At 67.2% G+C, this 56,100-nt stretch carries 53 protein-coding genes and 1 pseudogene (1 of these 54 only partly in view); 22 read left to right on the top strand and 32 right to left on the bottom strand.

Annotated features, from left to right (window positions below):
• The 3 genes from AC1DYK_RS30635 to AC1DYK_RS30625 form a co-directional block, all read right to left on the bottom strand.
• On the bottom strand, window positions 1-1,326 hold the 5' portion of the coding sequence (locus AC1DYK_RS30635; RefSeq protein ID WP_478169738.1) for a benzoate-CoA ligase family protein. The gene continues 222 nt to the left of window position 1, outside the view; only the first 1,326 of its 1,548 coding nucleotides appear in the window; its start codon is at window positions 1,324-1,326; its stop codon lies beyond the left edge, outside the window.
• 36 nt (window positions 1,327-1,362) lie between these two features.
• Entirely contained in the window at window positions 1,363-2,919 is a 1,557-nt protein-coding gene (locus AC1DYK_RS30630) for a 3,4-dehydroadipyl-CoA semialdehyde dehydrogenase (protein WP_478169737.1), read from the bottom strand.
• A 122-nt stretch (window positions 2,920-3,041) separates the two neighbouring features.
• The gene (locus AC1DYK_RS30625; protein ID WP_478169736.1) at window positions 3,042-3,506 is read right to left on the bottom strand and encodes a 4-hydroxylaminobenzoate lyase; all 465 of its coding nucleotides are present in this window, start codon (window positions 3,504-3,506) and stop codon (window positions 3,042-3,044) included.
• 165 nt (window positions 3,507-3,671) lie between these two features.
• On the opposite strand from AC1DYK_RS30625, the gene AC1DYK_RS30620 reads away from it, so the two are divergent.
• The 5 genes from AC1DYK_RS30620 to AC1DYK_RS30600 all read left to right on the top strand — a co-directional run bounded on the left by AC1DYK_RS30620 (window position 3,672) and on the right by AC1DYK_RS30600 (window position 9,791).
• Window positions 3,672-4,604, top strand: a complete 933-nt coding sequence (locus AC1DYK_RS30620; protein ID WP_478169735.1) for a helix-turn-helix transcriptional regulator — start codon at window positions 3,672-3,674, stop codon at window positions 4,602-4,604.
• Window positions 4,605-4,741: 137 nt separating this feature from the next.
• Window positions 4,742-6,412 (top strand): 2,3-epoxybenzoyl-CoA dihydrolase, encoded by a 1,671-nt coding sequence (boxC, locus tag AC1DYK_RS30615; RefSeq protein WP_478169734.1) that lies wholly within the window; start codon window positions 4,742-4,744, stop codon window positions 6,410-6,412.
• A gap of 38 nt (window positions 6,413-6,450) precedes the next feature.
• Window positions 6,451-7,878 (top strand): benzoyl-CoA 2,3-epoxidase subunit BoxB, encoded by a 1,428-nt coding sequence (gene boxB, locus AC1DYK_RS30610; protein ID WP_478087919.1) that lies wholly within the window; start codon window positions 6,451-6,453, stop codon window positions 7,876-7,878.
• Between the two features lie 187 nt (window positions 7,879-8,065).
• Window positions 8,066-9,343, top strand: coding sequence for a benzoyl-CoA 2,3-epoxidase subunit BoxA (gene boxA / locus AC1DYK_RS30605; protein WP_478169733.1), 1,278 nt, complete (start codon window positions 8,066-8,068; stop codon window positions 9,341-9,343).
• 10 nt (window positions 9,344-9,353) lie between these two features.
• Complete coding sequence (locus AC1DYK_RS30600) at window positions 9,354-9,791, top strand: MaoC family dehydratase (protein ID WP_478169732.1); 438 nt, start codon at window positions 9,354-9,356, stop codon at window positions 9,789-9,791.
• A gap of 2 nt (window positions 9,792-9,793) precedes the next feature.
• Here the strand turns inward: AC1DYK_RS30600 and AC1DYK_RS30595 are convergent, their stop codons facing one another.
• The 8 genes and pseudogenes from AC1DYK_RS30595 to AC1DYK_RS30560 all read right to left on the bottom strand — a co-directional run bounded on the left by AC1DYK_RS30595 (window position 9,794) and on the right by AC1DYK_RS30560 (window position 17,720).
• Window positions 9,794-11,419, bottom strand: coding sequence for a mechanosensitive ion channel family protein (locus AC1DYK_RS30595; protein ID WP_478169731.1), 1,626 nt, complete (start codon window positions 11,417-11,419; stop codon window positions 9,794-9,796).
• 240 nt (window positions 11,420-11,659) lie between these two features.
• Entirely contained in the window at window positions 11,660-12,985 is a 1,326-nt protein-coding gene (gene fahA, locus AC1DYK_RS30590; RefSeq protein WP_478169730.1) for a fumarylacetoacetase, read from the bottom strand.
• A 10-nt stretch (window positions 12,986-12,995) separates the two neighbouring features.
• Window positions 12,996-13,802 (bottom strand): cyclase family protein, encoded by an 807-nt coding sequence (locus AC1DYK_RS30585; protein ID WP_478169729.1) that lies wholly within the window; start codon window positions 13,800-13,802, stop codon window positions 12,996-12,998.
• Between the two features lie 73 nt (window positions 13,803-13,875).
• Complete coding sequence (locus tag AC1DYK_RS30580; protein WP_478169728.1) at window positions 13,876-14,631, bottom strand: ABC transporter permease; 756 nt, start codon at window positions 14,629-14,631, stop codon at window positions 13,876-13,878.
• Window positions 14,628-15,264 (bottom strand): annotated as a pseudogene (locus AC1DYK_RS30575) (ABC transporter permease). The gene AC1DYK_RS30580 and the pseudogene AC1DYK_RS30575 overlap by 4 nt, the downstream one beginning before the upstream one ends.
• The gene (locus AC1DYK_RS30570; RefSeq protein ID WP_478169727.1) at window positions 15,257-16,036 is read right to left on the bottom strand and encodes an ABC transporter ATP-binding protein; all 780 of its coding nucleotides are present in this window, start codon (window positions 16,034-16,036) and stop codon (window positions 15,257-15,259) included. The pseudogene AC1DYK_RS30575 and the gene AC1DYK_RS30570 overlap by 8 nt, the downstream one beginning before the upstream one ends.
• A 17-nt stretch (window positions 16,037-16,053) precedes the next feature.
• Window positions 16,054-16,998: an ABC transporter substrate-binding protein gene (locus AC1DYK_RS30565; RefSeq protein WP_478169726.1), complete on the bottom strand. Its 945-nt coding sequence runs from the start codon at window positions 16,996-16,998 to the stop codon at window positions 16,054-16,056.
• Entirely contained in the window at window positions 16,995-17,720 is a 726-nt protein-coding gene (locus AC1DYK_RS30560) for a TetR/AcrR family transcriptional regulator (RefSeq protein ID WP_478169725.1), read from the bottom strand. The genes AC1DYK_RS30565 and AC1DYK_RS30560 overlap by 4 nt, the downstream gene beginning before the upstream one ends.
• A gap of 98 nt (window positions 17,721-17,818) precedes the next feature.
• Here AC1DYK_RS30560 and AC1DYK_RS30555 point away from each other — a divergent pair, with 98 nt between their 5' ends.
• Both AC1DYK_RS30555 and AC1DYK_RS30550 read left to right on the top strand, forming a co-directional pair.
• Window positions 17,819-19,840: an acetoacetate--CoA ligase gene (locus tag AC1DYK_RS30555; protein ID WP_478169724.1), complete on the top strand. Its 2,022-nt coding sequence runs from the start codon at window positions 17,819-17,821 to the stop codon at window positions 19,838-19,840.
• On the top strand, window positions 19,837-20,271 hold the full coding sequence (locus AC1DYK_RS30550) for a YbaY family lipoprotein (RefSeq protein ID WP_478169723.1): 435 nt from the start codon (window positions 19,837-19,839) through the stop codon (window positions 20,269-20,271). Before AC1DYK_RS30555 ends, AC1DYK_RS30550 begins: the two co-directional genes overlap by 4 nt.
• Before the next feature lie 89 nt (window positions 20,272-20,360).
• Here the strand turns inward: AC1DYK_RS30550 and AC1DYK_RS30545 are convergent, their stop codons facing one another.
• The 6 genes from AC1DYK_RS30545 to AC1DYK_RS30520 form a co-directional block, all read right to left on the bottom strand.
• A complete protein-coding gene (locus AC1DYK_RS30545) occupies window positions 20,361-20,762 on the bottom strand; it encodes a phage holin family protein (protein ID WP_478169722.1) in 402 nt (133 codons plus the stop codon).
• 64 nt (window positions 20,763-20,826) lie between these two features.
• Entirely contained in the window at window positions 20,827-21,108 is a 282-nt protein-coding gene (locus AC1DYK_RS30540; protein WP_478169721.1) for a hypothetical protein, read from the bottom strand.
• Window positions 21,109-21,236: 128 nt separating this feature from the next.
• Entirely contained in the window at window positions 21,237-21,506 is a 270-nt protein-coding gene (locus AC1DYK_RS30535; protein ID WP_478169720.1) for a hypothetical protein, read from the bottom strand.
• A gap of 66 nt (window positions 21,507-21,572) precedes the next feature.
• The gene (locus AC1DYK_RS30530; RefSeq protein WP_478169719.1) at window positions 21,573-22,991 is read right to left on the bottom strand and encodes an 8-oxoguanine deaminase; all 1,419 of its coding nucleotides are present in this window, start codon (window positions 22,989-22,991) and stop codon (window positions 21,573-21,575) included.
• 1 nt (window position 22,992) lies between these two features.
• Complete coding sequence (locus AC1DYK_RS30525) at window positions 22,993-24,408, bottom strand: nucleobase:cation symporter-2 family protein (RefSeq protein WP_478169718.1); 1,416 nt, start codon at window positions 24,406-24,408, stop codon at window positions 22,993-22,995.
• Window positions 24,409-24,532: 124 nt separating this feature from the next.
• On the bottom strand, window positions 24,533-25,435 hold the full coding sequence (locus AC1DYK_RS30520; protein WP_478169717.1) for a LysR family transcriptional regulator: 903 nt from the start codon (window positions 25,433-25,435) through the stop codon (window positions 24,533-24,535).
• A gap of 86 nt (window positions 25,436-25,521) precedes the next feature.
• Between AC1DYK_RS30520 and AC1DYK_RS30515 the strand changes: the two genes are divergently transcribed.
• Entirely contained in the window at window positions 25,522-26,169 is a 648-nt protein-coding gene (locus AC1DYK_RS30515) for a hypothetical protein (protein WP_478169716.1), read from the top strand.
• Here AC1DYK_RS30515 and AC1DYK_RS30510 read toward each other — a convergent pair.
• Window positions 26,166-26,744 carry a hypothetical protein gene (locus AC1DYK_RS30510; protein ID WP_478169715.1) on the bottom strand — a complete coding sequence of 193 codons (579 nt, stop codon included), beginning with the start codon at window positions 26,742-26,744 and terminating at the stop codon, window positions 26,166-26,168. The genes AC1DYK_RS30515 and AC1DYK_RS30510 overlap by 4 nt on opposite strands.
• A gap of 136 nt (window positions 26,745-26,880) precedes the next feature.
• On the opposite strand from AC1DYK_RS30510, the gene AC1DYK_RS30505 reads away from it, so the two are divergent.
• The gene (locus tag AC1DYK_RS30505) at window positions 26,881-28,110 is read left to right on the top strand and encodes a CynX/NimT family MFS transporter (protein ID WP_478169714.1); all 1,230 of its coding nucleotides are present in this window, start codon (window positions 26,881-26,883) and stop codon (window positions 28,108-28,110) included.
• A gap of 15 nt (window positions 28,111-28,125) precedes the next feature.
• Here AC1DYK_RS30505 and AC1DYK_RS30500 read toward each other — a convergent pair whose 3' ends face one another.
• Together AC1DYK_RS30500 and AC1DYK_RS30495 are read right to left on the bottom strand one after the other, a co-directional pair.
• Window positions 28,126-28,494 (bottom strand): hypothetical protein, encoded by a 369-nt coding sequence (locus AC1DYK_RS30500; protein WP_478169713.1) that lies wholly within the window; start codon window positions 28,492-28,494, stop codon window positions 28,126-28,128.
• A gap of 28 nt (window positions 28,495-28,522) precedes the next feature.
• Entirely contained in the window at window positions 28,523-29,464 is a 942-nt protein-coding gene (locus AC1DYK_RS30495) for a LysR family transcriptional regulator (RefSeq protein ID WP_478169712.1), read from the bottom strand.
• 173 nt (window positions 29,465-29,637) lie between these two features.
• Between AC1DYK_RS30495 and AC1DYK_RS30490 the strand changes: the two genes are divergently transcribed.
• The 4 genes from AC1DYK_RS30490 to AC1DYK_RS30475 all read left to right on the top strand — a co-directional run bounded on the left by AC1DYK_RS30490 (window position 29,638) and on the right by AC1DYK_RS30475 (window position 35,019).
• Window positions 29,638-30,834, top strand: a complete 1,197-nt coding sequence (locus AC1DYK_RS30490; RefSeq protein ID WP_478169711.1) for an acyl-CoA dehydrogenase — start codon at window positions 29,638-29,640, stop codon at window positions 30,832-30,834.
• Window positions 30,835-30,961: 127 nt separating this feature from the next.
• Entirely contained in the window at window positions 30,962-32,221 is a 1,260-nt protein-coding gene (locus tag AC1DYK_RS30485) for a CaiB/BaiF CoA transferase family protein (protein ID WP_478169710.1), read from the top strand.
• Complete coding sequence (treF, locus tag AC1DYK_RS30480) at window positions 32,218-33,888, top strand: alpha,alpha-trehalase TreF (RefSeq protein ID WP_478169709.1); 1,671 nt, start codon at window positions 32,218-32,220, stop codon at window positions 33,886-33,888. Before AC1DYK_RS30485 ends, treF begins: the two co-directional genes overlap by 4 nt.
• Window positions 33,889-34,128: 240 nt before the next feature.
• On the top strand, window positions 34,129-35,019 hold the full coding sequence (locus AC1DYK_RS30475) for a LysR family transcriptional regulator (RefSeq protein WP_478169708.1): 891 nt from the start codon (window positions 34,129-34,131) through the stop codon (window positions 35,017-35,019).
• Between the two features lie 24 nt (window positions 35,020-35,043).
• On the opposite strand, the gene AC1DYK_RS30470 is transcribed toward AC1DYK_RS30475, so the two are convergent.
• From AC1DYK_RS30470 to AC1DYK_RS30435, 8 genes are all read right to left on the bottom strand, one after another.
• Complete coding sequence (locus AC1DYK_RS30470; protein ID WP_478169707.1) at window positions 35,044-35,508, bottom strand: CopD family protein; 465 nt, start codon at window positions 35,506-35,508, stop codon at window positions 35,044-35,046.
• A gap of 36 nt (window positions 35,509-35,544) precedes the next feature.
• Complete coding sequence (locus AC1DYK_RS30465) at window positions 35,545-36,024, bottom strand: hypothetical protein (protein WP_478086479.1); 480 nt, start codon at window positions 36,022-36,024, stop codon at window positions 35,545-35,547.
• A gap of 8 nt (window positions 36,025-36,032) precedes the next feature.
• Window positions 36,033-36,947, bottom strand: a complete 915-nt coding sequence (locus tag AC1DYK_RS30460) for a glutaminase (RefSeq protein ID WP_478169706.1) — start codon at window positions 36,945-36,947, stop codon at window positions 36,033-36,035.
• A complete protein-coding gene (locus AC1DYK_RS30455; protein ID WP_478169705.1) occupies window positions 36,944-37,846 on the bottom strand; it encodes a DMT family transporter in 903 nt (300 codons plus the stop codon). The genes AC1DYK_RS30460 and AC1DYK_RS30455 overlap by 4 nt, the downstream gene beginning before the upstream one ends.
• Entirely contained in the window at window positions 37,843-38,361 is a 519-nt protein-coding gene (locus tag AC1DYK_RS30450) for a BON domain-containing protein (RefSeq protein ID WP_478169704.1), read from the bottom strand. Before AC1DYK_RS30450 ends, AC1DYK_RS30455 begins: the two co-directional genes overlap by 4 nt.
• Entirely contained in the window at window positions 38,358-38,801 is a 444-nt protein-coding gene (locus AC1DYK_RS30445; protein ID WP_478169752.1) for a flavin reductase family protein, read from the bottom strand. The genes AC1DYK_RS30450 and AC1DYK_RS30445 overlap by 4 nt, the downstream gene beginning before the upstream one ends.
• A gap of 135 nt (window positions 38,802-38,936) precedes the next feature.
• Window positions 38,937-40,166 carry a nucleoside recognition domain-containing protein gene (locus AC1DYK_RS30440; protein WP_478169703.1) on the bottom strand — a complete coding sequence of 410 codons (1,230 nt, stop codon included), beginning with the start codon at window positions 40,164-40,166 and terminating at the stop codon, window positions 38,937-38,939.
• Between the two features lie 63 nt (window positions 40,167-40,229).
• A complete protein-coding gene (locus AC1DYK_RS30435; protein WP_478169702.1) occupies window positions 40,230-41,057 on the bottom strand; it encodes a metallophosphoesterase in 828 nt (275 codons plus the stop codon).
• Window positions 41,058-41,179: 122 nt separating this feature from the next.
• On the opposite strand from AC1DYK_RS30435, the gene AC1DYK_RS30430 reads away from it, so the two are divergent.
• A complete protein-coding gene (locus tag AC1DYK_RS30430; protein WP_478086487.1) occupies window positions 41,180-41,353 on the top strand; it encodes a hypothetical protein in 174 nt (57 codons plus the stop codon).
• Between the two features lie 3 nt (window positions 41,354-41,356).
• Here AC1DYK_RS30430 and AC1DYK_RS30425 read toward each other — a convergent pair whose 3' ends face one another.
• Window positions 41,357-42,331: a LysR family transcriptional regulator gene (locus tag AC1DYK_RS30425; protein ID WP_478169701.1), complete on the bottom strand. Its 975-nt coding sequence runs from the start codon at window positions 42,329-42,331 to the stop codon at window positions 41,357-41,359.
• Window positions 42,332-42,438: 107 nt separating this feature from the next.
• On the opposite strand from AC1DYK_RS30425, the gene AC1DYK_RS30420 reads away from it, so the two are divergent.
• Window positions 42,439-42,984, top strand: coding sequence for a hypothetical protein (locus AC1DYK_RS30420; protein ID WP_478086489.1), 546 nt, complete (start codon window positions 42,439-42,441; stop codon window positions 42,982-42,984).
• Between the two features lie 85 nt (window positions 42,985-43,069).
• Here AC1DYK_RS30420 and AC1DYK_RS30415 read toward each other — a convergent pair whose 3' ends face one another.
• On the bottom strand, window positions 43,070-44,917 hold the full coding sequence (locus AC1DYK_RS30415) for a phosphoenolpyruvate carboxykinase (GTP) (RefSeq protein WP_478169700.1): 1,848 nt from the start codon (window positions 44,915-44,917) through the stop codon (window positions 43,070-43,072).
• A 212-nt stretch (window positions 44,918-45,129) separates the two neighbouring features.
• Window positions 45,130-45,282 carry a hypothetical protein gene (locus AC1DYK_RS30410; RefSeq protein ID WP_478086492.1) on the bottom strand — a complete coding sequence of 51 codons (153 nt, stop codon included), beginning with the start codon at window positions 45,280-45,282 and terminating at the stop codon, window positions 45,130-45,132.
• 646 nt (window positions 45,283-45,928) lie between these two features.
• On the opposite strand from AC1DYK_RS30410, the gene AC1DYK_RS30405 reads away from it, so the two are divergent.
• From AC1DYK_RS30405 to AC1DYK_RS30375, 7 genes are all read left to right on the top strand, one after another.
• Window positions 45,929-47,680, top strand: coding sequence for a polysaccharide biosynthesis/export family protein (locus tag AC1DYK_RS30405; protein WP_478169699.1), 1,752 nt, complete (start codon window positions 45,929-45,931; stop codon window positions 47,678-47,680).
• Between the two features lie 48 nt (window positions 47,681-47,728).
• Window positions 47,729-50,062, top strand: coding sequence for a capsular polysaccharide export protein, LipB/KpsS family (locus AC1DYK_RS30400; protein ID WP_478169698.1), 2,334 nt, complete (start codon window positions 47,729-47,731; stop codon window positions 50,060-50,062).
• Window positions 50,063-50,108: 46 nt separating this feature from the next.
• Window positions 50,109-50,948: a 3-deoxy-8-phosphooctulonate synthase gene (kdsA, locus tag AC1DYK_RS30395; RefSeq protein ID WP_478169697.1), complete on the top strand. Its 840-nt coding sequence runs from the start codon at window positions 50,109-50,111 to the stop codon at window positions 50,946-50,948.
• 14 nt (window positions 50,949-50,962) lie between these two features.
• Complete coding sequence (locus tag AC1DYK_RS30390) at window positions 50,963-51,319, top strand: cytidylyltransferase domain-containing protein (RefSeq protein WP_478169696.1); 357 nt, start codon at window positions 50,963-50,965, stop codon at window positions 51,317-51,319.
• Entirely contained in the window at window positions 51,244-52,257 is a 1,014-nt protein-coding gene (locus AC1DYK_RS30385) for an HAD-IIIA family hydrolase (RefSeq protein ID WP_478169695.1), read from the top strand. Before AC1DYK_RS30390 ends, AC1DYK_RS30385 begins: the two co-directional genes overlap by 76 nt.
• A gap of 37 nt (window positions 52,258-52,294) precedes the next feature.
• Window positions 52,295-53,254, top strand: coding sequence for a KpsF/GutQ family sugar-phosphate isomerase (locus AC1DYK_RS30380; RefSeq protein ID WP_478169694.1), 960 nt, complete (start codon window positions 52,295-52,297; stop codon window positions 53,252-53,254).
• A gap of 114 nt (window positions 53,255-53,368) precedes the next feature.
• Window positions 53,369-55,369 (top strand): capsular polysaccharide biosynthesis protein, encoded by a 2,001-nt coding sequence (locus AC1DYK_RS30375; protein WP_478169693.1) that lies wholly within the window; start codon window positions 53,369-53,371, stop codon window positions 55,367-55,369.
• Window positions 55,370-55,457: 88 nt separating this feature from the next.
• On the opposite strand, the gene AC1DYK_RS30370 is transcribed toward AC1DYK_RS30375, so the two are convergent.
• Window positions 55,458-56,015, bottom strand: a complete 558-nt coding sequence (locus tag AC1DYK_RS30370; RefSeq protein ID WP_478169692.1) for an acyltransferase — start codon at window positions 56,013-56,015, stop codon at window positions 55,458-55,460.
• Between the last annotated feature and the right edge of the window lie 85 nt (window positions 56,016-56,100).

Here is a 56,100-nt window from a genome sequence, read left to right as displayed (position 1 = left end):
GGCCTCGAGCACCGCCGGGTGCTGCATCAGCGTGGCCTCGACCTCGAAGGGCGAGACATAGATGCCGCTGACCTTCAGCATGTCGTCGCTGCGGCCCGCGTAGGTGTAGTAGCCGTCGGCATCGCGCGAGTACTTGTCGCCGCTCTTGGTCCAGCCGTCGCGGAAGGTCTCGCGGGTCTTCTCCGGGTTGCCCCAGTACATCAGCGCGGTGCTCGGGCCCTTGATGTAGAGGTCACCGACCTCGCCGACCGGCACCGGCCGGCCGTCCTCGCCGCGCAGCTCGATCTCGTAGCCCTCGACCGGGCGGCCGGTGGTGCCGTAGCGGATGTCGCCCGGCCGGTTGGAGATGAAGATGTGCAGCATCTCGGTCGAGCCGATGCCGTCGACGATCTCGCAGCCGAAGTGCTGCTGGAAGCGCTGCGCGATCTCGCCCGGCAGCGCCTCGCCGGCCGAGGAGCACATGCGCAGCGCGACCGCCTCGCGCGCCGGCAGGCGGGGCGAGGCGAGCATGCCGGCGAAGCCGGTCGGCGCGCCGAAGAACACGGTCGGCTTGTGGGCGCCGGTCCAGCGCTTGAAGGTGGCGTCGGGCGTGGGGCGCTCGGCCATCAGCAGCACGGTGGCGCCGACCGACAGCGGGAAAGTCAGCGCGTTGCCGAGACCGTAGGCGAAGTACATCTTCGCGGCCGAGAAGCAGATGTCGTTTTCGGTCAGGCCGAGCACCGGCTTGCCGTAGAGCTCGGCGGTCCACCAGGGGTTGGCGTGCGTGTGCACCGTGCCCTTGGGCTTGCCGGTGGAGCCGGAGGAATAGAGCCAGAAGGCGTGGTCCTGCGGACCGGTGGCCGCCGGTGCCGCGAGCGGTTCGCTGGCGGCGATCGCGGAGTCGAAATTCCGCGCGCCCTCGGGCAGCGGGCCGTCGGGCTGCGACACGAACAAGGTGCGCAGCGCGTTCGGTCCCTTCGCCATCGCCTCCTGCAGCACCGGCAGCAGCGCGCCCGACACCAGCGCGGTGGTGGCGCCGCTGTGGTCGAGCATGTAGGCGTAGTCGTCGGCCGTGAGCAGCGTGTTCACCGCCACCGGCACCACGCCGGCATAGAGGCAGCCGAGGAAGCTCACGGGCCAGTCGCTGCCGTCGAGCATCAGCAGCAGCGCGCGCTCCTCGCGCCGCGCGCCGCTCGCCAGCAGGGCGGCGGCGAGCCGGCGCGCGCGGTCTTCGAGCTGGCCGTAGCCGAGCGCCCCGCGGTCGTCGACATAGGCGATCTTCTGGGCGCGGCCGCGGTTCAGCGCGAACAGGTGTTCGGCGAAGTTGAATGTGTCGGGCAGGTTCATCGTGTGTCTCCTTCGGTCCTTGTCTGCGGCTGCGGCCTACTGCTGAAGCCCGAGCTGCGCCAGCACGCCGGGGCTGGCCTGCACGGCGCTCCTGCGGTGATAGAAGCCCAGCGCCCGCAGGCCGCCCAGCTCGGCGCCGCCGCCGGCGCGGCCGGGGCCGCCGTGCAGCGACATCGGCATCACGTTGCCGTGGCCGGTCTGGGCCTGCGCCACCTCGGGCGTGATCACGTGCACGCGGCCGTGGCTGGCGGCGACCTGCACCGCAACCCGGCCCAGCTCGGCATCGTCGGCGCCGTAGAGCGAGGTCACCAGCGAGCCCTGGCCGCGATGCGCGAGCGCAATCGCATGGTCGAGGTCGCGGTAGGGCAGCAGCGTGGCGACCGGGCCGAAGACCTCGACCTCGTGCACGCGGTCGGCCGCGTCGGCATCGCGCGCGCCCAGCAGCACCGGGCCGATGCAGGCGGCGACGGCCGGGTCGGCGTCGACCAGCGGCGCGGCGCTGCCATCGTGCAGCACGCCGGCCTGCGCCTTGAGCGCTTCCAGCCCTTCGCGCACCGCGGCCAGCTGGGCGCGGCTCACGAGCGACCCCATGCGCACGCCCTCGCTGCGCGGATTGCCGACGGTGATGCCGGCCAGCTTGGCGCCGATGGCTTGCGCCGCGGCGTCGTAGACCGCGGCGGGCACCAGGATGCGGCGGATGGCGGTGCATTTCTGGCCCGACTTCACGGTCATCTCGCGCACCACTTCGCGCACCAGCAGGTTGAAGGCGTCGGAGCCCGGCGCCGCATCCGGCAGCAGCAGGGCGGAATTCAGGCTGTCGGCCTCGATGTTGACGCGCGCCGAACGCTGCGCCACCGCCGGGTGCGAGCGGATCACGGCGCCGGTTTCGGCCGAGCCGGTGAACGAGACCACGTCGAAGGGTTCCAACTGGTCCATCAGCCCGGCCGAGCTGCCGCAGACCACCGACAGCGCGCCGGCCGGCAGCACCCCGGCCTCGACCACGTCGCGCACCATCCGCTGCGTGAGCCAGGCGGTGGAGGTCGCGGGCTTCACGATCACCGGCACGCCCGAGAGCAGCGCCGGCGCGGCCTTCTCCCACAGGCCCCAGGACGGGAAGTTGAAGGCGTTGATGAACAGCGCCACGCCGCGCGTGGGCACCTGCAGGTGCTGCGACTGGAACAGCGGCTCCTTGCCGAGCTTGACCGCCTCGCCGTCGCGCAGCGCGCGGACGTCGCCGAGCGCGTCGCCCCACTTGGCGTACTGCCCCACGGTGAAGATCGCGCCGTCGATGTCGACTGCCGAGTCGTTCTTCACCGTGCCCGAGTTGGCGGTGGCGATCTCGTAATAGGCGTCGCGGTGGGCTTGCAGGACCTTCACGATCGCGGCCAGCAAGCCGGCGCGCTCGCGGTAGGTCAGGGCGCGCAGCGCCGCGCCGCCCGTTTCACGGGCGAAGCGGAAGGCGCCGGGGAGGTCGAGCCCGGTCGCGTCGACCCGCGCCAGCTCGGTGCCGAGCACCGGATCGACGAGCGCCGTGCCGGCGCCGCTGCCGGCCTGCCAGCGTCCGGCGACAAAGTTGGGGAGAAGTTCGGTCATTTGCGGTTGATTCCAATCGTCTGTTCGGGAAACGCCGCGGAACCGGCTTCGCCGGGCCGCTGGCGTTGCCCCCTGCAAGGGGGTGGGCGGCTACACGCAGTGAGCCAACCTGGGGGTGTAGGTCATTTACTGAACTGGATTTGCCCTTCGGGCAGGAGATAAAGAACCAGCGCGCGCCCTTGTGCGACCGTGGGGTGATGGGCGCTCCCGGGCGGATAGACGCACCAGCCGGCCGGCCGGCCGTCGAAGGTCGCATCGCCTTCCAGCGGCATGATCAAATCGATCTCGCCATTCGGATGCGTGTGGTGCGGCCCGGCGATGTCCCGCATGTCGACCACGTCGACCGAAAAGCGGCCCAGCGCGTCCTCGGCCTTGAACACCCGTCCATAGCGGATGCCGCCGCCCTCGCGCTCGCACAGCCAGCCTTGGGCCACGCCCTCGACGCAGGCCTGCTTGAGGCCTTCGAAGGTGGGGCTGCCGGCGCCGTGCTGGCTGTTGAGCCAGCGGTCGAGCGCGTCGTCGAGCGGCCGGCCGGCGATCTGCGACGCCAGGTCGGCGACGCGCTGGTGGAAGGCTTGCTTGGACATGGGATATTTCTTCGTGCGTGGGGAACAACTTGCGGCAAATGCTTTCGTGCAGTATCTTGCCTGTACACGAACCATAAGCACCGACACAGTGAGTGTCAAGCAATATAGTGCATGAGTGCGCGTTAACCCTGAGTTGCGGGCCATCGAGGACAACGAGAAAGAGCCATGAACGAGCGAGCAGTCGACGCGGTATTGACCGTGCCCCATGAGGCGACCCCGCCGGCCGAGGAGGCCAAGAACCCGCTGCTGGCGGCGCTGGGCGAGCGCGTACGCAACCTGCGCGCCCGCCGCGGACTGACGCGCAAGGCCGTGGCGCAGGCGGCCGAGGTCTCGGAACGCCATCTCGCCAATCTTGAATACGGCATCGGCAATGCCTCGATCCTGGTGCTGCAGCAGGTGGCGACCGCGCTCCAGTGCTCGCTGGCCGAGCTGGTCGGCGACGTGACCACCACCTCGCCCGAATGGCTGCTGATCCGCGAGCTGCTCGAGGACCGCGGCGAGGCCGACCTGCGCCGCGCCCGCATCGCGCTGGGCGAACTGCTCGGCACCGCGGCCGGCGACCCGGCGCGGCACCGGCGCATCGCGCTGGTCGGGCTGCGCGGGGCGGGCAAGTCCACCCTGGGCCAGATGCTCGCGGACGACCTCGAAGTGCCTTTCGTCGAGCTGAGCCGCGAAATCGAGAAGTTCGCCGGCTGCAGCGTGCGCGAGATCCACGACCTCTACGGCACCAACGCCTACCGCCGCTACGAGCGGCGCGCGCTCGAGGAAACGGTGCAGATCTACAGCGAGGTGGTGATCGCCACGCCCGGCGGCATCGTCTCCGATCCGGCCACCTTCAACCAGCTGCTGGCGCACTGCACCACGGTCTGGCTGCAGGCCGCACCCGAGGAACACATGGGCCGGGTGGCCGCCCAGGGCGACACCCGCCCGATGGCCGCCAGCAAGGAGGCGATGGACGATCTGCGCCGCATCCTGAGCGGCCGCGCAGCCTTCTATTCGAAGGCCGACCTCAGCGTGGACACCAGCGGGCGCGGCCTGGCCGACAGCTTCCAGCTGCTGCGCACGGCCGTGCGCGAGGCCATGGCGCAGGAAGTCTGAGTCCGGCGCCGCAGGACCTGTAAAAAAGTCATTCCGGTGTTGACGCGCCCGTAAACATGCAGCATGATGCATGTCCCGGCGATCGAAAACTGCATTATTATTCCTCGGCGCCCCCGAACCCCACAGGAGACCTCGACATGACCGACACTGCCGCTCACCCCGCCCGCGTGGATTACCGCACCGATCCCACGCAGTACCGCCACTGGACATTGAGTGTCGAGGGCCCGGTGGCCCGCCTGTCGCTCGACATCGCGGAAGACGGTGGCATCCGCCCGGGCTACAAGCTCAAGCTCAACAGTTACGACCTGGGCGTCGACATCGAACTCAACGACGCGCTGAACCGCGTGCGTTTCGAGCATCCCCAGGTGCGCTCGGTGATCGTCACCAGCGGCAAGGACCGCATCTTCTGCTCGGGCGCCAACATCTTCATGCTCGGCGTCTCGAGCCATGCCTGGAAGGTGAACTTCTGCAAGTTCACCAACGAGACCCGCAACGGCATCGAGGACTCGTCGAAGCATTCGGGCCTGAAGTTTCTCGCGGCGGTCAACGGCGCCTGTGCCGGCGGCGGCTACGAGCTGGCCCTGGCGTGCGACGAGATCCTTCTGGTCGACGACCGTTCCTCCTCGGTCTCGCTGCCCGAAGTGCCGCTGCTCGGCGTGCTGCCCGGCACCGGCGGCCTGACCCGCGTGACCGACAAGCGCCGCGTGCGCCATGACCTGGCCGACATCTTCTGCACCAGCGTCGAAGGCGTTCGCGGCCAGCGCGCGGTCGAGTGGCGCCTGGTCGATGCGATCGCCAAGCCGGCCCAGTTCGGCGCCGCGGTGCAGGAGCGCGCCGCCAAGCTGGCCGAAGGCAGCCTCCGCCCGTCCGAAGGCAAGGGCGTCAGCCTGGCACGCCTCGAGCGCGAGGACGGCGCCGACAGCCTGCGCTACGAGCACGTCACGGTCGAGATCGACCGCGCCCGCCGCACCGCGACCCTGACGGTCAAGGCGCCGAAGGGTGCGCAACCGGCCGACATCGGCGCGATCGAAGCCGCCGGCGCCGGCTGGTGGCCGCTCGCAATGGCGCGCCAGCTCGACGACGCGATCCTCAATCTGCGCACCAACGAGCTCGACATCGGCACCTGGCTGCTCAAGACCGAGGGCGATGCCCAGGCCGTGCTGGCCAGCGACGCCACCATGCTCGCGAACAAGGACCACTGGCTGGTGCGCGAAACGCTGGGCGCGCTGCGCCGCACGCTGGCCCGGCTCGACGTTTCGTCGCGCAGCCTGTTCGCGCTGATCGAATCGGGCTCGTGCTTCGCCGGCCTCCTGGCGGAACTGGCTTTCGCGGCCGACCGCGCCTACATGCTGGCCCTGCCCGACGACGCCGACAAGGCGCCCAAGCTGACGCTCGACGAACTCAACTTCGGTTTCTTCCCGATGGTCAACGACCAGAGCCGCCTGCAGCGCCGCTTCTATGAGGAAAGCGCGCCGATGGAAGCCGCCCGCGGCGCTGCCGGCAAGGCCCTCGACGCCGACGAAGCGCTCCAGCTCGGCCTGGTCACGATGGCGCCCGACGACATCGACTGGAACGACGAGATCCGCATGGCGATCGAGGAACGCGCCGCGATGTCGCCCGACGCGCTGACCGGCCTCGAAGCCAACCTGCGCTTCGCCAGCAAGGAGAACATGAACACCCGCATCTTCGGCCGGCTCACCGCCTGGCAGAACTGGATCTTCAACCGCCCCAACGCGGTCGGCGCCAAGGGCGCACTGAAGGTCTACGGCACCGGCGAGAAGGCCGGCTTCGACTTGAACCGCGTCTGATCCATCCGTCCACAACGAACTCCCAAAGGAAGCACGCCATGAGCACGGTCAACTACAGCGAAAAGATCCCCAACAACGTCAACCTCGGCGAAGACCGCACCCTGCAGCGCGCGCTCGAAGGCTGGCAGCCCAACTTCGTCAACTGGTGGGACGACGTCGGCCCGGACGGCTCGACCGCCTACGAGGTCTACCTGCGCACCGCGGTCAGCGTCGACCCGCAGGGCTGGGCCCAGTTCGGCCACGTGAAGATGCGCGACTACCGCTGGGGCATCTTCCTGAACCCGGGCGACGCCAACCGCGAGATCCACTTCGGCGACCACAAGGGCGAGAAGGCCTGGCAGGACGTGCCCGGCGAGCACCGCGCCAACCTGCGCCGCATCATCGTGACGCAGGGCGATACCGAGCCGGCCTCGGTCGAGCAGCAGCGCCACCTGGGCCTGACCGCGCCCAGCATGTACGACCTGCGCAACCTCTACCAGATCAACGTGGAAGAGGGTCGCCACCTGTGGGCCATGGTCTACCTGCTGCACAAGCACTTCGGCCGCGACGGCCGCGAAGAGGCCGAGGCGCTGCTGCAGCGCCAGTCCGGCGATGCGAACAACCCGCGCATCCTGGGCGCCTTCAACGAGAAGACGCCCGACTGGCTGGCGTTCTTCATGTTCACCTACTTCACCGACCGCGACGGCAAGTTCCAGCTGTCGGCGCTGGCCGAGAGCGCCTTCGATCCGCTGGCGCGCACCACCAAGTTCATGCTGACCGAAGAAGCGCACCATATGTTCGTGGGCGAGAGCGGCGTGTCGCGCGTGCTGCAGCGCACCGCGCAGGTCATGAATGAGCTCAAGACCGACGACCCGCAGAAGGTGCGCGCGGCCGGCGCCATCGACCTGGGCACGATCCAGCGCTACCTGAACTTCCACTACAGCGTGACCATCGACCTGTTCGGCGCCGACCAGTCGAGCAATGCCGCCATCTTCTACAGCTCGGGCCTGAAGGGCCGCTACGAAGAAGGCAAGCGCACCGACGACCACGTGCTCAAGGGCCAGACCTACAAGGTGCTCGAGGTGGTGAACGGCCAGCTCGTCGAGAAGGACGTGCCGATGCTCAACGCGCTCAACGAAGTGCTGCGCGACGACTTCATCAAGGACTCGGTGGCCGGCGTGCAGCGCTGGAACAAGGTGCTCGAGAAGGCCGGCATCCCGACCCGCCTGACCGTGCCGCACAAGGCATTCAACCGCCAGATCGGCGCGCTGGCCGGCATCAAGATGTCGCCGGACGGCCGGGTGGTGAGCGAGGCCGAATGGGCCGCGAAGAAGGGCGAATGGCTGCCGACGCCTGATGACTTTGCTTTCGTGGCATCGTTGATGGGCCGCGTGGTCGACCCGGGCAAGTTCGCCGGCTGGATCGCGCCGCCGGTGATGGGCATCAACCGCCAGCCGGTCGATTTCGAATACGTCCGCTTCGGCTGAACTGTTGCTCGCCCCCAGGTTGCCCGGCACTTCGTGTCCGGGCGCCCACCCCCTGCCGGGGGCAACACCAGCGGCCTGGCCAAGCCAGTTCCGCGGTGTTTCGCGAAGGGGCCTGCGCTATGCGCGGCCGGGGCGGTACGAGTACCCTGAACGGTATGGACCGTCTGGAAGATAGAGGAGACCCACGATGGACATGGCAGTCGATGTTTCTGTGATCAGGCAGCACCTGATCGACCCCGAGATCTGCATTCGCTGCAACACCTGCGAAGCCACCTGCCCGGTCGATGCGATCACGCACGACGACCGCAACTACGTCGTTCGTGCCGATGTCTGCAACGGCTGCATGGCCTGCATCTCGCCGTGCCCGACCGGCTCGATCGACAACTGGCGCACCATGCCCCTGGTGCGCGCCTACTCGATCGAGGAGCAGCTGACCTGGGACGAACTGCCGGCCGAACTCACGCCCGAGCAGCTCGAGGCCGAAGGCGTCGGTGCGCCTCAGGAGGCGCTGCTGCAGGTGCCGGCCGCGCCGCCGCAGCCGCCCGCGGCGCCCGGCGAAGTGGCTTTCGATTCGGCGCAGTACGGCGCCACCGTGCCGCCCTGGTCGGCCGCGCACGCCTACACCAACCTGCATCCGCCGAAGAATCCGACCACCGCCACCGTGGTGGGCAACTTCAACTGCACCGAAGCCGGCTACGAGAACCAGACCCACCACATCGTGCTCGACTTCGGCGCCATGCCGTTCCCGGTGCTCGAGGGCCAGTCGATCGGCGTCATCCCGCCCGGCACCGATGCCAACGGCAAGGCGCACTTCGCGCGCCAGTACTCCATCGCGAGTCCGCGCAACGGCGAACGGCCGGGTTACAACAACATCTCGCTGACCGTGAAGCGCGTGCTGGAGGACCACCAGGGCAAGCCGGTGCGCGGCGTGGCCAGCAACTACGTGTGCGACCTCAAGGTCGGCGACAAGGTGCAGGTGATCGGGCCTTTCGGCGCCTCCTTCCTGATGCCGAACCACCCCAAGTCGCACATCGTGATGATCTGCACCGGCACCGGCAGCGCACCGATGCGCGCCATGACCGAATGGCGCCGGCGGCTGCGCAAGAGCGGCAAGTTCGAGAGCGGCAAGCTGATGCTGTTCTTCGGCGCCCGCACGCAGCAGGAGCTGCCGTACTTCGGTCCGCTGCAGACGCTGCCCAAGGACTTCATCGACATCAATTTCGCCTTCTCGCGCACGCCGGGAACCCCCAAGCGCTACGTGCAGGACCTGATGCGCGAGCGCGCCGCCGACCTGGCCGAATTGCTCAAGGACAGCCAGACCCACTTCTACGTCTGCGGCCTGAAGAGCATGGAAGAGGGCGTGGTGCTGGCGCTGCGCGACGTCGCGACGGAGGCCGGACTCGATTGGGACACGGTGGGCGCCGGCCTCAAGCGCGAAGGCCGCCTGCACCTGGAAACCTACTGAGCGACGGTTGATGAAGTTCGCCGACTTCCATGCGGGCCGCGTCATCGAGGCCGGCCCGTACCTCGTGACCGAGACGGAAGTCCTGCAGTTCGCGCGGGCCTTCGACCCGCAATGGTTCCACACCGACGCCGAGGCGGCGTCCGAGGGGCCCTTCGGCGGCCTGATCGCGAGCGGCTGGCACACCAGCGCGATCGCGATGCGGCTGGTCACCGAGGCGGCGCTGGCCGGCTCCGAATCCTTCGCCTCGCCGGGCCTGGCCTTCCTCAAGTGGCCGAATCCGGTGCGCCCGGGAGACAGCCTGCGCCTGCAGGCCGACGTGATCGAGGTGCGGCGCTCCGAGAAGCGGCCGACGCTGGGCATCCTGCGCTGGCGCTGGCGGCTCTTCAACCAGCGCCAGTTGCCGGTGCTCGACCTCGAGGCGACCAGCCTGTTCAGGCTGCCGGCCTGATCTCACTCCGCCGGCGGCGGGCGCCAGTCCTCCTTGGCCACCAGCACCGGGGTGGCGGGCTGGAGCACGAAGTTCGGCGACATGATCTGCACGCCGTACTCGTTGAAGACGTCCTGGATGTGGCCGTGCAGCGTGTTGAGCACGTCGTACTTGGGCGCCCCCGCGCGCATGAAGACGTTGAGCTCGTACTCGACGTAGAAATCCTGCAGCCGCACCTGGCGCACCGCGGGCGGCGGATCGGCCAGCAGGTCAGGGGTGCGGCCGGCGGCCATCACGAGCATGGCATGCACCTGGCGCCAGGGGCTGTCGTAGCCGATCGTGACCGAGGTGGACAGCGCGATGCCGCGGCCGCTGGTCCTGCTGGTGTCGCTCGAATTCAGGATCCGGGTCGCGACCACCAGCGAGTTGGGCAGCGTGACCTCCTGGTCGAGGCGGTTGCGCAGCTTGGTCGAGAGCGTGCCGAGCTCGATCACGTAGCCCTCGGCCTCGCCGATCTGCACGTAGTCGCCGGGCTGCAGCGCCCGCGAATAGATCAGCACGAAGCCGGACATGATCTGCGACACCACGCCGGACGAGCCGAGCGTCACCAGCACGCCGAAGAACACGCTCAGGCCCTTGAACGCATCGGAGTCGGATCCCGGGATGAAGGGATAGGCGACCACCGCCGCGAACAGCCACACCAGCACCACCGTCAGCCGGCGCGTGGCGCCGATGGTGTCGGCCTGCAGCGCCGCGACTTTCACGCCGCTGGCGTGCGCGGCATTGAACAGCGCATGCAGGCCGCGCACCGCCAGGTGCGCCAGCAGGAAGATCGCAGCGACCAGCGCCAGGTCGGGAAGCGCGTGCAGCACCGCGACCGCGAACCCCGAGGCCACCGCGAACAGCGAGCTGTCGAGCGTCTCGCCCCAGGGATGGGTGTAGGGGAAGCGGGTCAGCGCGTAGGCGAGCCAGACATACACCGCCATCAGCATCAATGCGATCTTGAGCCACTGGATCGCGTAGCCCAGGGTCAACACGATGATCCGGCGCGCGTCGAACAGGGACCGTGCGGCCGCGCGTGCGTGCAGGGCCCGCATCCGGGCCTCGATGCCGGCGGCCAGCCGCTGCAGCGCGAACACCACCGCCGCGAGGGCCGCCGTGGCGAGGGCGACCCAGCCGAGCGAGATCGCGAACTGGCGCGTGCTGCTCTGCGCCTGCCGCGCGAGCAGGGCCTCGTGCAGTCGCGCGGCGGCCTGCGCAGCGACCTGCGCCACCCCCGGATCGCCCGGCTCCAGATCGCTGGCAAAGATCGCGAACAAGGTCTCGCCTTCGAGCATCACCGCATAGCCCGGCACGCCTTCATGGGTGAAGCTGGCGACCTCGACGGGCGCGCCCAGGCTTGCCAGACGGAGCTCGCGGATGCGCTCGGCGGCGCGATGGGCGCGCTGCTGCGGCGAGAGGCCGAACATCGGCACGTGGAAGACGAAGACCTGGCGATTCCACACCTTCAGCGCAGCGCCCGTGGGCGCGGCTTCCTGGGCCGCGCCGGCGCCCGCCGCCGCGGTCAGAAGCCAGGCCAGCAGCAAGACGGCCCGGCACAGGGGCGCCCCGAGATGGGCGACGAAACAGAAGAATCGAATAAGAGCCATCCCGGGTGCCAGCCAGCCTCAACGGGCCTGCAGTGTTGCAGTCCCGAGTTGTGCCAGGACGGCCGGCGCTGCTGTGGTCGCCGCCGCCTTGGGTTCCTTCGGTTTCGGCTCGCAGCCAGCGAGCGCCGCCGCTGCCAGGCAGACGGCAATTGGAAGTGCAAGGCTTCGATGCGTCATGGTTGCTCCTTGTGAACCGGCAGAAAGTACACCACGATCGGCCGGCCCCGACAAGGAGCGGGCTCAGCCCCGCGTGCGGGACGGCAGCACCGTCCCGCGGCTCTCGCCGAAGCCGATGCGCGCCGCACCCGGCTTCTCGCACCAGCCGCGCAGCATCACCGCGTCGCCATCCTGCAGGAAGCCGCGCGGGTCGCCGTTCGCGAGCGCGATCGGCGCCTGCCCGCCGCGCGTCAGCTCGATCATGGCGCCGGCCTCGCCCGGCCCCGGGCCGGAAATGGTGCCGCTGCCGAACAGGTCGCCCGGGTTCAGGCTGCAGCCGCCCACCGTATGGTGCGCGACCATCTGGGCGACGCTCCAGTACTGGTGGCGGAAGCTTGTCCCCGACAGGCGCGAGGGGCCGGAGCCGTCGGCGCGGTCGCGCTCGCTCTCCAGCCAGACCTCGAGCCGGATGTCGATCGCGCCGCTGTCGCGGTTGGCGGCGCCCTCGAGGTAGGCCAGTGGCTGCGGGTGATCCGCCGGCCGCGTCCAGGCCGTGCGATAAGGCGCCAGCGCCTCCATCGTGACGATCCACGGCGAGACCGTGGTGGCGAAATTCTTCGCCAGGAACGGACCGAGCGGCGCCATCTCCCAGAACTGGATGTCGCGCGCCGACCAGTCGTTGAGCAGGCAGATGCCGAAGATGTGTTTTTCGGCGCGCTCGAGCGGAATCGCTTCGCCCGCCGGATTGCCCTGCCCGATGTAGATGCCGAGCTCGAGTTCGTAGTCGAGCCGCGCGCAGGGGCCGTAGCTCGGCGCTCGCGCGCCGGGCGCCATCGTCTGCCCCATCGGCCGGTGGAACTGCTGGCCGCTGACGCCGAGGGTCGACACCCGGCCGTGGTAGGCGATCGGGATCCACTGGAAGTTCGGCGTGATCGGGTCGTCGGGCCTGAGCAGGCGGCCGATGTTCAGCGCATGGTCGATCGAGGTGTAGAAGTCGGTGTAGTCGCCGATGCGCGCCGGCAGCGCGAACTCGACCCCGGACTGGGGCCGCAGGCCGGCGCGCACCGCGTCGACCGTGGCGCCGGCAGCGCCTTCCTTCAGCGCGGCGAACAGCGCCTGGCGCAGCGCACGCCATGCGGTGGGGCCGAGGGCGAAGAAATCGTTGAGCACGGGCTGTGCGCAGGCACGGGCGGCTTGCAGCGCCAGGCCGTCGAGCGTCCGGGCCTCGGCGAGCGCCGCCAGGTCGATGACCTGGTCGCCGATCGCGACTCCGCCGCGAAAGGCCTCGCTGCTGCCGGCACCGCGGAACACCGCGAACGGCAGGTTCTGGACGGGGAAGTCGCAGCCCTCGGCCTGGGCCGAGGCAAGCCAGCTGCGGGCGGCGGGGTCGTGCGTGTGATCGAGTGGCATGGTGGCGCTCTCAAACGCTGGCCATCAGCGCATCGTCGAAGATCGCGACCGCGCGCGTCCAGCCGGCCGAGGCGCCGCGGATCTTGTGCGGGAAGCAGCTGATGAAGAAGCCGTCGGCCGGCAGCACCTCGAGGTTGTGCAGCTTCTCGATGTGGCAGTAGCCGATGTCGCGCCCGGCCTTGTGGCCTTCCCAGATCAGCGAGGCGTCCTGCGTCTCGCCGTACTTCTTCGCGGTATGCACGAAGGGTGCGTCCCAGCTCCAGGCATCGGTGCCGGTGAGGCGCACGCCGCGCTCCAGCAGGTACATCGTCGCCTCGTAGCCCATGCCGGCGCCGGCCGACACGTAGTCGTTGTGGCCGTAGCGCGAGCCGGCGCGCGTATTGACCACCACGATCTCCAGCGGCTTGAGCGTGTGGCGGATGCGCTTCAGCTCGGCCTCGACATCGTCGGCCGTGACGACGTAGCCATCCTCGAAGTGGCGGAAGTCGAGCTTCACGGCGGGCTGGAAGCACCACTCGAGCGGCACGTCGTGGATCGCGATCGCGGGCTTCTTGTCACCCAGCGCCTTGTCCATCGTCGAGTGGAAGTGATAGGGCGCATCGAGGTGCGTGCCGTTGTGCGTGGACAGCTGCACCAGCTCCACCGCCCAGCCCTCGCCGTCGGGCAGGTCTTCCTTCTTCAAACCCGGGAAGAAGGGCGCGATCTGTTCGTAGGTCTGTTCGTGCGTGAAGTACTGGATCTTCGGCGCGAAGGCCGGCGGATCGGACAGCACGTCGTTCTCGAGAAAGATGGACAGGTCGACGAACTTGCGGGTCATGGGGGCTCCTTTTAGTCAGTTGAGGAAAGAGCAAGAGACTGCTGCGCCGTTTCCTGGTCTGTCCCGCAAAGTCTCAAGCGTGCTGCCAACGCAGCAATTTCTTTTCTGCGAATGCCAAGAGCGCATTGCTGGCGAAGCCGATCAGGCCCAGCAACGCGATGCCGGCGAACAGGTCGCTGGCGCGGAAGGCGCGCGCCGCGAGCAGGATGGCCTGCCCCAGCCCGCTTTGCGAGGCGATCATCTCGCCGACCACGGCGACGATCAGCGAGATCGTCATCGACAGGCGCATGCCCGCCAGGATGTCGGGCAGCGCATTCGGCAGGCCGATTTTCCAGACGAAGGCGGCGCGCGGCAGCTGCAGGCAACGCGCCACTTCGGCCAGGCGCGGCTCGACGGCCGCGAAGCCATGCACGGTCGCCAGCAGCACCGGCCACATGGCACCGAAGGCCACCACGAACAGCACCATGCCGGGGTTCAGGCCGAAGATCGAGATCGCCAGCGGCAGCAGCGCGGAAGCGGGCAGCGGGCGGATGAACTCCAGCGTCGGCTGGACCCAGGCGCGCACCGCCGGCGAGACGCCGATGGCCGCACCCAGCGCGACGCCGAAGAGGGAGGCCAGCAGCCAGCCTTCGAGCATGCGGCGCACCGTCGCCAGCGTGTAGTCGAGCAGATCGCTGCGCAGGCCCTCCGCGAGGCTGGCCAGCGTGGCCTCGGGCGTCGGCAAGAAGACGCGGCTGACCCAGCCGGCGTTGCTGGCGGTCCACCACAGCGCGACCAGCGCGGCCAGCACGCCGGCCGAGCCGATCCAACTGCCGATGCGGCTGTTCATGGTGCCGCTCCCATGCGCCGCGCCACCCGATGCTGAAGGTGCTGCATCGCGGCGTTGATCGCGTAGCCGACGACCCCGATCCAACCCAGCCAGGCCAGCATCAGCGCCGGGTCGAAGCTCTGTTGCGCGATCATCATCGCGTAGCCCATGCCGTTGGGATTGGCGGCGATCTCGACCGTCACGGCCACCACCAGCGCCACCGCCACACCCAGGCGCAGCGCCACGAACAGGCGCGGCACGATCGCCGGCAGCACGATCTTCCAGGCCCGGTCGCGCCTCGACAGGCCCAGCACCCGGCTGACCTCCAGCAGGCGCGGGTCGACCTGGCGCACCGCCGCCTGCACCAGGATCAGCATCGGCCAGAAGGAGGCGAAGGCGACGATGGCCAGCTCCATGCGCACGCCGAAGCCGAACATCAGCATCGCCAGCGGGATCAGCGCCACCGAGGGCACCGGGCGCAGCACTTCGATCGAGAGCAGGCCGAGATCGGCGGCGCGCCGCGACAGGCCCAGCACGATGCCCCCGCCGATCGGCGGCGCGGCGCGCATACCACTCGAAGGCGCCCAGCAGCAACGCCGGCAGCACCCAGGGCCGCAGTACACGCAGTGACGAGCGTGGGGGCCTCTCAGTCATGGCTCTGCGCGATGAAGGCGAACAGCTCGCGCCGAAGCCGCAGGAACTCGGGGTGTTCCTTGGTCGTGAGCTGGTCGCGCGGGCGCGGGATGTCGACCTCGATCATCCGCGCCATGCTCGGGCGGCCCGGGCCCGGATCGGCCTGCAGCGCGATCACGCGGTCGCCGAGATAGATCGCCTCCTCGAGGTCGTGGGTGACGAAGAGCACCGTGAGTCCGTCCTCGCGCACCAGGCGGGCGAGCTCGTCCTGCAGGCCCTGGCGGGTCAGGGCGTCGAGCGCGCCGAAGGGCTCGTCCATCATCATCAGCTCGGGCTTCTGCGCCAGGCAGCGCGCGATCTGCGCCCGCTGCTGCATGCCGCCCGACAACTGCGTCGGGAACTTGCCTGCATGGCGGGCCAGGCCGACCTTGGCCAGCGCCTCGGCGATGCGCGGCGGCCGCAGGCCCGCGGGCACGCCGGCGGCCTCGAGGGCCAGGCTCACGTTGCCTTCCACCGTGCGCCAGGGCAGCAGCGCGCGGCCGTAGTCCTGGAACACGAAGGCCACCTCGCGCGACGGCCCGGTCATCGGCCGGCCATTGCGCCGCACCTCGCCGGCGCTGGCAGCGACCAGTCCGCTGGCGGCGCGCAGCAGGGTGGTCTTGCCGCAGCCGCTGGGGCCGACGATGCAGACGAACTCGCCGCGTGCCACCTCGAAGGAGGTCGGCGACAGCACTTCGCGGCCGTCGTAGCGGATGCTGACGCGGTCGACGCAGAGGACGTCCGTGGCCGGCATCGCGCGCGCGTTCACGTTCACCTCGCGACCAGTTTCGAGACCTCGATCGGGGTCTTCAGCATGCCCTGGTCGTTCATTAGGCCGACCCAGTAGGCGAGCTGCTTGTCGCTCACCAGCGCACCCGGCGGCGAGATCTGCACCTTGGCCAGCACCTCCGGCGGCAGCTTGATGTACTTGCCGATGCTGGCGCGGACCCGGGCGTCGTTCTTCGGCTGCTGCATGAAGGCTGCGCCCTCCTGCACCGCCTCGCGGAAGCCGCGCGCCGCGGCGGCGTTCTGCTGCACCCATTCGCGCTTGGCGGCGTGGATGATGGTCTGGTTGCCCTCGGGCAAGAAGGTCGAGTAGTACGAGGCCACGTAGCCGGCGCCGCTGTCGGTGATGCGGCTCATGAACGGGTCCGCCGACACCACAGCGTCGACCGAGCCGCCGCGCAGCAGGTCGCCGTGCTGCGCAAAGGCGGCCTCGACGAAGTTCACCTTGCGGTAGTCGACGCCGTTGTCCTTCAGGTAGGCGCGGAAGGTCACGTGCAGGAAGGCGCCGAGGCCAGGCACGCCGATCTTCTTGCCCACGCAGTCCTGCGCGGTCCTGATGCCCGAGCCCGCGCGCGCCACCAGTCCGAAGCCGGTGATGGTCTTGGAGGTGAGGCCGCCGCCCGCCACCACCATCAGGTCGAGGCCGCCATCGACCGCCTGCAGGAACACCGAGGGCGTCGGCCCGCCGATCTGCAGCGAGTCGGACTGCAGCGCGGCCGGAATGGTGGAGTTCAGCGGAATGAACTTGAGCTCGACATCGAGGTTGCGCTTCTTGAAGTGGCCCTCCTCGGCGGCCACGAAGACAGAGGCGAAGTCGGTCACCGCGGTGTAGCCGAACACGATCCGGGTGGCGGATTGGGCGCGCGCGGGCAGGGCGGCGCCGAGGGCGGCGGCGCTCATCGCCGACAGCAGGCTGCGTCGTTTCATCATGTCTGTCTCCTGGTGTGGGGTTTTTTCTGCGGGGTCCGGGGTCGCGGCAGCGCGGCGCGCAGGCCGCCGACGATGAAGCTCACGAGCATCGGTGCTGCGGCCGGATCGCCGCGGCGGTTCTCGCCATGCGACAGCCGTTCGATGCGGGTGTCATTCAGGTGATGCAGCAGCGCGCCCAGCGCGAACTGGTAGCCCCAGGCGACCTGGCCGCGCGTGGCGTGCGGCAGGGCGATGTGCAGGGCGTCGATGTAGGCCTCGGCCAGCGGATCGAAGTAGCCGCGCAGCACGCGGTCGACTTCCTCGGTCGCGTGGTAGAGCTCGCGCGCCACCAGCAGCGCGTAGAACTCGCCCTCGGCGCTCGCGCGCAGGGCCAGCACCGGGCCGGTGAAGGCCTCGATGATGCGCGGCAACGTGCGCGGGTCGGCCGGGTCGTTGCGCACCGCCCGCAGGCCTTCGAGCCGCTCTTCGATGGTGTGGTTCCAGTGCGCGAAGATCGCGTGGAAGAGCTCGTGCTTGGGCCCGAAGTAATAGCCCACCAGCGCCAGCGGCACGCCGGCCTCGTCGGCGATCTGCCGGATCGACACCACGTGGTAGCCGTGCTGGGCGAAAAGTTTTTCGGCTGCCAGCAGGATCGCCTGCCGGCGGTCGGGCCGCGCGCCCTCGGCGGCTGGCGCGGCGCTGCGGCGGAGCGATTTGCGAACGGGCGCGGCGCGTTGGACCATGGCGCGATTGAACGATCGTACAAACTTATTGAACACTCGTACAAACCCTGTGCTTTCCCGCATTGCTGCGCCGGCGCCCGCCGCGTTAGGCTGCGGGGGTGAACCCAACAACCCCCGCCCCCTTCGTTCCCCGGATCCGCCTGTACCGGGAGTGGCTGCGCGACACGCGCGGCCTGAGCTTCGACACCTATGACGCGCTGTGGCGCTGGTCGGTCACGGACCTGCCGGCCTTCTGGCAGAGCATCTGGGATTTCAGCGGCATGCAGTCGCCGACGCCGGCCAGCGCCGTGCTGGCCGAGGCGCGCATGCCCGGCGCGCGTTGGTTCCCGGGCGCCCAGGTGAACTACGCACGCGAGGTGCTGCGCCATGTGGACGCGGCGCATGCGGCGGGCATGCCGGCCGTCGTGAGCGAGAACGAGCGGGGCGAGGTGCGCGAGATGTCCTGGCCCGAGCTTCGGCGCCAGGTCCATGCCTTCGCGCTGACGTTGCGCGCGCTCGGCGTCGGGCGCGGCGACCGCGTCGCGGCCTACCTGCCGAACGTACCGGAGACCTTGATCGCCTTCCTGGGCTGTTCCAGCGTCGGTGCGATCTGGAGCGTCTGCGCGCCGGACATGGGCACCGCCGCGGTGGTCGACCGATTCCGCCAGATCGAGCCCAAGCTGCTGATCGCCGCCGACGGCGTGCATTACGGCGGCAAGCCGCTGGATCGCAGCGCCGTGGTGCAGGAGCTGCGCGCCTCGCTGCCCAGCGTGGGCCGGCTGGTGCTGCTGAAGACGCCTTACGCCGCGCAGCAGGTCGCGGCCGATGCCGAATGGACCGCCGCCGTGGCGCGCGACGATGCCGAGGTCGCGGCCTTCGAGCCCGAATGGCTGCCTTTCGACCACCCGGTCTGGATCGTCTACTCGAGCGGCACCACCGGCCTGCCCAAGCCGATCGTGCACGGGCAGGGCGGCATCATCGTCAACATGTACGCCGGCGGCCTGCATCACGACCTCGGTCCGAGCTATGGCGCCAATAACTTCGGCGAGCGCTACCACTGGTACAGCTCGACTGGCTGGGTGATGTGGAACTCGCAGCTCTCGGGCCTGGCTTTCGGATCGACCATCTGCATCTACGACGGCCACCCGGCCGGCAGCCGCGAGAAGCCCGACTGGGGCGTGCTGTGGCGCTTCGTCGCCAGGCACCGGGTCAGCTTCTTCGGCGCAGGCGCGGCCTATTTCGCCAGCTGCATGAAGGCCGGCCTCGAGGCGAAGGACTGCGGCGATCTCGCGCGCGTCCGGGCGCTGGGCAGCACCGGCTCCCCCTTGGCCGAGGAGGTGCAGCGCTGGGGCACGGCGCAGCTGCTGGCGGCCGGCGCGCCCACGGTCTGGTGGTACAACATTTCCGGCGGCACGGATTTCTGCGGCGCCTTCGTCGGCGGCAACCGCGAGTTGCCCGAAGTTCCGGGCCAGATGCAGTGCCGCTTCCTCGGCGCCGCGGTCGAGGCCTGGAACGAGGCCGGCCAGCCCGTGATCGGCGAGGTCGGCGAACTGGTCTGCACGCAACCCATCCCGTCGATGCCGCTCTGCTTCTGGGGCGACGAAGGCAACGCGCGCTATCTGTCGAGCTACTTCGACACCTACCCGGGCGTCTGGCGCCACGGCGACTGGATCCGGATCGGCGAGGACGGCGGCTGCATCATCTACGGCCGTAGCGACGCCACCATCAACCGCCAGGGCCTGCGCATGGGCACCAGCGAGATCTACAACGCGGTCGAAGCCTTGCCGGAGGTGCTCGACTCGATGGTGGTCGACCTCGAATACCTGGGCCGCGAGAGCTACATGCCGCTGTTCGTGGTGCTGCGCGAGGGCGCGGTGCTCGACGACGCGCTGCGCGGCCGCATCCACCAGGCGATCCGCACGTCGCTGTCGCCGCGCTTCGTGCCCGACGACACCTTCCAGGTGGCCGAGATCCCGCGCACGCTGTCGGGCAAGAAGCAGGAGCTGCCGATCAAGAAGCTGCTGCTGGGCCAGCCCATCGACAAGGTCGTGAACCGCGAGGCGATGGCCAACCCGGGCAGCCTCGACTGGTACGTCGCGTTCGCGGCGCAGCATGCGCAGGCGCACAATCCGGCCGCATGAAAAAACGCACGATCCTGTTTCTTCTCGGTGCTGCCGGGGCCGTTCTTTTGACGGCGTGCGCAGCGCCGCCGGGCGCCTCGACGCCGGAGGCAGCCGCGCCGCTGCGGGTGACCGGCTCCGTCGCCTACCGCGAACGCATCGCGCTCGACCCCTCGGCCGAGATCGTGGTGCAACTGCTGGACGTCTCGCGCATGGACGTGGCCGCCGTGGTGCTCGCCGAGCAGCGCTTGCGCGCCGGCGGCAACCAGGTGCCTTTCACGTTCGAACTGAGCGTCGATCCGGCACGCATCGATCCGCGCATGCGCTACACGGTCTCCGCCCGCATCCTTCAGGGCGATCGGCTGCTGTTCATCACCGACACTTCGCACCCCGTGCTGACCCAGCGGCAGGGCAACACCGCCAGCCTCATGCTGGTGAGGGTGGAGCGATAGGTTGGCGCACTTCGTGTGGCCGCTGGTTCCGGCCGGCGCAGCCTGGCGCCCCGACACGAAGTGCGGGGCAACCTGGGGGCGAGCAACAGCTACAACCAGTTGCCGGAGCTCGAGGGCATCTGGATCGCATCGGGGCCGCCGGTGTCCACCAGTGCGCCGAGGAAGATGCTCAGCAGCGAAATGAAGATGCTCGCGAACATCGCGGTCCAGAAGCCGGACACCTTGAAGCCGCGCACCAGCGCCGACACCAGCAGGATCATCAGCGCGTTGATCACCAGCAGGAACAGGCCGAAGGTCAGCAGCGTCAGCGGGAGGGTCAGCACGATCAGCAGCGGCTTGACCACCGCGTTGGCGAAGCCCAGCAGCAGCGCGGAGATCACCAGCGATCCGGTGCTTTCGAACTTGATCCCGCGAAAGATGTAGCTTGCCACCCAGAGCGAAAGGGCGGTGATGGCCCAGTGCAGCAGGAAGGGCGCCAGGGAGTTCAGCATGTAGCGGCTCGCGGTTTCGGGAATGGAGCCGCGATCATATCGGCGGCCGCTGCGGGCGGCGCCGTCAGGCCCGATGGCGACGGTTCGAGAGCTTGGTCAGCAATTCGTCGGCGACCTCGAACGCACGATGTTCCATGACGGCCACCGGGTAGCTGCCGAGGCGCAGGCGGTCGTAGATCACGGTCGCATAACTGAACTCGGCTCCCAGGGCCGCCGCCGCGTCCTGCAGGCATTCGGCGACCGACGGCAGGCCTTCGCGCGCATAGCGGCGGGTGCCGTCGCCGATTCCGACGTACGCGTTGAAATGGCCGTCCTCGCGTTTCGTGATCTCGACCTCAGGCTGCATGACTCACTCTTCCCATAACTTCATTCGACGGTCCGCCCGCCGGAGCGGAACTCTCGACCATACAAAGAGATGCGCAGTTGCGCCATCACCGAAAACCGTGAGTGAGGCCCGATCGGCAACGGCGCAGTCTAGAGGTCGGCGAAACCCGAGTTGCCGCTGTGGTCCCGGGACTGCCACTCGGCGAGCCAGAGTTCCACGCGCGTCGCCACGCGGTCCAACGCCACCTTGCGGTCGCTGTCCAGGTTGGACAGCAGCATGCGGCAGCGCAGCACGCCGTTCTCGTGCAGCTCCGCGAGGCCGCCGTAGGACTGGTCTTCGCCGCGCTTGAGCTGGAGGCTGAAGGTCCAGCCCTCGGGCAGGGCCAGCGAAAGTTCGAGGCTGCAGTCTGGTTCGTCCATCAGGGTTCCTGGCCCCGGGCTTGGGGCCGGGACAGCATACCCCTGCGCGGCCACCGTGTTCCAGCGTCAAATCACATGCGGATGGCGTGCTCTTTCGTACAGCGTGCGGGCCAGTTCGCGGTGGCGCTCGAGCAGAGGGGCGAGTTCCAGATCGGCGAAGCGCCCGTCGCGGATCCGCACCCGGCCGTTGATCACGTTCAGTGCCGCGGCGCCAGGCTGGCAGAACACCAGCGCGGCCACCGGGTCGTGGCCGGCGCCCGCGTGCGCGACCCCGCGCAGGTCGAACGCCACGATGTCGGCCGACATGCCCGGCGCGAGCGCGCCGATGTCGTCGCGGCCGAGCACGCGGGCGCCGCCGAGGGTGGCGATCTCCAGCGCCTCCCGGGCGGTCATCGCGGCCGGGCCGAAACCCACGCGCTGCAGCAGCATGGCCTGGCGCGCTTCGCCCAGCAGGTGGGCGCCGTCGTTCGAGGCGCTGCCGTCGACGCCCAGGCCCACCGGCACGCCGGCGCGCCGCATCGCGCCGATCGGCGCGATGCCCGAGGCCAGCCGCATGTTCGAGCACGGGCAATGCGCCACGCCGGTGCCGGTGCGGCCGAAGAGGGCGATGCCGGCCTCGTCGAGCTTGACGCAGTGGGCATGCCAGACGTCGCGGCCGACCCAGCCCAGGTCCTCGGCGTACTCGGCCGGCGTCATGCCGAACTTCTCGCGCGAATAGGCGATGTCGTTGTCGTTCTCCGCCAGGTGGGTGTGCAGCGAGACGCCGCGCTCGCGCGCGAGTTCGGCCGACAGCCGCATCAGGTCGCGCGAGACCGAGAACGGCGAGCAGGGCGCGAGCACGATGCGGCGCATCGCGTGGCGCGAGGGGTCGTGCCAGCGGCCGATCAGGCGCTCGCTGTCGCGCAGGATCGCGGCTTCGGTCTCGACCACCTCGTCGGGCGGCAGGCCGCCGAGGCTCTTGCCCACGCTCATGCTTCCGCGCGCGGCGTGGAAGCGCATGCCCATCGCGTCGGCGGCCTCGATCGAGTCGTCGAGCCGCGAACCGTTCGGAAACAGGTAGAGATGGTCGCTGGTCGTGGTGCAGCCGGAAAGCATCAACTCGGCCATCGCGGTCTGCGTCGAGACCCGGATCATCTCGGGCGTGATGCGGGCCCACAGCAGATAGAGGCTGGTGAGCCAGCCGAACAATTCGGCATCCTGCGCTTCGGGCACCGCGCGCGTGAGGCTCTGGTACATGTGGTGGTGCGTGTTGACCAGCCCGGGCAGCACCACGTGGCCGCGCAGGTCGATCGCCTCGGCCCGGCCGCTGGCCAGCGCTTCGGCGTAGACCGGCGGCAGGTCGGCGGTGGCGCCGACCCAGGCCACAGCCGGGCCCTCGGTCACGACCGCGCCGTCGGGGATCTCGCGCCGGGCGGCGTCCATGGTGACCAGCACGTCGGCGTGGCGCAGGATCAGCGGGCGCGAGGCTGTCGCGGAAGTGTTCATGTCATTCGGTTCCGTGTGAAGTTCCGGCGGCGAGCGCCAGCGCGCGCTCCTTCGACAGCACGCCGTTGTAGAAGAGGTTCAGCAGCACCGCCACGCAAGTTCCGAGCACGATACCGCTGTGCGTGAGGGGATGGGTCCAGGCCGGGAAGTGCTGGAAGAAGTTGGGCGAGAGCGTCGGCACCAGCCCGAGGCCGATCGAGATCGCGATCACGTGCAGCGCATGCCGATTCTGGCTGTAGTCGATCGATCCGAGGATGCGCACCCCGGTCGCCGCCACCATGCCGAACATCACGATGCCCGCGCCCCCGAGCACGAAGGTGGGCACCGAGGCCACGATGTGCGCCACCTTCGGGAGCAGCGCGAGCGTGATCAGGAACAGGCCCGCCAGCGCGGCGACGTAGCGCGAGCGCACGCCGGTCACGGTCACCAGCCCGACGTTCTGCGAAAAGGAGGTGTAGGGAAAGGTATTGAAGACGCCGCCGATCACGGTGCCCAGGCCGTCGGCGCGCAGGCCGCGCGTGAGCGCATCGGACGTGATCCGCCGCCCGGTGATGGCGCCGAGTGCCAGGAACATGCCGGTCGATTCGACCAGCGTGATCAGCATCACGATGCACATCGAGACGATGGCGCCGAACTCGAAGCGCGGCAGGCCGAAATGGAAAGGCGTCGTGATCGCCAGCCAGCCGGCCTCCTCGAGGCCGTCGAAGTGCATGCGGCCGAGCGCCAGCGACAGCACGACGCCGGCCAGGATCCCGAGCAGCACCGAGATGTTGGCCACCAGGCCGCGGCCGAAGCGCGAGAGCACGATCACCACGGCCAGCACGACGGCGGCGATCGCCAGGCTGGCCGGATCGCCGTAGGCCGGGTTGGCCGCCGCATGGGGAACACCGTCGATGACCGTGGACTGCGTCGGCTGGCCGCCGGCGGCCCAGTGGATCGCCACGCCCATCAGAGAGACCCCGATCAGCGTGATCACGGTGCCGGTCACCAGCGGTGGGAAGACCCCGAGCAGCCGGCCCATCAGCGGGGCCACCGCGATGCCGAAGAGGCCGGCCGCGATCGTCGCGCCGTAGATCGCCGGCAGGCCGAGCGAGGGATCGATGCCGATCGCGATCATCGGCCCGACCGCCGCGAAGGTCACGCCCATCATGACCGGCAGGCGGATGCCGAAGCACCAGACGCCCAGTGCCTGCACCAGGGTGGCGATGCCGGCGGCGAGCAGGTCGGCGTTGACCAGGAAGGCGATGTCCGACTTCGACAGCCCCAGCGCGCTGCCGACGATCAGCGGCACGGCGATGGTGCCGGCGTACATCACGAGCACGTGCTGCAGGCTCAGCGCTGCGCAGCGGGGAAGGGGAATCTTCTGGTCGACCGCGTTGCTGTCGGGGGCTTGGGTCGTCGATGGCGTGGCAGGCATAGGGGACCTTTCTGAGTGCGTCGAGAGGCTGGATGCGGCCGCAGTCTAGGCAGCGAGGACGTGCACACGCAAAGTCATTGTTTCGATCATGTTGTCCACAAAAAGTGGACAGGCCGCGCTGCGCTCAGGGTGCCAGCAGACTGTCGAGGCAGCGGATGATCTGCCCGGCCAGCAGGCCCGAGGCCGGCTCGGGCTCGCCGCCGGCGCGCGTCACGAGCTTGAGCGTCTGAGGCGACAGGCCGGTGTCGCGCAACGGCATGAAGACCAGGGAGCCGGCACGGCGTTCCTCGTCGATGTCGAGCCGGTTGAGCAGCGCGATGCCGGCGCCCTGAACGACCAGTCGCCGCATCAGCGCGGTCGACGTGGTCTCGATGATCGGCGAGACGCTGATCGCCGAGCGCCGGAATGCGCCGTCCAGGATCGGGCGCAGCGAGAGCGTGGGCGAGGGCAGGATCAGCGGGTGGCCGACGCACTCCGAGAGCACCGTGGTGGCTTGCGCGGTCAGCGGATGGCCGGGCGGAACGACGGCGCCGATCGGCCATTCGCTCGTGAACAGGGTTCGGAAACCGGCGCTTTCGGGAACGTCATAGGCCAGTCCGAGGTCGGCGTCGCCGTCGCGAACGCTGCGCAGGACCGCTTCGATCGGCAGATCGAGCAGCCGCAGCCGGATGCCCGGATGGGCGGCACGGAAGCGCTGCGCCACCATCGGCAGGAAGGCGCCTGCCAGGCCCGCCATCGTCGCCAGCGACGTCTCGCCTTCGCGCAGGCCGCGCACTTCCTCGATGCGCTGGCGCACGGCGTCGAAGTCCCGCAGCGTGCTGCGCGCATGCGCGAGCACGATTTCCCCGACCGGCGTGAGCTTGAGCGAGTTGTGAATGCGATCGAACAGCGGCGCCCCCAGCGCCTCCTCGAGATTGAGGATCTGCCGGTTGACCGCCGTCGGCACCACGTGCAGCTGCTCCGCGGCCTTGCGGATCGAGCCGGCGCGAACCACCTCGACGAAATAGCGGACGACCTTGGCGTGCATGGTGGCGCGGATTCTGCACGAGCCGGCGTGCCGGATTTTTTCGCACGCCCCCTGTTCAGGTGCTGCGCCGCTGCCGATAGCTTGGGGTGGACACACGGAGCAACCCTCATTCCGGCGAGCCGGGCTACCGCATCCTGATGCGCGAAGGGTGCAGGTTGGTCTATGGCCACATGCCGCTGCCGGAATTCCTGGCGCTGATGAAGCAGGCCCACGACACCGAGCTGCTGCACGCCGGCCTGGCGCGCATGCTGGACGCGACCGCCGTCATCGGCAGCCCCGCGGCGCTGGCGCGGCTGCGCCTGCGCGAGACGCCCGCCGCCATCGAACGCATGCGCGCGCAACTGGGCCGGGCCGCGCTGCGCCTGGACCCGCAGTCGCTGCGCTGGCTCGCGGCCGGCGAGCAGGGGCCCGCGAGCCTCGCGCTGTTCGTGCTGCTGACCGGCGTACGGCCGCGCCACTATCGGCAGGCGGCGCCGGCGTTGCCGCGCGACGCGGGCGCATTCCGGCGTTGCCGGCTCCTGATCGAGCAGGTGCCGGCGCTGCGCCACGCGTTGCCGCTGCTGGCGCAGCGCGTCGCCGAGCCCGGCGTGGCGGAATGGGCCGCGCTCGCGCAGGCGTGGGAGGACCTTTGCACCCAGATGGACCACGAGGCGCCGGACTGGCGAGAGGGTCCGTTCAAGGCCCCCGGCGTGACCGCGATGCTGGCCTGCTTTCGCGAGCTCGAGCTGGCCTAGGGCCGGCGGACCGACGGCGGGCGCCGCGGGAACAGCCAGCAGCGCTTGCGCCGGCTCCTCGCCGCGGCCAGGCGTTCACGCTCGCCGTAGGCGGTCCGCTCGGATTCGAGCGCCGCCCCCAGCGCGGCCAGATTGGCCTGGTTGTATTCCCAGGCGGCGGCGACCACGAAATGGCCGATCCGCCCGGCATCGGGCTTGGGCGTGATCACGATGTGGCTGGCGCCCATCGCCTGCAGCAATTCGGAGCGCTCGGCCGCGAGCGTGATGCCTTCGCGGTAGCTCTCGATGTCCCGGTTCAGGCAGAACCGGATCAGCGTCACGGTCGAGAAACGCTCGGCGATGAACGCCACCAGTTCGAGCAGGATGATCCGGCCGATCTTCAGGCCGTGGAGGCGCTGGGCCGCCTCGGTGCGGGAGGGCGTGAAATGCTCGATGCGGATCTCGGTGCCGCCACGGCTCACCGGCACCGGATCCAGGGTGCCGAGGTGTTGATCGCCGTAATGCACGAGCATCGGGCCGCCGAGGACGCAGGTTTCCAGGGCGGGTCCTGTAACGCGCAGGCTGTGGGTGCTCATGCTTGATTGTTGAGCCGGGGGCGCCATTCGAATCGGTCGAACAGCGCGGTGTTTGCCCCATCAGTTCGCGCGGCTACTCGGTGCGGGCTACAGTCGCTGGCGTTTTCGCCGCTCACAACAACAACGACAACGACCCATGCTTTCTCCCGTCCGGGCGTCCGAAGCGCCCGCCGGCGTCTCGTCTCCCACCGCTTCGCGCCAGCTGCTGCTGGGTCTCAGCCTGATCCTCATCGCGTTCAACCTGCGGCCGGTGTTCGGCAGCCTGTCGGTGCTGCTGCCCGAGGTCATGCGGGACACCGGCCTCACGCCCTCGGGCGCCAGCCTGCTGACGACGCTGCCGCTGCTGTGCCTGGGCCTGTTCGCGGCACCGGCACCGGCGCTGGCGCGCCGCTTCGGTCCGGAGCGCACCTTGCTCGGCGCCCTGCTCCTGATCTGCATCGGCACGGTGCTGCGCGGAACCGGCAGCCTGCCGATGCTGTTCTTCTCGTCGGCGCTGGCAGGCGCCGGCATTGCGGTCGGCAATGTGCTGCTGCCGGGACTGGTCAAGCGCGACTTCGCCAGCCGCGCCGCGATGATGACCGGCCTCTACACGCTGGCCATCTGCGCCGGTGCCGCCAGTTCGGCCGCCTTCTCGGTGCCGCTGGAGCGCCTGTTCGACGGCTCGTGGACCCTGGCGCTGGCCTCGTGGGCCGTGCCGGCGGTGCTGGTGCTGCTGCTGTGGGCGCCCCGGGCGCTGGCGGCACGGCCTCGGCCGGCCCATGCCAGCATCCATTCGGGCGGCCTGCGGCGCAATGCGCTGGCCTGGCAGGTGACCTGCTTCATGGGCCTGCAGTCGTCGCTCGCGTACATCGTGATGGGATGGCTGCCGCCGATGCTGCGCGAACGCGGCCTCGACAGCACCACCGCCGGCTATGTGCTGGCGCTGTCGATCCTGGTGCAGCTCGCCACCTGCCTGGTCACGCCGTCGATCGCCGCGCGCTGCCGTGACCAGCGCGGGCTGGCGCTGGGGCTGACGGCGATCATCCTGGCGTCGATGCTGGCTTTCCTGTTCGCGCCGCTGGGCGGACGCTGGTTCTGGGCCGTGCTGCTGGGCTGCGGCCAGGGCGGCTCCTTCGCGCTGGCGTTGAGCCTGATCGTGATGCGCTCACCGGACGACACCGTGGTCGCGCAGCTCTCGGCGATGGCGCAGGGCTGGGGCTACGTGCTCGCAGCCGCCGGCCCGCTGATCGCCGGCCTGCTGCGCGGCTGGACCGGCAGCTTCGAATCGTCGGCCGTCTTGATGGTCCTCATCGCCGCCGGGATGGCGTGGAGCGGATGGGGCGCAGGGCGAAGGATGTTCGTGCGCCCCGGGCCGGCTCGATCCTGAGGCGTCGACTGGCGCCTAGCCCAGGTCGAACGCCTGGCGGAACGCGGCGCAGAATTCAGGCGTGCCGCTGATCGACAGGCTGAGCGTATGGCGGGCCGCGCCCGCCGGCCCGGCCTGCACCCGCAGCCGTCCTGCTGCCGGGTCGAACTCGATCGTCTCCGGCAGGTTGATCTCCTGCATGCCCTGCAGGTCGTAGTCCCAGTCGCCCCCGTCACCCACCGGAGCGCCGGGTCCGCCGAAGCCGGCGTGCGCCCATTCCAGCACGCGCACGATCTCGGCGTGCACGGCCGGGACCTGCTGCGCACCGGTGCTCGCCATCGCGTCGAAGACGCCGACGCCCTCGGTGTCCTCGCTGTAGTCGAAATCCAGGTAGTCCAGCGTCATGTGCCTCCGGCAAGGTTCCAACCGGCGATCATCCGCGATCCGGCGAAGGCCCATCGGGTGGAGCCGCCCCCGGGTTCGACGCCTGCGCGAGCAGCCACTCGCGAAAAAGCGTGAGCGCGGGCCGCTCGTCCTGCGCCGCCGGCGTCACCAGGAAGTAGCTGCGCTCGCCACGCAGCGGCCGGTCGCAGGCCACGATCAGTTCGCCCCGCGCCAGTTCGGCCTCGATCAGCATGCGCGGCATCAGCGCCACGCCCAGTCCGTGGGCGGCGGCGGTGGCGAGCATCGAGAACAGCTCGTAGCGCGGGCCGCTGTGGGCGCCCGGCGCCTCGACGCGCTGGGCGTCGAACCATTGGCGCCAGCCCTCGGGGCGGGTGCTCTGCTGCAGCAGCGGCAGCCGCGCGATGGCGGCCGGCGAGAGCTGCCCGCGCGGCGCGATCAGGGCCGGGCTGCAGACCGGCAGCACGTCCTCGTTGAGCAGCGCGGTCGACCGCGTGCCGGCCCAGTTGGCGGTCTGCGCGGGCGTGCCGGTGTAGAGCGCGGCATCGAAGGCGGTCTCGTTGAACAGGAATGGGCGGGTGCGGGTCTCGATGTGGACCGTGATGTCGGGATGCCGCGCCGCGAAGTCGGGCAGGCGCGGGATCAGCCAGCGGGTCGCGAAGGTCGGCACCGCCGCCAGTTGCAGCGAGCCGCCCAGGCCCTGGCGGGCCATGGCGTCGAGCGTGTCGCGCTCCATGGTGTCGAGCTGGCGCGCGATCTGGCGCGCATAGTCGGCTCCGGCCGGCGTCAGCGCCACGCCATGGCGGGTGCGCCGGAACAAGGCCATGCCCAGGAAGGCCTCGAGCGCGGTGATCTGGCGCGAGACCGCGCTCTGCGTCAGGGCGAGTTCCTGCGCGGCGCGCGTGTAGCTTTCATGGCGGGCGGCGGCCTCGAAGCAGATCAGGGCCTGGGTGGAGGGGATCTTTCGGCGCATGGTATGCGAGCGTTACATAGTTGGATGGGCGCTTGCATCTATGGCAAGCCTGCGAGCTATTGTGCTTTGAAGTTCCCAGAACGCATAACTGGGTGTGGAATCGTCGTTTGCGCTCGCTATGCGCCGCGCTTACGATCGGGGCCAACCTCAGCACCCCTCAACGGAGACTTCACATGGCCCACGCCGCCTTTCATTGGGACGACCCCCTGCTGCTCGACCAGCAACTCACCGACGACGAGCGCATGGTGCGCGATGCCGCCAACGCCTACTGCCAGGAGCGCCTCGCCCCGCGCGTCATCGAAGGCTTTCGCAGCGGCGAGACCGATCCGGCGATCTTCCGCGAGATGGGCGCCCTGGGCCTGCTGGGCCCGACGATCCCCGAGCAGTACGGTGGTCCCGGCCTCAACTACGTCTGCTATGGCCTGATCGCCCGTGAAGTCGAGCGCGTCGACTCCGGCTACCGTTCGATGGCCAGCGTGCAGAGCTCGCTGGTGATGGTGCCGATCAACGAATTCGGCACCGAGGCGCAGAAGCAGAAGTACCTGCCCAAGCTCGCCACCGGCGAGTGGATCGGCTGCTTCGGCCTGACCGAACCCGACCACGGCTCCGACCCCGGCAGCATGGTCACGCGCGCCAAGAAGGTGCCCGGCGGCTATTCGCTCAGCGGCGCCAAGATGTGGATCAGCAACAGCCCGATCGCCGACGTCTTCGTCGTCTGGGCCAAGGAAGTCAGCGAAAGCGGCACGGTCGGCCCGATCCGCGGCTTCGTGCTCGAGAAGGGCGCGAAGGGCCTGAGCGCACCGGCGATCCACGGCAAGGTCGGCCTGCGCGCCTCGATCACCGGCGAGATCGTGATGGACAACGTGTTCTGCCCCGAAGAAAACGCCTTCCCCGAAGTGCAGGGCCTGAAGGGCCCGTTCACCTGCCTCAACAGCGCCCGCTACGGTATCTCGTGGGGCGCACTCGGTGCCGCCGAGGACTGCTGGCACCGCGCCCGCCAGTACACGCTCGACCGCAAGCAGTTCGGCCGCCCGCTCGCGGCCAACCAGCTGATCCAGAAGAAGCTGGCCGACATGCAGACCGAGATCACGCTGGGCCTGCAGGGCTGCCTGCGCCTGGGCCGCATGAAGGACGAGGGCACCGCCTCGGTCGAAGTCACCTCGCTGCTCAAGCGCAACTCCTGCGGCAAGGCGCTCGACATCGCGCGGCTGGCCCGCGACATGATGGGCGGCAACGGCATCAGCGACGAGTTCGGCGTGGCCCGCCACCTGGTCAACCTCGAGGTGGTCAACACCTACGAAGGCACGCACGACATCCATGCGCTGATCCTGGGCCGCGCGCAAACCGGCATCGCCGCCTTCGCCAATTGAGGTCCACCCCCGTCGCTGGCGCACTTCGTGTCGCCGCCTCCCCCCTCAAGGGGGCGGCGCGGCCGCTTCGGGCGGCCGTGCGCGGCGCGCCTGCTGGAAGTAAGCTGCAACGCGTGTGCGTCCTCTCATGAACATGTCCTCTTCTTCCTCCCCTTCTTCAGAAGGCGCCCTCGCGGGCCTCAAGGTCCTCGACCTGTCGCGCGTGCTCGCGGGCCCGTGGTGCACCCAGATCCTCGCGGACCTGGGAGCCGACGTGATCAAGATCGAGCGGCCGGGCGTCGGCGACGACACGCGCAGCTGGGGTCCGCCCTTCCTCAAGGATGCGGACGGCCAGGACACCCACCAGGCCACCTACTTCACGGCCTGCAACCGCAACAAGCGCTCGGTCACGATCGACATGGCCACGCCCGACGGCCAGGCGCTGCTCAAGCGCATGGCGGCCGAGAGCGATATCCTGGTCGAGAACTTCAAGACCGGCGGCCTCAAGCAGTACGGCCTCGACCATGAGAGCCTGCGCGCCGCCAATCCGCGCCTCATCTACTGCAGCGTCACCGGCTTCGGCCACGACGGCCCGCATGCCATGCGGGCCGGCTACGACCTGATGATCCAGGCCACCACCGGCATGATGAGCATCACCGGCCGGCCCGACGAGGCGCCCGGCGGCGGACCGCTGCGGGTCGGCGTCGCGCTGACCGACCTCTTCACCGGCGTCTATGCGAGCACCGCGATCCTGGCCGCGATCGAGGTCCGGCACCGCACCGGAGAGGGCCAGCACATCGACATGGCGCTGCTCGACGTCGGCATGGCGATCCTGGCCAATCAGGCCAGCGCCTTCCTCAATACCGGCGTGGCGCCGCAGCGCCAGGGCAACAGCCATCCGAGCCTGGCGCCCTACCAGGACTTCCGCACAGCCGACGGCGCGATGCTGCTGGCGATCGGCAACAACGGCCAGTTCGCGCGCTTCTGCGAAGCCGCCGGCCATCCGGAGTGGGCCGCCGATCCGCGCTTCGCCACCAACACGCTGCGCGTCAAGCACCGCGAGGTGCTGATCCCGCAGATGGAGGCCGTGACCCGCACGCGCAGCACGGCCGATTGGATCGCGCTGCTCGAGGACAAGGCCGTGCCCTGCGGCCCGATCAATGACATCGCCCAGGCCTTCGAGGACGACCAGGTCAAGGCGCGCGGCCTGGCCGTGAGCCTGCCGCGCGACGCCGACGACGGCATCGCGCACATCGTCGGCGTGGCCAGCCCGCTGCGGCTGCAGGCCACGCCCCCGGTGCTGCGCCGGGCGCCACCCGCGCTCGGTCAGCACACCGACGAGGTGCTGGCCGAGTTCGGCATCGACGAAGCCAGGCGCGCAGCGCTGCGGGCGGCGGGCGTGGTGTGACCGCGCCGGGCGCTTCCACCGCGGAGCGCTCGACGCGCGCCGCGGCTGCGCCCGCACCCGACACGCTGACGCCGGCCGACCGCTACCAGGAGCTTTTCGTCGCGGTCCAGTCGGGGCGCGTCTTCACCGACAGCAAGACCTTCGTCGATTGCGCGCCACGCGCCGAGCCGGAAGCCATCCTGGCGGCCTACAGGGCGCAGTGCGGCGAACCCGGCTTCGATCTCGCGGCCTTCGTGCAGGCGAGCTTCGAGCTGGTCGAGCCGGCGCCTAGCGACTACGTGTCGGTTCCGGGACAGCCGATCGCGGCGCACATCGACGACCTGTGGCCGGTGCTGACGCGGCATCCCCAGGCGCATCCGCCGCGCTCCTCGCTGCTGCAGCTGCCCCATCCGTACCTGGTGCCGGGCGGACGCTTCCGCGAGCTCTACTACTGGGATTCCTACTTCACGCTGCTGGGCCTGCCCGGCGAGCGGCATCGGCCGCTGGTGCGCGACATGGTCGAGAATTTCGCCTACCTGATCGACACCTATGGCCATGTGCCGAACGGCACGCGCAGCTACTACCTGGGTCGCTCGCAGCCCCCCGTGTTTGCGCTGATGGTCGAACTCGCGCAGCAGCAGGGCGCGGTCGACGCGCGCGACTTCCTGCCGCAGCTGCGGCGCGAGCATGCCTGGTGGATGGCCGGCAGCGAGGGCCTGGCGCCGGGAGAAGCGAGCCGGCACGTGGTGCGGCTGCCCGGCGGCGCCCTGCTCAATCGCTATTGGGCCGAGCGCGACACGCCGCGCGAGGAGTCGTGGATCGAAGACGCGGCCACGGCGCAGGCCTGCGATCGCGAGCCGGCCCTGATCTACCGTGAGATCCGCGCGGCCTGCGAGTCGGGCTGGGACTTCAGCACCCGCTGGATGCGCGAGCCATCGCCGCCGAGCGACGGGCAGCCCTGCGCCCACGTGCGCGCCGCCACGGCCGCCTCGCTGGCCACGCTGTGCACCACCGACATCCTGCCGGTCGACCTGAACGCGTTCCTGCACAAGCTCGAATGCACGCTCGCCACCTTGAGCGCGCAGGCCGGCGACGCCGCCGCCGCGCGGGCCTGTTCGCAGCAAGCCGAGGCGCGCCGGGCCGCGATCGGCGAGCTCTTCTGGGACCCGCGGCAGGGCGCCTTCTTCGACCACGACTGGCGCCAGGGCGTGCGCCGCAGCTGCCTGACCGCCGCCAGCGTGGTGCCACTGTTCGTCGGCGTCGCGACCGCTGCCCAGGCCGAGGCGCTGGCCGAGACCTTGTCGCAGCGGCTGCTGGCGCATGGCGGGCTGTCGACCACCGAGTGCGGCAGCGACCAGCAGTGGGACCGCCCCAATGGCTGGGCGGCGCTGCAGTGGATGGCGGTCCGGGGGCTGGCCGACTACGGCCACGAGGCGCTGTCGCGCACCATCGCCAGGCGCTGGCTCGCGACCGTTGCCGCGCTCTACGAGCGCGAAGGCAAGCTGGTCGAGAAGTACGCCCTGCGGCGCGTCGAGCGCGACGACACCGCAGGCGGCGCCGGTGGCGAGTACCCGCTGCAGGACGGCTTCGGCTGGACCAACGGCGTCACGGCCGCATTGCTGGCCGAGCATCCGCAGCACACCGCGCATGGCTGCGTGGCGCACGCGGCGGTGCCGCAGCATCGCTGAGCAACCAAGGGATCTCGCTGCGGCCCACGCCCAGGTCGCGCAGCTCGAGCTCGCTCATCGAGCGCAGCTGGCGCTGGTCCAGCCGGCAGCGGCGCAGCGCGCGAACCCCGTCGAACAGGCGGGTGACGAAGGCGGACCGGGTCGACGGCATGGCGTGGCTCCTTGAATAGGAAGCCATCTTGCAAGCCCGCATGCTATTGTGGAAGTTGAGAATCCTGTCACCTCCAATCAGCTTTCCTGATGCGGCAACTCAACCTCGACCAACTGCGCACCCTGGTGTCGATCGCCGACCTCGGCAGCTTCTCCGCCGCGGCCCGGGCTTTGCACCTCGCGCAGCCCACCGTCAGCCTGCACGTCAGCGAGCTGGAATCCCGGCTCGGCGCGAAGCTGGTGGTGCGCGGCAGCCGCCGGATCGCGCCGACCGCGGCCGGGGCTGCGCTGGTCGAGCGCGCCCGCCAGCTGCTGCGCGATGCCGACGAGGCGGTCGCCGCGGTGCGGCGCCAGGCCGAGGGGCGGACCGGGCGGGTGCGCCTGGGCACGTCCACCGGCGTGGTGGTCGACCTGCTGCCGCAGGTGCTCGAAGCGCTCGAGGAGCGTCATGCGGGCATCGATGTCGAGGTCAGCATCCTGGGCTCAAACGAAGCGATGTCCCGGCTCGCCACGGGCACGCTCGACATCGGCCTGGTGGCGATGCCGCAGCCGCCGTTGCGCGACCTGGTGGTCACGCGCTGGCGCGACCAGCCGATGATGGCCTTCGTGCCGCGCAAGTGGAAGTCGCCGCAGCGCGCGACGCCGAAATGGCTGGCCCAGCAGCCGCTGATCGCCAACGACGCCAGCACCCACATGTACCGGCTCACGACCGAGTGGTTCGCGGCCGCGGGCGMGGCGCCGCGGCCGCGCATCGAGCTCAACTACGACGCCGCGATGCGCAGCCTGGTGGCCGCGGGCTACGGCGCCGCGGTGCTGCCCGTGCTGCCGGCCAGCGACAACCCGCTCGACGAACGCATGCGCATGCTGCCGCTGCGGCCGACGCTGACACGCCGGCTGGGCATCGCCCATCGGCCGCGCGCGGCACTCGACGGCGCCACCGAGAGCGTGCTGCAGATTCTCGCGACGTTCAGCCAGCGCTAGGCGTGACCCCCGGCAGGGCGCGTTTCACAGCGCCCGGCCGACCACCGCCAGCGCGAACACGGCCACGCCGAGCATCAGGTTCACGCCGACCAGCTTGCGGATCAGATTGAGGTTGGCGGCCGCCACCGGCCATTCGCGCGCCGCCACCGCGCGCACGAGCCGCGGAAAGGGCGCGAAGCGCAGGTGCAGGAACAAGGCCATCATCGCCAGTCCGACCGCGAACATCGCGTGCACGCTCCAGTGCACGCGCGCAAAACCGCCCGCCTGCCAGACCAGCAGCAGGCCGCTCGCGAGCAGCACGCCGATGGCGGACGACACGCCGACGAAGAAGCGAGCCAGCGTGGCTGCCATGAACGGCAGGCGCAGCGGCGGTTCGAGCGTCGCCACCGCCGAAGGCCGTACCGCGAAATGCATCACGGCCATGCCGCCGACCCAGAAGGCGGCGGCGAGCAGGTGGAGGAACAGCAGGAGGGCAGGAAGGAAGTGCATGGCGAAGCGTAGACGAGAACGCCGATGCCCTTGTCTTCAGCGCGGCTTCTGGAAGCCGCTGTCGATCCAGGCCTCGGCGCTGGCGGCGTTGAGCTTGAAGTCCGGTTTCACGCGCAGTTCGGCCAGCTCGCTGCCGGATTCGTCGTGCGCCCGCAGCATCGCGTGCGGATTGTCCTCGTCGGGCACGATCTGCAGCGACACGCGGATGCGTTCCGATCCCGCACCGACGCTGACGCTCTTGTTGAGTCGCGCATGCAGCTGCTGCTCATGGCGGCGCAGCACTTCGTTGGCGGTCTTCACCAGCGTGTGAAAGGCCGGCGCATCGAGCGGCTTGGGATTCTTCTTGTCGCGCCCCATGGTCCAGGGACCGACCAGCGCGGGCTCCGGATCGCCGTGGCGCGTCATCGCGACGGCCCAGCCGTCGTCGTCTTCGTTCTTGATCACGCGCGCGGTCCAGAGCTCGTCGCTCCAGAGGGTGGCTTGCTGGATCGGAGGGGCAGTGTCGGTGTCTGTCATGAGAGCATTCAAAAAATGGAAAGTCCGGTGCGGGCCGTGAACAGCTCGAGCGCCTTGAGCCCCAGCAGCGAATTGCCGGTGGCATCGAGCGCCGGCGACCAGACGCACAGTGTCAGCTTGTCCGGCACCACGGCAACGATGCCGCCGCCGACGCCGCTCTTGCACGGCAGGCCGATCGAGAAGGCGACGTCACCGGCGGCGTCGTAGGTGCCGCAGGTCAGCATCAGCGCATTGATGCGGCGCGCGTGCCGCTCGGTCGTGATCTCGGGCTCGCCGTCGATCGGATGGGCGCCGTCGCGGCACAGGAAACCGGCGGCGCGCGCCAGCTGCCGGCAGCTCATGCGGATCGCGCACTGGTGGAAGTACAGGCTGAGCACTTCGCGCACGTCGTTGTCGATCTTGCCGAAGCTCTTCATGAAGTTGGCCAGCGCGATGTTGCGAAAGCCGGTCACGGCCTCGGAGGCGGCCACTTCCTCGTCGTAGGCGATCGGCTCGCCGCAGAGCTCGGACATCAGCGCAAGCAGGTCGGCCTTGGCGTGGCCCAGGCTCACGAGCCGATCGGCCACCGCGATCGCGCCCGCGTTGATGAAGGGGTTGCGCGGCCGGCCCTGTTCGTGTTCCAGCTGCACCAGCGAATTGAAGGGATTGCCCGAAGGCTCGCGGCCGATCCGCTCCCACAGCACGTCGCCCAGGCGCCGCATCGCGAGCGTCAGCGTGAACAGCTTCGAGATGCTCTGGATCGAGAACGGCGTGGCGGCGTCGCCGGCCGAGGCCTCCTGGCCGTCGCAGGTCCTGAGCGCAATGCCGAACTGCTGCGCCGGCACCCGCGCCAGCGCCGGGATGTAGCTGGCGACCTGGCCCTCCGCGCCGAGCAGCGGACGCAGTTCGGCGTCGATGGCATCGAGCACCGGCTGGAAGTTCATGCCTGCGCTCCGGGCCGCCGGTTCACCAGCACGATGCCGAGCGCCACGCCGGTCAGCGCCAGCAGCAGCTGCAGCGTCAGCGGCTCCGAGAGCAGCAGCACGCCGAACACCAGCGCGAGCAGCGGCGTCAGGAAAGTGAAGGAGGAGATGCGCGTGGCCGGATAGTGGCGCAGCAGCCACATCCAGGCCAGGTAGCTCGCGAAGGCGCCGATCACGGTCTGCAGCGCGATCGAGAACCAGGCATAGGCCGAGTAGGTGAAGCTCCAGCGCTCGCCGAGCAGCAGCGACAGGAGCGGCGAGACCGCTGCGGTCACCGCGATTTGATAGAACAGCGTCTTCTCGGCGCTGGCGGTGGCGAGCCGGGTGGCGCGGATCGCCAGGGTGGTCAGCCCCCACAGCACGCCGCCGGTGAGTGCCAGCGCATCGCCGCGCAACTGGGCCGAGGTGCTGTGGCCGAAGCTCTCGCTGAAGGCCAGCACCACGCCCGCGAAGGCGATCGCCAGCCCCACCCACTGCAGGCCGTGCAGCCGCTCGGCCGGCACCCAGCGCGGCAGCAGCAGCGCCACCACGAAGGGCGAGGTATAGAGAAACACCGTGAGCCGCGACGCCGTCGTGAGCTGGAGCCCGAGGTAGATGCAGACGAACTCGCCCGCGAACAGCGCGCCCGCGAGCAGCCCGCCCGGCAGCGTGCCGTCGCGCTCGAACAGCGGCACGCCGCGCCGGGCGCACCAGGCCCAGAGCAGCACCACCGCACCCGCCATGCGGATCGAGGCCTGCCACAGCGGGGGCACTTCGGTGACCGTGGTCTTGATCAGGATTTGCTGCAAGCCCCAGAAGGCGCAGCAGGCGATGAGCAGGGAGGTGGCGCGAGGGTCGAGGTGGTGCTTGCGTTCGATCATTCTTCTTGTTTGTTCAGTGCGTCGCGTTTCGGGTAGGGCGGGCGGCCGCGCGTGCCGATCATCAGGTTGGGCAGCACCACCTCCACATCGGGCACCGTGCGCGCGGCGCGGTCCAGCGCCGCGGCCAGTTCGCGCGAGGGGACGCAGCCCTGCAGGTACACCCAGCGGCGCTGGATCACGACCCAGACGCTGCCGCGCCGCACGCCCGGCACCGCCGCCAGGGCCGCCTGCACCCGGGGCGCCAGCGCCTTGTCGTAGCGGTAGGCGTTGCTGTCGGCGCAGCGGCCGGCCAGCCAGCAGCTGGTGCCGCGCTCCAGGCGCGAGTGCATTTGCGCGCGCCGTTCCTCGGCGGTCATCAACGGGCCTTCCGGAACCGGGCAATTGCGCATGCCCGAAGACACCTGGAAGAACGGGTCGTCGAACCAGTTCTGCTTCTCGGGCTTCGGTGCTTCCTGCGCCGCCGCGGCTTCGACCGCGCACGCCACCGCCAGCAGCACCGCCGGCGCCGCCTTCAAAGCGGATGCTCCGTGTAGAAGCGCCCGCCGTGGAACAGCAGCGGCGAGGCGCCCGCGCTGTGCGTGCAGCGCTCGACCTCGCCGACGAAGATCACGTGGTCGCCCTCGTCGTAGCGGCTGCGGTTGAAGCACTCGAAGCTGGCCGCCGCGCCCACCAGCACCGGCGCACCGCCGATGCCCTCGGTGTAGGCGACCTCGCGCCAGCGATCGACGTTCTTGGTCGCGAAGCGCTCCGCCAGGCTCTTCTGGCTGGCGGAGAGGATGTTGATCGCGTAGTGCGAGCCGGTTCGCAGGGCCGCCATCGATGCCGCGCTGCGTGCCAGGCTCCAGAGCACCAGCGGGGGGTCGAGCGAGACCGAGTTGAAGGAGTTGGCCGTCAGGCCGACCAGCGCGCCGTTGGCGGCGCGCGCCGTGACGATGGTCACGCCGGTGGCGAACATGCCGAGCGATGCACGGAACTCGTCGAGGGAGAAGGAGGGCGGTTGCGCCTGGGCGGGTGCGGTCACGGAAGAGCGGGCAGTTGGAGGCCCATTTTGGCCGATCGGGCGCGAGGTCGCTGCCGCCGGCTCAGCCGTTCAACCGAAGAACCAGTAGCCGACCGCGATGGCCGCCATCACGCCCGCCAGTTCCGCCAGCAGCGCGCAGCCCACGGCATGGCGCGCCCGCTGGAGCCCGACCGCGCCGAAGTAGACCGCCAGCACATAGAAAGTCGTTTCGGTGCTGCCCTGGATGGTGGCCGCGACCAGCGCCGGGAAGCTGTCGACGCCCTGGCTCTGCATGGTCTCGATCAGCATCGCGCGTGCCGCGCTGCCCGAGAAGGGCTTGACCAGCGCGGTCGGCAGCGCGTCGACGAAGCGCGTGTCCCAGCCGGTGTGCCCGACGGCCCAACGGATGCCTTCGAGCGCCAGGTCGAGCGCGCCCGAGGCGCGCAGCACGCCGACCGCGCACAGCATCGCGACCAGGTAGGGCAGCAGGTTCTTCGCGACGTCGAAGCCCTCCTTGGCACCTTCGACGAAGCATTCGTAGACCCTGATCCGCCGCAGCGCCCCGACCAGCAGGAAGCCGACGATCAGCCCGAACAGCGTGAGGTTGCCGAGTAGCGAGGAGAGCGAGGCCAGGGCTGCGGCCGAGAGGGTGGCCAGCAGCGCCATGAAGCCGCCGAGCAGCAACGCGCCGGGCAGCAGATAGGCCAGCACCACCGGGTCCCACAGCCGCAGGCGCTGCATGAAGGCCACCGACAGCAGCCCGACCACGGTCGACGCGCTGGTCGCCAGCAGGATCGGCAGGAACACCAGCGTCGGATCGGCCGCGCCCTGCTGCGCGCGGTACATGAAGATCGTGACCGGCAGCAGCGTCAGCGACGAGGCGTTGAGCACCAGGAACAGGATCTGCGCATTGCTCGCGGTCGTCGCGCTCGGATTCAGCGTCTGCAATTCGCGCATCGCCTTGAGCCCGATCGGCGTCGCCGCGTTGTCCAGCCCGAGCGCGTTGGCCGCGAAGTTGAGCGTGATCAGCCCGAGCGCCGGATGCCCGGCCGGCACCTCGGGCATCAGGCGGCGGAACAACGGCGCCAGCAGCCGGGCGAGCAAGTCCACGATGCCTGCGGCCTCGGCGATGCGCAGGAAGCCCAGCCACAGCGTGAGCGTGCCGAACAGCAGCACCATCACCTCGACCGAGAGCCGGGCCATGGCGAACAGGCTCTCGACCACGGCGGCGAACACGGTCGCGTCGCCGCCGAGCAGCCAGCGCGCGAGCGCCGTCACTGCCGCCGTCAGAAAGAAGCCAAGCCACAAGCCGTTGAGCACGCGTATCCCTTGCTGCGAATGCGCGCCGATCATAGGGGCGGTCGCGCGCCCGGGTGGGCAGGTTCAGCCGGCGCGCGCAGGCCGCCGCGGCACCTCGATCAGCAAGTCGGGCCTGAAGTCCTCCTGCTCGCCCTTGCCCATGTAGCCCAGGGGATTCGCGACCACGCGGCAACCGTCCTTCAGGTAGTCGAAGTGGCAATGCAGGTGGCCGTGCAGCCAGAGATCGGCCCGGGGCAGCAGTTCATCCAGCGAATTGCAGAAACCCGCGGTGCCGGGACTCAGGCCATAGCGCGGATCGGCACTCGCCAGGGTCGGCGCGAAATGCGTGATGACCACGGTCGTGCCGTCGAAGTCCTGGGCAAGTTCGTTACGCAGCCAGTCCTGGCAGATCAGCGCGTGTTCCCTCATCTCGTCCGCGAGGAAGATGTTTCCGGCGCGCATCGTGGCGGCTTTCTCCAGATAGAAGTTGGCCGCGCGCACGGCCTTGCCGCGCTTCTTGAGCGCATCGCCCAGCGTGTCCGAGGGTTCGACCAGCGCGTCGAAGTCCGCCCACAGCGTGGTGCCGACGAAACGCACGCCGTCGATCGTCCGGGTTTCGCGCTCCAGCCAGCCGATCTCCAGCGCCTCGCAGGTTTCTCGAAGCCGGCTGTGCACCTCGTCGAAATCCGCGTTGTCGTACTCATGGTTGCCCGGGACATAGATCACCGGCGCCGGCCAGCCATGGCGCGGCGAAAAGCGGGTCAGCCCGAAATCGGGCGCCACGAGGCGCGAGCCCTCCTGGTAGGAGCCGATATCACCGGCGAGCACCAGCAGGTCGGCGCCAGGCGCCGGGGCGATCTGGAGCTGGGGATGCACTTCGATGTGCAGATCCGAGAGCAACTGAAGCTTCATGGATGCAGTCTAGACGATGCCTTCATGCGTGCTGTGCATAACCTTTGGCTTGATAAATTGGGGAAAACCCTTATTCTTGATTCATCGTCAACTTGGCGCCGCCCGCTGGGCAGCGCACCATCATGTTTCAGCTCATGGCCCTCGTGGCCCGTTTTCTCCGCCCGGCCGACAAGGCTGTCGATGACAGTCCGGCCGCCATCCTGATGCAGAGCGCCGACCGCCGCGCCGGCCTCGATGCCTATCAGGCCCAGGAACTGCGCGCCGCCGCCAGCGCCTGGCTCAGCGTCGTCCGCTGACCGTCAAGCCGCCGGCTCGCCCGGCGMGCCGGCGAACGCCGCCCCCGCAGCGCGCAGCAACGCCTGCCGCAGCCACCCGTGGGCGTGCGCATGCTGGGCGCGCCGATGCCACAGCGCATCCACATGCACCAGCGGCTGGTCGAACGGAAGCTCGCGCAGCACCAGGTGATCGTCGATGCCGGTCACGCGCGCGAAGTGCCGCGGCATCACCGTCAGCAGGTTCGAGTTGGCGACCACCCGCCCGGCCGTGAAGAACTGGTTCACCGTGACCACGATGCGCCGTTCGCGCCCCATGGCGCCCAGCGTCTGGTCGATGAAGCCGTAGGGCCGGCCCGAGAAGCTCACCAGCAGGTGGCGCGCGGCGCAGTAGCTGTCGAGCGTCAGCGGCGCATCCGCCAGCGGATGGCCGCGGCGCATCACGCACACGTACTGCCCCACGTAGAGCCGCTGCGTCTCGAAGGGCGCGCCCACGCCGGACTGCCCGCGGGCGGCCAGGCTGGCAATCACAGCGGGAAAGTAGCCGATCGCGACGTCGACTTCCTCCTGCTCCAGCATCCGCCGCGGATCGCGCGTCGTCAGCGGCAACACGCGCAGCGACACCGCCCGGGCTTCCTCCTCGACGATCCCGATCAGGCCCGGCATCAGCTCGGCGGCCGTGGCGTCGGCCATCGCCAGCAGGAAGCTGGTGTCGGCGGTGCCGGGATCGAATTCACCTGGGGCCAGGGTGTGCTGCAGTTGTCGCAGCGCGTCGCGCACCGTGGGCCACAGCGCCAGTGCCCGTGGCGTCGGCTCCACGCCTGCGCCAGCGCGCCGCACCAGTTCATCGCCGAGCACTTCGCGCAGCCGACGCAGCGCATTGCTGACCGCGGGCTGGGTGATCGACAGGTTGCGGGCGGCGCGCGTGAGATTGCGCTCCGCCATCACCTCGTCGAACACGCGAAGCAGGTTCAGATCGAGCGTGCGAAAGTTGACATCCATAAGTGATGTGAATGATAAACATCAACAGGATAAAGTGGCAAAACACTAGGGTAACCCCTAATATCAGGGCATCGGCTTCGGCCTCTCGTCCTTTCAGGAGGAACACCATGACCAGCTTCATTCACGTTGACAAGCCCGCAACCCACCCCGGCATCGTTCGCGCCGAGGCGGCGTTCGACCGCGTCCGCGCCGCCCGCCGCGGTTTCGATGGCGCCCGTGGCCTCGCCGCGTTGCTGCTGGCGGCCATCGTGTCGTCCCTGCTGGTCGTCGCCGACCGGCTGATGACGGTCACCGACGAGGGCGGCCTGATGCTGGCCTGGGTGGTGCTGTGGGGCGTGGCCTTCGTCGGCCTGGCGCTGTTCGCCGGCACTGCGCGTTCGCTGGCTGCTCGCGTCATCGCCTCCACCCGCGGTGCCGCCAAGCGGCGCGCCGCCGAGCGCGCGGACGAGCAGTTCCTGGCCTACGCCAAGCAGGACCCGCGCATCCTCAGCGAGCTCAACGCCATCGCCACGCGCCAGCAGGCCGCCGAGGTCGAACTGCCCGCCGCCGGCAAGGCGCGTTCGCTGGAGCGTGTGGCTCAGCGCTCCGCCGACGTCCGCGTCCCGACGCTGCATGAAGCGATGCGCCGCGTGAATCTCGGCCAGTACTACTGATCGATTCGCCGGCCGCCGGGCCGGTTGCATGAAATGAAAAAGCCGCCCGAGGGCGGCTTTTTCATTGGCGGCGAGAGGCTCAGGCTCAGGCCGCGAGGCGCTTCTCGATCGCCGCCTTGGTCGCCGGCAGTTCCTGGGGCAGATGGTGCGCCAGCTGCTCGAACAGCTCGGCATGCAGCTTCAGTTCGGCCTGCCAGGCGGCCTTGTCGATGCTGGTGACGGTGTCGAACTGCTTGGCGCTGAAGTCCAGGCCGGTCCAGTTGAGGTCCTCGTAGCGCGGGCTGACGCCGAACACGTGTTCGCTGCCTTCGGCCTTCTGCTCGATGCGGTCGATCATCCACTTGAGCACGCGCATGTTCTCGCCGTAGCCGGGCCAGACGAACTTGCCGTCCTCGCCCTTGCGGAACCAGTTGGTGGTGTAGATCTTCGGCAGCCGGGCGCCCGAGGCCTCGAGCTTCTTGCCGAGATCCAGCCAGTGCTGGAAGTAGTCGCTCATGTTGTAGCCGGCGAAGGGCAGCATCGCGAACGGATCGCGCCGCACCACGCCCTGCTGGCCGGCGGCCGCAGCGGTCGTCTCCGAACCCATCGTCGCTGCCATGTAGACGCCTTCGACCCAGTTGCGGGCCTCGGTCACCAGCGGCACGGTGGTCGAGCGACGGCCGCCGAAGATGAAGGCGTCGATCGCGACGCCCTTCGGGTCGTCCCAGGCGGTGTCGAGCGCCGGGTTGTTGATCGCGGCGACCGTGAAGCGGGCGTTCGGATGCGCGGCCTTGGCACCGGTCTCCTTGGCGATCGCGGGCGTCCAGTCCAAGCCTCGCCAGTCGATCGCGTGCGCCGGGGCTGCGCCCATGCCTTCCCACCAGACGTCGCCGTCATCCGTCAGGGCCACGTTGGTGAAGATCACGTCGCGGTCGAGGCTGGCCATGCAGTTCGGATTGGTCTGCATGTTGGTGCCGGGCGCGACGCCGAAATAGCCCGCCTCGGGGTTGATCGCGTGCAGTTTGCCGTCGGCGCCGGGCTTGATCCAGGCGATGTCGTCGCCGATGGTCGTGACCTTCCAGCCGTCGAAGCCGGCCGGCGGGATCAGCATGGCGAAGTTGGTCTTGCCGCAGGCGCTCGGGAAAGCCGCGGCCACGTGGTACTTCTTGCCGGCCGGGTTGGTCACGCCGAGGATCAGCATGTGCTCGGCCAGCCAGCCCTCGTCGCGGCCCATGTTCGACGCGATGCGCAGCGCGAAGCACTTCTTGCCGAGCAGCGCATTGCCGCCGTAGCCCGAGCCATAGCTCCAGATCTCGCGCGTCTCGGGGTAGTGGACGATGTACTTGGTCTTGTTGCAGGGCCAGGCCACGTCCTGCTGGCCGGCTTCCAGCGGCGCGCCGACCGTGTGCACGCAGGGCACGAACTCGCCGTCGGCGCCGAGCACGTCGTACACGGCGCGGCCCATGCGGGTCATGATCTTCATGTTGACCGCCACGTAGGGGCTGTCGGACAGTTCGATGCCGATGTGCGCGATCGGCGAGCCGAGCGGGCCCATGCTGAACGGCACGACGTACATCGTGCGGCCCTTCATGCAGCCGTCGAACAGCGGCTGCAGCGTCGCGCGCATTTCCGCCGGGGCCATCCAGTTGTTGGTCGGGCCGGCGTCTTCCTTCTTCGCGGAGCAGATGAAGGTGCGGTCCTCGACGCGGGCGACGTCGCTCGGGTCGGAAGAGGCGAGGAAGGAGTTGGGGCGCTTGGCCGGGTTGAGCCGCTTGAGGGTGCCGGCTTCGACCATCTGCTGGCAGAGGCTGTCGTATTCTTCCTGGCTGCCGTCGCACCAGTGGATGCGCGCGGGCTTGCACAGCGCGGCCATCTCGGCCACCCAGGCGATCAGCTTCGCGTTCTTGACATAGGAGGGGGCCTGCATGGCGAGTCCCTTCAGTGGTGCGTTCATCGTCTATCTCCGAAGTTGAAAATCGTCTTTTCGAACGGGACTCGGCGCCATGGGGCGGGCGAAGTCCGTTGGAAAAAACGCTTCCGTCTAGGGAGGAGGCTGGATGGAAGCCCGGGTAGACCAGGGCGGGTCGGCACTTGGGCCACCCCCTGGATCTGAGGCAGGTCGCGCGGGCACGGGGACACGGGGTGTCCGCGGGGCGACCGCCGGAATCAGGCCATGTAGATGGCGATGGAGGCCAGAAGGAGCATCAGCACCCCGCCGACGAGGGGCAGCACCAGGGGCATGAGAGGGACGATCGACTCGACCGCGTCGGGTTCGACGGCAACTGCATGGCCGGGCTCGTTGGGGGTGGGATTGGACATCGGGATTCCTTGGGTTCTCAAGACTCCGGCCATTTTACCGTTGGGTCCGCCGGCCGCGGTCTAGGGGGTTGCCAGACCCCGTGGCCGGGCCCTCGCTGCCGGTTCCGTGCGGGGACAACGATGATGATCGAAGTCAGTGGGCACCAGGGGTATGGTCAGAAGTTTCGTCATCAATCGCGGAAATGGCTCGAAGGTTTCGGGCTCGGGGACCGCATACAGAATGCGGCGCACATCCTAATCTCACCGCCCATGAGTTTCCTAGACAACGACGGCGTGCATTCCATGGGCGATGCTCAGCCTGGTGAGGACGGCGCGAGTCACCGCGCGCATGCGCCGAGCCAACGATCCAGGTTCGGGCTTTCTGCACCAGATCTTGCACGCGAGTGCCCTCCGTTCCGCTTCCTCCGTCCTCACTGAACACCGAGTTTGCAATTGCCGCTGCGCTCAGGTCTGGGCTCGACGTCCCCTCCCTGAGCGACACGGCGCCCCGATCTGCCTGGATTCGAGATCCAGGGCGTCCTCCCACAGAGGTCGTGCCGAGGCGCTAACGATCCCCGTCGCCCGATGCCCCACTGCGCTGTCAGCTTGCGCATCGAGTCCGCGCGCGGAGTGTGAACAGACCCGCTACTGATGCCTGCCCCCTTATATGAACTTCGTGTCTGGATTTCGCCGCTTGGCCGTTGCGGCCCTGTTGGCCGTTTCCTTCTCGGGGCCTGCCTCCGCGCAAGGCTTGAATCGGAATGCCCCCGCCCCGACTGCGACCGATGTCGCCGGCGATTCCGTGATCTACAACATGGTCGAGCCCCTGCAAACCACGGCGCCGGCGCGGAGCACTGCGGCCGCTGCGCCGGCCCCGCGGGTGGTGCCGACCACGCCGCAGGGCTTCGACTACCGCGCCAATTTGCAGAGCGACGTCTTCGGCGCGCAACTCTTCAGCGGCGCATTCGCCAATGCGGGCGCCACCCAGTTCAATCCTGACTACCTCGTGGCCGGCGGCGACAGCCTGCAAGTGCGCCTGTGGGGTGCCTTCGAGTTCGACTCGGCGCTCACCGTCGATCCGCAGGGCAACATCTTCCTGCCGCATGTCGGGCCGGTGAGCGTGCGGGGTGTGCGCAACCAGGAACTGCAGGGCGTCGTGGCGGCGGCCGTGCGCCGTGTCTTCCGGGCCAACGTCAACAGCTACGCCAGCCTGGCTGCGGCGCAGCCGGTGCGGGTATTTGTGGGGGGGTTCGTGTACCGGCCCGGGCTCTACAGCGGCACCAGCATGGACAGCCTGCTGCACTTCCTCGACCAGGCCGGCGGCATCGATCCCGAGCGCGGGTCCTTCCTGAATGTGCAGGTCAAGCGCGGCGCGCAGGTGCGGGCGTCGGTGAACCTGTATGACTTCCTGCTGAAGGGCAGCATGCCGCTGCACCAGCTTGGCAACGGCGACGTGATCTTCGTCGAGCCGCGACAGAGCATGGTGAAGGTCAGCGGATTGGTCGAGAGTGCCAAGCGCTTCGAGTTCACGCGCGTTGCGCAGCCGACCGTGGCCGAACTTGCCCGTCTCGCAAAGCTCGACCCCAAGGCCACGCACGTGCGCGTGGTCCGCAACACCGGAACCACGCGCAATACCGAGTACTACCCCATCGGGCAGGCGGGTGGCGTGCCGGTGCAGGCCGGCGACGAACTCGAATTCACCGCGGACAAGAAGCCCGGAACGATCGCGGTGCGGGTCGAGGGCGAGCACATGAGCGCGCAGGAGTACGTGCTGCCCTACGGCACACGCATGGGGGCGCTGTTGCAGCAGATCAGATTGAACGAACGCTCGGAAGGCCAGAGCATCCAGCTCTTCCGGTTGAGCGTGAAAGAGCGGCAGAAGGAGATGCTTGCAACCTCGCTGCACAGCCTGGAGAGCGCGCTGCTGACCGCGCGCAGCGGGTCCGAAGGCGAGGCCAATCTGCGCCGCGCCGAAGCGGAGCTGACGCTGCAGTGGATCGATCGCGCCAGACGCATCGAGCCCTTGGGCCAGGTCGTCATTGCGCAGGCCGCGGAGCGCGACAACCTGTTGCTGGAGAACGGCGACATCCTGCGCGTGCCGACGCGTGATGGTCTGGTACTGGTCAGTGGCGAGGTGCTCTTTCCCAACGCCGTGGCGTACCAGAGCGGTATGAGCGTCAAGGACTACGTCGATCGTGCGGGCGGCTACACGCAGAGCGCCGACGTCACCCGGATCGTCGTTGCTCGTCGAGATGGCAGTTTTGATCAGACGCCGGATGGCGCCGGCACGACCGTCCGACCCGGGGACCAAGTGCTGGTGCTGCCGAAGGTGGATGACAAGAAGCGGCAGTTCTGGAAGGAAATGATTCAGATTGTTTATCAGATTGCGATCAGCGCGCGGGTGGTTATTGGCCTCTAGGCGCGAAAGCGGCCGCATCTTTTGAAGCCCAGAAAATAACTCGACCCATTGAAGCCCATCATCATGAAAAATAGCATTTCAAATAGAGAAGAGAGCATGCTGTTGACGATCATTATTCCCATCCGAGCTTCGTCGGATCGGAAGGACGCAATTCAGAGGCTCTCTTATGTGTCGCTTGATACACAACTGCCTTCATCCATTGATGTGCTCGTGGTTGATGACGGCTCACCTTTGAGTGCCGCAGTCGACATCATGACTGAATGCGATCGACTTGGGATGAGATACCTTCGGATCGACAGCGATCTCAAAATATTCTCAGCAGGTCGGGCAAGAAATGTTGCTGCACAGCATGTTGTGAGCAAGTACATTTTTTTTCAAGATCTGGATCTCTTGCCATATCCCGGTTTTTATCGAGATGTATTGAACGAGATCGAAGTTCAGGGAGTCAATGAGGCTGCTGAACGCTTTCTGATGTTTGGCGTAATTTATTTGACGAAAGACGCTACGGAGGAGTACTTTGGTGCGCCAGCCGAACTTCGGAAAAGCAAGTACATCCAAGCGCTCTTGGATAACGACAAATCGAGAGTAGAGAAGTTCTCTACCGGAACGTCGGTCACGGTGTGGAACAGGAATTACTATTTGTCCTGTGGTGGAAACGACCCTGATTTCGAAGGCTGGGGGTACGAGGATCTTGAGTTCACTTGCCGGGCAATTAGGAGGGGAAGGAAGTTCCCTCTCCCGGATGAGTTCTTGCTCGATTACAAAAATTTCCAAAAAGTATCGGAGTATCGAGGATGGAAGGCCGTCTATCGCCTGTATGGGGATCTGACATTTCAGAAAGGTATTGTCATGTTTCACGCATGGCATCCTGTCGATGAAACTGGGCGCTATATCAAGGCCAAGGAAAAGAATAGAAAAATATTCGAGAAAAAGATGCACGCGTTCGGAACTCGGCGAGAGGAGCCTAATCCGCTGCCTCAAATCGAGCGTGGTAGGTCCATTTTGTTCAAGAACAATCCGTGGGTCTACAACCGATGGGTGGCGCCGATGTTCGGCGAATTAATTCAATTGAATGAAGATCTTTTTTCCGCGGATACCCTCTTGTCGTTTATGCGCGAAAGAGAGATTGATCGGGTTATTTTCCACAATCCGTATGCAAGCGAAAAGATGTTGGAACTGTACCGAGCGGTCAGGGCGAGCGACCGGAAGTTCATCGTTTGCGAGAGAGGCGCTCTTCCAGGAGCTGTCTTCTTCGACGAGAACGGATTCAACGGCGAAAGTCGAAGCTACTCACGCGAAAAATGGCACCGCCCTCTGTCTGACAGCGAGATTGAAAAAATAGGGGAATATATAAAAATATTCAAGGAAGAAGGTGATGATCTCGAAGCACAGCCAGAACGTCTAGGTGCTTCAGGTATTCGACGAAAGCTTGGCCTTAGAGCGGGGGCGAAGATGCTATTCATTCCTCTTCAGCGTCCGTCAGACACCGTGATCAATCATCTCTCGGGACCTATAGAAAGTTATGAAAACTTCCTTTCCCTGGTTAGAGAGACGGTTGCTTCCCTCCCGCCAGATTGGGTCGTGGTGGCGAAACGCCATCCGTTGGAGGTGGTTTCTCCCGAGCTTCCAGGCGTCATATTTCTAGATGATGGCCATATCAATGATCTGACGGATGCCGCGGATGCGGTGTTGTTAATAAATTCTGGCGTAGGCGTCATTGGGTTGGTGTACGAGAAGCCCGTGCTGTATGCGGGGCAAGCGCTGTATGGGCACGATGGACTTTCAATTGGGGTTCGAACTGCGGACGATGTCATTGATGCGCTTGCGAAATTCAAGCCATCTAGAGATTTGATTTTGCAGTTTTTGCATTATTTGGTTTTTGAATTTTATTCATTTGCAGAATTCAAGACGAGGCGAGTCCCATGGAAAGATGGTTCGTTCATGACGGCAACCACCGAAATCAATTATCTCGCCGTACGTGTGCCGGGTTGCGATGAGCTCAAAATGGAGCTTCGCCAGAAGGTTCAGGTTACACACGACTCAGTTCTTTTTGATAGGTACCGGGCGCCAGATGGCACCGTGCTGGGCGCGATCAAGCTCGTCAAGCCAAAACAGGCGCCTGCGACATCTTCACCAAAGCCCAAAGAAAAAGATCCGACAGCTCGAATTTCAGGAGTGAGTGAGAAGGACTTGATCGGCCACATGGATGGTGCTCAAAAGGATGCGCCTCCTGAGAAATCCGGCGCGTTAAAAAAAATAAAAAAACTCAAGGAAAACCCAATTATGTTTCTTCGAGATTCGAGATTTTTTGCACTTCGAAAAATAGGGGGATTAATGAGAAAAGGCCCTCCACTGGATTTGGTGCTCAAGGGGCGTGGATAAGGTGGGAGCGAAAATTATTTGGTTAAATGCCCGTCGGAGTCGTTGAATGATTGAATTAAACTCAATTCCCCTTGGAAATGAATGCCCTTTTGTCCTCTTTGGAGGAGTCAATGTCTTGGAGTCCGTTGATGTTTCAATGAGAGTGTGCGCTGAATATGTGAGAGTAACGCGGAAATTGAATATTCCTTACGTCTTTAAGGCGAGCTTCGACAAGGCCAATCGTTCGTCTATGCGTTCCTATCGGGGACCTGGAATTCAGGAGGGCCTTCGAATGCTCGCCGACATTAAGAGTGAGTTCAATGTTCCCTTGATTGCGGACGTTCATGAGTCGTGGCAGGTGAACGAAGTCGCGGCGGTAGTGGATGTGTTGCAGTTGCCGGCCTTTCTTGCCAGACAAACAGATCTTGTGGTGGCACTTGCAAGGTCGGGAAGACCAGTGAACATCAAGAAACCCCAGTTCATGAGTCCTTCTCAAATTTTCCATGTGGTGGATAAGTTCAAAGAAGCTGGCGGGGAGAAGCTCATTCTTTGTGAGCGTGGCACATCTTTTGGATATGACAATCTGGTTGTGGATATGCTCGGTTTCGATGTAATGAAAAATGCCTGCAAAAATATACCGATTATTTTTGACGTGACGCATTCATTGCAGCAACGCGACTCGATGAGCGCAGCCTCGGGTGGGCGCAGGCAACAAATTGTTGAACTGGCAAGGGCGGGCTTGGCCGTGGGTTTGGCGGGTCTGTTCTTGGAAGCGCATCCCGATCCGGACAATGCCAAGTGCGACGGCCCGAGTGCATTGCCCCTTGACAGGTTAGAACCTTTCCTGACGCAAATGAAAGCACTTGATGATCTCGTTAAGTCGCTTCCTCGGATCGATATCGCCTGATAGCTGACCGCATCGTGAACTCAAGATCGAGAGAAAAGCTCGCCATCGTTATCCCCGCGCGCTATTCGTCGACCCGGCTGCCGGGAAAGCCGCTCGCCGACATCGTGGGGAAGCCGATGGTGCAACACGTCTATGAGCGCGCCATGCAGGTGTCAGGTGTTGACGCGGTGTGCGTGGCGACAGAAGACGAGCGCATAGCGTCGGTCGTCCGTGGGTTTGGTGGCACTTGCGTGATGACTTCTGCCGAGCACTTTTCAGGCACCGACCGTTTGACTGAGGTGATGGCTGCGTTGCCTTGCCGGCTGATATCTATGTCAACCTGCAAGGCGATGAGCCGATGGTGCGGCCGGCCGATATTGAGACACTGGTAGCAGGGATGCGAGCCGACGGCACTTTGGAGGTGGGCACCTTGTGCCACGCCATCACAGCACAGGAAGCGCTGAATTCGAACGCCGTCAAGGTGGTTGTCGCGAACAATGGCGATGCGCTCTATTTCTCTCGTGCGCCCGTCCCGTATCCGCGAGATGAGCAGGCTGCCTCTTACTTGAAGCACGTGGGCATCTATGCGTACCGGCGGCGCGTGCTTGCCAAATACGCCTCATTGCCTCGGCCGATGCTCGAGCATGCGGAGAAACTCGAGCAACTGCGATTGTTGGCCGACGGCCTACGCATTCGCACCTTTCGGATCGAGACCGCCGGTCCGGGTGTTGATACCCCTGAATGTCTGGATCGAGTGCGCGCCTTGATGGACGGCAAGTGCGTTCGCGATCGGCCGGACCTTGCCGACGTTCGGCTGGTAATAACAGACGTGGACGGAGTCCTTACCGATGGGGGGCTTTACTACGACGCTACCGGCGAGTGTCTGAAGCGCTTCAATGTTCGCGATGGCCTGGGAATCCGATTGCTCGAGAAAAGTGGAGTGAAGGTGGCGGTTCTCTCCGGGCGTGACTCTGCAGCGCTTCGCAAAAGGGTCTGCGATCTTGGCATTGCTCTGTCCCTGTTAGGAGTCACCGACAAGGCGGGGGCTTGCAAGACGCTCATGTCAATGGCGGGAGTCACCGTCGAACAAACCGCATGCATCGGTGACGACAGTATCGACCTCCCCGCCTTCGCCGTCTGTGGCTTGTCTTTCGCCGTGGCAGATGCGCCGCTCTACGTGAGGCAGGCTGCTTCCAAAACCTTGAGTCTGAGCGGCGGGCAAGGTGCTCTTAGAGAGTTGGCCGACGCGATCCTGCTCGCACAGGGCAAGCAGCAGGTCTTCCAGACGGCCGACGGCTTTGCCTCGGCGATGGCTGGCATGTCGCAATAGTGTGATCTGCAATGAATCTGTTTGAAGGGGCGGTTGAATGACTGCATTGGATCTGGCCAGGAACGTTGTCGCAACCGAAATCGCGGCATTGGAGTGCATGTCAAGCAGGCTCGGTAGTAGCTTCGAGAAGGCAGTGAGCATCATTCAGGAGGCACGCGGCCGCGTCGTCATTCTGGGCATGGGAAAGTCTGGAATCATCGGCAAGAAGATTGCTGCAACGATGGCCTCCACCGGGACGCCTTCGTTCTTCGTTCATCCGGGGGAGGCCTTTCATGGCGACCTTGGAATGCTGAAATCCATGGACGTCGCTTTGCTGATATCGAACAGCGGGGAGACGGAAGAATTGATCCGGCTGCTGCCGTTCATGCAGCATCAGAAGATGCGTGTGATCGCCATGACAGGCAGCCTCGAGTCGACATTGGCGAATCATGCAGATGCAGTCCTGGATGTTTCCGTACACATGGAGGCGTGCAGCAACAATCTGGCGCCCACGAGTTCGACCACGGCCACCTTGGTCATGGGAGACGCACTGGCCGTTGCTCTGTCGACCTTGCGTGGCTTCCAGCCAGAGGACTTCGCTCGCTTTCATCCCGGCGGTAGCCTGGGCAGGCGTCTGCTCACCCGAGTCGGCGATGTCATGCACAGCGGCAATCTGCCGGTGTGTGTCGCTCAGACACCATTGCGCGAGGTCGTACATACCATCAGCAGCGGTCGCCTCGGCTTGGCCTTGGTCATGGATGGCGACGCGTTGTTTGGGCTGATCACTGATGGTGATATCCGACGCGCCTTCGATCAGAGCGACGACCCTCTGGCCCTTGTCGCGAGCCAGATCATGACCGGCGATCCGTTGGTCGTGGGCGCGGGAGAGCGGTTCTCCGCGGCAGAGGAAAAAATGCGTGAGGCCAAGGTCAATTCGCTCGTGGTGAAGGATGAAGACGGCAAGGTGACGGGCATCCTGCAGATCTATGACGTGGATGACGGCCCCGTGCGTCATTGACGTCTCGAGGTCCGGCGGCACGGCGAGCGATACGATATTGTGATCGGTGCGTTCTCATCGGGAATCCTGGGCAACGCCTTGTTGCCCGCGCTTCTGGGTCAAAAGGTCGGGCGCATGCGCGATGCTACGAGTGCATCGCCACTGAGTGCCATCGCAGGTTGGGGTTGCAAGCCCAACGTCCGTCGGACCGAGCAATATGCGGAGCGACATGGGCTGCCGTTGCTGCGGCTGGAGGACGGATTCCTGCGTTCGTTCAATCCGGGCGCGGAATCGCCACAACTCTCCTTGGTGGTGGATGCGCAGGGCATCTACTACGACAGTACTCGCCCGTCCGCCCTCGAGAGAATGCTGGCTTCGTCCGCCGATCTGCTCGAGAACATTCGCAGCGATGTCGCGCGCGCCAAGTCGCTCATCCTTGCGCATAGGCTCAGCAAATACAACCATGCACCGTCGGCCGGTGAAGAGCAATTCTCGCCTGCGTCAAAGCGGGTGCTGGTTGTCGACCAAACAGCGGGTGATATGAGCGTGCTGCGTGGTGGGGCCAACTCGCAGACCTTCACAGACATGCTGGCGGCCGCGTACGCGGAGAATCCTGGCGCGACGGTCTACGTCAAGACACACCCCGAAGCGAATTCTCGCCGAAAGGGCGGATATTTGACAGGAGTGCAGGACGACGACCGGACAGTCGTTCTGCGACAGGACATCAATCCGTTGAGTCTCATCGATCTTATGGATCGTGTGTATGTCGTGAGCTCCACGATGGGGTTCGAGGCCCTGCTGGCAGGCAAGCCAGTTTCAGTGTTTGGCATGCCTTGGTACGCGGGTTGGGGAGTGACAGAGGATCGACAGCGCTGCGAGCGCCGTAGTCGGACGCGCACGATCGATGAATTGTTTGCCGCTGCCTACTTTCACTACACGCGCTATCTGGATCCGCGCACTCACCAGCTCGGCAGTATCTTCGATGTGATCGACTGGCTGATCCTCCAGAGAGGAATGGCGGCGCGTTTCGTTGAGTCCGGTGAGAACGCTCGATTGCTGTGCATTGGGTTCCGACGATGGAAGGCCGCCAACGTGAGGCCGTTGCTTTCGCTGCAACCCGGCAGAGCGCTGTTCGCGCCCAATGCACGCGCCCTGAAAAAGCTGAAGCCTGGTCCGCGCGACTGCCTCGTTCATTGGGGAAACTTGGCGCCAGTCGGCGTGGACGCGCTCGCTGAGCGATGCGGCGCAAGAACGATGCGCATGGAGGATGGGTTCATCCGATCGGTGGGGCTGGGCTCCGATCTCACCAAGCCTCAGTCATTGGTGCTGGACGGACGCGGTATCTACTTTGACCCGCGCCGCCCTTCCGAACTTGAAGACTTGTTGAACGAGCATCGGTTCACTGCGGGCGATCACGCCCGTGCCCGCGTCATTCGTCGCCTGATCGTGGAAGAGGGCATTACCAAGTACAACACCGAACCCCGAACGCGCCCTCACTGGGCGGGCATGGGTGATGCCGCCGATCGACCCGTGGTGCTCGTGCCCGGACAGGTGGAAGACGACGCTTCGATTCGCTTCGGATGCGAGGATGTCAAGACCAACTTGGGCTTGCTTCAGGCGGCGAGAGCGGCGCATCCCAATGCCTTCATCGTCTACAAGCCCCACCCGGATGTGCTGGCGCGGAATCGTCCGGGCGTGGTGTCCTGGGCTGCCGCGCACTCTTTGGCCGATGTGGTGGAGACCGCAGTGTCCGTGGTTAGCTGTATCGAGGTGTGTGATGTCGTGCACACGATGACCTCTCTGACGGGTTTCGATGCGCTGCTGCGAAACAAAAAGGTGGTTGTATACGGTCGCCCCTTCTATGCGGGGTGGGGCCTGACGGAGGACCGACACGTCATGCCGCGCCGCCGGCGCTCACTGAGTCTGGACGAACTGGTCGCTGCCGCACTGGTGCATTACCCGGTGTATTGGGACTGGGAGCTTGGCGGCTACACGACCTGCGAAGCCGTACTGCACGGCATCGTGCGGGAGCGCACCAGGCTCGAAGCCAATGGAGGCCTCGCGAGGCTGCAAGGATCTCAGTGGGCCCGTCAATGGCGCAAAGTGGCAACCCTGGTTCGGAGTTGGCGAGGGTGAACATCCCGGCCAAGGTCACGCGAGCCAAGGCAGCTTTCGCGGCCACCGTGGGATAAGTACAGAACAGAGTGGCGCACTGCACTATTGCCTAGCGCGGCATGACAGTCGCGCTGTCTGTCGGTATTTCTTCAAGCGAACGATGGTCCCAAGTCACTCCTTCTCTGATGACCTTGCCGGGATTTCCTGCGATGACGCAGTTCGAGGGAAATCTGCCGGCGACAAGTGCCTTCGCACCGACGATTGAATCGCAACCTATCTCGCTTCCCTTGGAGACGAGGGCGTCGAACGCAAGCCACACATGGTCGTGGAGTTTGATATCTCGCGACTTGTTGATTCGCTGGCGAGTATCGAGATCGAACACCGAATGCACGTCGGAGGTTGTCAATCTTACTTGGGACATCAAACAGTTGCGTCCAATGTCGATGCAGGTACCCTCTCTCGCTTCGAGTACCGCATTCCAGTGGAACTTGGTTCCGGCACCGATCCGTACACTTGAACCTTCGTGTACCAGCACGCCCCCGCGAAGGAGTACGTGGTCCTCAATGCTGATCGTGTTGTCGTCTCCGCGGAAGTCCAGCGTGATGTCAAGGCCAAGTTCAGATGTCGCATTCCTGGCTAAGTTGAAATGTCGCTTTTCTGGCTTCATCTGATGGGTTCCGACGAACGCCGTGACTGCCTTGCCTCTGCACCACAGGTCCTGTCAGCCGAAGGCCGGAGCGATCGGTTAGTTT

The sequence above is a fragment of the Variovorax sp. P2_H12 genome, assembly GCF_056403395.1.
This window is presented reverse-complemented; position numbering and strand designations above follow the sequence as displayed.

Coding starts and splice junctions, on each gene's coding strand:
- AC1DYK_RS30455 (WP_478169705.1), bottom strand. CDS start 37,846: ATGATCGAACGCAAGCACCACCTCGACCCTCGCGCCACCTCCCTGCTC.
- AC1DYK_RS30495 (WP_478169712.1), bottom strand. CDS start 29,464: ATGCGCCGAAAGATCCCCTCCACCCAGGCCCTGATCTGCTTCGAGGCC.
- AC1DYK_RS30550 (WP_478169723.1), top strand. CDS start 19,837: ATGAAAAAACGCACGATCCTGTTTCTTCTCGGTGCTGCCGGGGCCGTT.
- AC1DYK_RS30415 (WP_478169700.1), bottom strand. CDS start 44,917: ATGAACGCACCACTGAAGGGACTCGCCATGCAGGCCCCCTCCTATGTC.
- AC1DYK_RS30445 (WP_478169752.1), bottom strand. CDS start 38,801: ATGTTCGCCACCGGCGTGACCATCGTCACGGCGCGCGCCGCCAACGGC.
- boxB (WP_478087919.1), top strand. CDS start 6,451: ATGAGCACGGTCAACTACAGCGAAAAGATCCCCAACAACGTCAACCTC.
- AC1DYK_RS30595 (WP_478169731.1), bottom strand. CDS start 11,419: ATGGCTCTTATTCGATTCTTCTGTTTCGTCGCCCATCTCGGGGCGCCC.
- AC1DYK_RS30625 (WP_478169736.1), bottom strand. CDS start 3,506: ATGTCCAAGCAAGCCTTCCACCAGCGCGTCGCCGACCTGGCGTCGCAG.
- AC1DYK_RS30530 (WP_478169719.1), bottom strand. CDS start 22,991: ATGAACACTTCCGCGACAGCCTCGCGCCCGCTGATCCTGCGCCACGCC.
- AC1DYK_RS30560 (WP_478169725.1), bottom strand. CDS start 17,720: ATGGTCCAACGCGCCGCGCCCGTTCGCAAATCGCTCCGCCGCAGCGCC.
- AC1DYK_RS30535 (WP_478169720.1), bottom strand. CDS start 21,506: ATGGACGAACCAGACTGCAGCCTCGAACTTTCGCTGGCCCTGCCCGAG.
- AC1DYK_RS30540 (WP_478169721.1), bottom strand. CDS start 21,108: ATGCAGCCTGAGGTCGAGATCACGAAACGCGAGGACGGCCATTTCAAC.
- AC1DYK_RS30500 (WP_478169713.1), bottom strand. CDS start 28,494: ATGACGCTGGACTACCTGGATTTCGACTACAGCGAGGACACCGAGGGC.
- AC1DYK_RS30420 (WP_478086489.1), top strand. CDS start 42,439: ATGACCAGCTTCATTCACGTTGACAAGCCCGCAACCCACCCCGGCATC.
- AC1DYK_RS30430 (WP_478086487.1), top strand. CDS start 41,180: ATGTTTCAGCTCATGGCCCTCGTGGCCCGTTTTCTCCGCCCGGCCGAC.
- AC1DYK_RS30630 (WP_478169737.1), bottom strand. CDS start 2,919: ATGACCGAACTTCTCCCCAACTTTGTCGCCGGACGCTGGCAGGCCGGC.
- AC1DYK_RS30565 (WP_478169726.1), bottom strand. CDS start 16,998: ATGATGAAACGACGCAGCCTGCTGTCGGCGATGAGCGCCGCCGCCCTC.
- fahA (WP_478169730.1), bottom strand. CDS start 12,985: ATGCCACTCGATCACACGCACGACCCCGCCGCCCGCAGCTGGCTTGCC.
- AC1DYK_RS30470 (WP_478169707.1), bottom strand. CDS start 35,508: ATGCACTTCCTTCCTGCCCTCCTGCTGTTCCTCCACCTGCTCGCCGCC.
- AC1DYK_RS30510 (WP_478169715.1), bottom strand. CDS start 26,744: ATGAGCACCCACAGCCTGCGCGTTACAGGACCCGCCCTGGAAACCTGC.
- AC1DYK_RS30460 (WP_478169706.1), bottom strand. CDS start 36,947: ATGAACTTCCAGCCGGTGCTCGATGCCATCGACGCCGAACTGCGTCCG.
- AC1DYK_RS30435 (WP_478169702.1), bottom strand. CDS start 41,057: ATGAAGCTTCAGTTGCTCTCGGATCTGCACATCGAAGTGCATCCCCAG.
- boxA (WP_478169733.1), top strand. CDS start 8,066: ATGGACATGGCAGTCGATGTTTCTGTGATCAGGCAGCACCTGATCGAC.
- AC1DYK_RS30620 (WP_478169735.1), top strand. CDS start 3,672: ATGAACGAGCGAGCAGTCGACGCGGTATTGACCGTGCCCCATGAGGCG.
- AC1DYK_RS30485 (WP_478169710.1), top strand. CDS start 30,962: ATGAACATGTCCTCTTCTTCCTCCCCTTCTTCAGAAGGCGCCCTCGCG.
- AC1DYK_RS30525 (WP_478169718.1), bottom strand. CDS start 24,408: ATGCCTGCCACGCCATCGACGACCCAAGCCCCCGACAGCAACGCGGTC.
- AC1DYK_RS30405 (WP_478169699.1), top strand. CDS start 45,929: ATGAACTTCGTGTCTGGATTTCGCCGCTTGGCCGTTGCGGCCCTGTTG.
- AC1DYK_RS30465 (WP_478086479.1), bottom strand. CDS start 36,024: ATGACAGACACCGACACTGCCCCTCCGATCCAGCAAGCCACCCTCTGG.
- AC1DYK_RS30490 (WP_478169711.1), top strand. CDS start 29,638: ATGGCCCACGCCGCCTTTCATTGGGACGACCCCCTGCTGCTCGACCAG.
- AC1DYK_RS30505 (WP_478169714.1), top strand. CDS start 26,881: ATGCTTTCTCCCGTCCGGGCGTCCGAAGCGCCCGCCGGCGTCTCGTCT.
- AC1DYK_RS30570 (WP_478169727.1), bottom strand. CDS start 16,036: ATGCCGGCCACGGACGTCCTCTGCGTCGACCGCGTCAGCATCCGCTAC.
- AC1DYK_RS30375 (WP_478169693.1), top strand. CDS start 53,369: ATGCGCGATGCTACGAGTGCATCGCCACTGAGTGCCATCGCAGGTTGG.
- AC1DYK_RS30600 (WP_478169732.1), top strand. CDS start 9,354: ATGAAGTTCGCCGACTTCCATGCGGGCCGCGTCATCGAGGCCGGCCCG.
- AC1DYK_RS30585 (WP_478169729.1), bottom strand. CDS start 13,802: ATGACCCGCAAGTTCGTCGACCTGTCCATCTTTCTCGAGAACGACGTG.
- AC1DYK_RS30520 (WP_478169717.1), bottom strand. CDS start 25,435: ATGCACGCCAAGGTCGTCCGCTATTTCGTCGAGGTGGTTCGCGCCGGC.
- AC1DYK_RS30410 (WP_478086492.1), bottom strand. CDS start 45,282: ATGTCCAATCCCACCCCCAACGAGCCCGGCCATGCAGTTGCCGTCGAA.
- AC1DYK_RS30545 (WP_478169722.1), bottom strand. CDS start 20,762: ATGCTGAACTCCCTGGCGCCCTTCCTGCTGCACTGGGCCATCACCGCC.
- AC1DYK_RS30370 (WP_478169692.1), bottom strand. CDS start 56,015: ATGAAGCCAGAAAAGCGACATTTCAACTTAGCCAGGAATGCGACATCT.
- boxC (WP_478169734.1), top strand. CDS start 4,742: ATGACCGACACTGCCGCTCACCCCGCCCGCGTGGATTACCGCACCGAT.
- kdsA (WP_478169697.1), top strand. CDS start 50,109: ATGATTGAATTAAACTCAATTCCCCTTGGAAATGAATGCCCTTTTGTC.
- AC1DYK_RS30380 (WP_478169694.1), top strand. CDS start 52,295: ATGACTGCATTGGATCTGGCCAGGAACGTTGTCGCAACCGAAATCGCG.
- AC1DYK_RS30580 (WP_478169728.1), bottom strand. CDS start 14,631: ATGAACAGCCGCATCGGCAGTTGGATCGGCTCGGCCGGCGTGCTGGCC.